The sequence below is a fragment of the Pseudomonas sp. HMWF032 genome (genome assembly GCF_003060885.1).
Taxonomy (GTDB): domain Bacteria; phylum Pseudomonadota; class Gammaproteobacteria; order Pseudomonadales; family Pseudomonadaceae; genus Aquipseudomonas.
In genome coordinates this window covers 114634-171061 of the sequence record NZ_QAIG01000002.1, presented here as the reverse complement: position 1 = coordinate 171061, position 56428 = coordinate 114634, and the positions used below count along the sequence as shown (strand labels likewise).

Below are 56428 nucleotides of genomic sequence, written 5' to 3'. Positions count from 1 at the left end.
CCGTTTCCATGCGTATTCACGTCACCTTTATCGACCGCGTTGGCATCACCCAGGAAGTGCTGGCCCTGCTCGGCGGGCGCAACCTCAACCTGGATGCGGTGGAGATGGTGCCGCCCAACGTTTATATCGACGCCCCAACCTTAAGCCCCGAGGTGCTTGATGAACTGCGCGAGGCGTTGTTCAAGGTACGTGGCGTGCAGGCCGTGACCATTGTCGACATCCTCCCCGGCCAGCGCCGTCACCTGCAGCTCGATGCCCTGCTCGCGGCCATGACCGACCCGGTGCTGGCGGTCGACAGCCAGGGCCGTGTGCTGCTGGCCAACCCGGCGCTGATTGAGCTCTGCGGCCAACAGCCCGAGGGGCTGGGCATCAGTGAGCTGTTCGCTGACAACCCGCTGGAAGTGGAACTGCTCGACCAGGGCTTCCGTCTGCCGATGCGTGAAGTCACCCTCAAAGGCCAAGCATTGCTGCTGGATGCGCAACCAATCACCGAAGGTGTCGACGGCAGCGCGCGGCACCTGGCCGGCGGCCTGCTCAGCCTGTACGCGCCGAGCCGCATGGGCGAACGCCTGGCGGCGCTGCACCATGATCACGCCGAGGGTTTCGACTCGCTGTTGGGTGACTCCGCACCGATTCGCAACCTGAAAACCCGCGCCCAGCGCGTCGCTACCCTCGATGCACCGCTACTGATTCAGGGCGAAACCGGCACCGGCAAGGAGCTGGTAGCGCGCGCCTGTCACGCTATCAGCATGCGGCGCACCGCGCCGTTTCTGGCGCTGAACTGCGCGGCATTGCCGGAGAACCTCGCCGAAAGCGAGCTGTTCGGCTACGCCCCCGGTGCCTTTACCGGCGCCCAGCGCGGCGGCAAGCCAGGGCTGCTGGAGCTGGCCAACCAGGGCACGGTGTTCCTCGATGAAATCGGCGAAATGTCGCCCTATTTGCAGGCCAAGCTGCTGCGCTTTTTAAGCGATGGCACCTTCCGCCGGGTCGGCGGCGAGCGTGAGGTCAAGGTCAATGTGCGCATCCTCAGCGCCACCCACCGCGATCTGGAAAAAATGGTCGGCGAAGGCGCGTTCCGTGAGGATCTGTTCTACCGCCTTAACGTACTCAAGCTGGAAGTGCCCCCCCTGCGCGAGCGCGGCCAGGACATCCTGTTGCTGGCGCGGCACTTTATGCAGCAGGCCTGCGCACAGATCCAGCGCCTGCCCTGCCGCCTGACGCCGGACACCTACCCGGCGCTTCTAGGTAATCGCTGGCCAGGCAATGTGCGCCAGCTGCAGAACGTGATCTTCCGCGCGGCGGCGATCTGCGAAAGCAATCTGGTGCAAATCGATGATCTGGATATCGCCGGTACCGCCGTGGCCGCGCAACAGGCCGAGGGCGAAGTCAGCAGCCTGGAAGCGGCAGTGGCCGAGTTTGAAAAGAATCTGCTGGAAAAGCTCTACCCCAGCCACCCCTCCACCCGGCAACTGGCAACCCGCCTGCACACCTCGCACAGCGCGATTGCTATGCGCCTGCGCAAATACGGGATTCCAGGCAAGCCGTAAACACGCGGCTCAGAAGGTGCCGTGCCGCCCACTGCCATCCTTGAAGCGCTGCGCACCGGCCTGGGTTTCACCGCTGGCAATCACCGCCATGCCGCCCGCAAACTCGTTGGCCATGGCCTGAGCGAACGGCAGGTTCTATTGCGCATAGGCACTGGCGCGGTCAGCGAGCATGCAGCGCTGCGGGAAGCCGGCAATCTCCAGCGCCAGTTGCTGCGCGGCAGCCAACGCGCTACCGGCTGCCACCACCCGGTTGACCAGGCCCATGCTCAGCGCCTCTTCAGCCAACACCGGGCGACCGGTAAGGATCAGATCCAGCGCGCGGCCCTGGCCGATAATCCGTGGCAACCGCACGGTGCCGCCATCGATCAGCGGCACGCCAAAGCGCCGGCAAAACACCCCGAGCACCGCGTTATCGGCCATCACCCGCAGGTCGGCCAGCAGCGCCAACTCCAGGCCGCCGGCCACCGCGTGACCTTCGATGGCGGCGATCAGCGGTTTGCTCAGCTGCATGCGACTCGGTCCCATCGGCCCGTCGCCCTCGGTTTCCAGGCGATTGGCACGCTCAGCGCCTGCGGCCACCGCACCCAGATCAGCCCCAGCGCAGAAGGTGCCGCCCGCGCCAGCCAACACCGCCACCCGCGCCTGTTCATCCGCTTCAAAAGCCCGCAATGCCGCGGCCAGCGCCTCAGCCGTCGGCCGGTCGACTGCATTGCGCACCTCGGCGCGGTTGATGATCAAGATGGTGACCGGGCCGTTCTTTTCGATGATGACGCACATGACCTGCTCCCTAAAATGCCGAAGGCCGGCATTTAGCCGGCCTTCACCTTAAAGCCCTGGGCGGTGGAAATCAGCCTGCTGACCGATCTCCCCGTCAGAGTGGCGCAATCAAAGGGCGAACTTCTGCAGGTTGGCCATCATCTCTTTCATCGCTTCGATATTGTCCTTCGGATGGGCGGCGCCTTCGAAGTCGCAGATCTGCGCGAAATTGGCCGCCACATCTTCCGGGCTATAGCCTTCGCGCGGGTCGAAGCCGGCACCCAGGCTGCGTTCCCAACGCACTTTGCCCATCCAGCCGCCACCCACTTCGAACAGGCCGGAGGTTTCTTCGCAGGCATTGCTCGCCAGGTACACCACCAGCGGGCTGACCAGTTCAGGCTTGAGCTGCTCAAACACCTGCGGCGGAATCAAGCCTTCAGTCATGCGCGTACCGCCGGTAGGCGCGATGGCGTTGACCAGGATGTTGTTCTTGCGCCCTTCGAGGGCCAGGGTGCGGGTCAGGCCGTACAGGCCGAGCTTGGCCATGCCGTAGTTGGACTGGCCAAAGTTGCCGTAGATGCCCGAGGTGGACGCGGTGAAAATCACCCGGCCATAACCCTGCTCCCGCATGTGCGGCCAGGCGGCGCGGGTGACCTTGTAGGCCCCCTCGACGTGCACTTTGTAAACCAGGTCCCAGTCGGCGTCTTCCATCTTGTGGAAAGTCTTGTCACGCAGGATGCCGGCGTTGTTGACCACCACATCGATGCGACCGAAGGTATCCAGGGCGCATTGCACGATCTTCTCGCCGTCGGTCACCGAGTCGTGGTTGGCCACAGCGGTGCCGCCCGCTGCGCGGATTTCCTCAACCACCTTATCCGCCGCCGAGGCATTGGCGCCTTCACCGTGGGTGCTGCCGCCCAAGTCATTCACCACCACCTTGGCACCGTGCTTGGCGAACAGCAGCGCGTGAGCACGGCCCAGGCCGCCGCCGGCCCCGGTGACGATTACAACCTGATCTTGAAAACGGATGGCGTCGCTCATGCAGCACTCCTCGGCAGATTAACAATGCGCCGAGTGTCCAGCAGACGTGCCCTGGTCACAATAGACACGAGCAGCGCTGAATGGTGCGCAATAAAGCAGCGGGATAGTCCGCTAAGGCAACCGCATAAAAGTGGCCTGTTTGTCGCGGCTACGGCTGCATGGATGCAGGAGGTAGAGCGAAGCAGGATGCCAGAGCCGAAAGCCCCTCCCACGATTTATCGTCAGCAGACAGCAGGTCGTGGGCGGCGCTTCAGCGGCGAATGCTCAGGGGCTTCTGTTTCAGGCAGTGGCGATACGGATCAGACTCATGTGGTTGTACAGGTGCAGCACATGCGCTTGCGCGTAGTCGGCATGGCTGAGCGCGCCATAGGCGAAATGCGGTTGCAGTTCGCCTTGGTATGCGGCGAAATCGCTGAAGGCTTGCTGTAAACGCTGCAGCGCCTGGGCCAATGTGGCCGGCGAATTGAGCGCTGCGGCACCGGGGATGGCCTCATTCAGCGGATGGCGCATCGCTCCGCGCGCAGCAAACACGCTAAAGGCCAGCGGGCCGACGCTGCTGCGGAACCAACCGGGCTTGAGCTCGGGATAACCGCTGATGGAGTACTCGATGCTCTGCGCACAATGGTTGAACACCTCAGCCGGGCTCCAGCCTTTTACGCTCGACAGCGGTTTATCAACCAGCCCGGCCAACACCTGCTGCGCGCCTTCCAGGCTCAGGGCAGCGGGTGCCTCGCCACTGGGTAATGCCCAAAAGCCTGCGCCCAGAGCCGCCACACCGCCGAGGGCGGCACCTTTCAGAACTGTGCGTCGTTGCATCGTTTGGCCTCCAGCCGTTCACGGAATTGCAGGTAATGCGCCAGCACCTGATCCGGTGCTTCGGTCTGCGGGTAATGGCCGATCTGCTCCAGCAGCACAGTGTCCGGCTTGGCAATCAGCTCACGGTAACGCGCCACCATATGCGCCCCGGAAATCGGGTCGACTGCGCCATCGATCACCCGCATCGGCACCACCGTGGCCTGCATCGCGGCTACCCAACGATCACGGTTGACGCGGCGCTCGGGCATGTAGCGGATCAAGCGGTGCATCACCGCAGGACCATTATGGGCGGCAATCAGGCTCCAGAAATCATCCAGCTCGCGGGCGCTTGGCTGGGTCTGCGGGCCGAATACCTTGGCAAAACTCTGCGCCAGTTTCTGACGACTGAACAGCCGGCCGATCAGCGGGCCGATGGGGCTGAGCAGCAGCTTCTGCACCAGCACCGGATGATGAGTTTCCGGAAACAGCCCACCATTGAGAAACACACAGCTGGCCAGCGCGACACGCCCATCCTGATGCCGTGCCAGCAGTTCTTGCGCCACACTGTCGCCGTAGTCGTGGGCCAGCACATGCACTGGCTGACCAATCCCCAGATGCACCAGCAGCGCCTGTTGCAGATCAGCCTGTTCCAGCAGGCTGTAGGCATGTCCACGGGGTTTGGCCGAGTCGCCAAAGCCGAGCATGTCGCAAGCAATCAGCCGGTAACGCGCGGCCAGCGGCGCCCACAGGTAATGCCAGTCCCAACTGGCGGTGGGAAAGCCATGGATCAGCAGCAACGGCTCGGCAGCGGGGTCGCCCGCCATCCAGTAGCGAATAGGCTGACCGTTAAAGCTGAAGTCACGCCCCTGAGCGCGCCAGGCTTCAAGGGCGATACCGGGCAGCGCACTCATGCGGCGTAACCTGGCATCTGTTGATCCAGCTTGCGCAGCAGCGCCGGCCACGGCAAAGCGCCGCCCATGCCCTGCGGACTTTTCATCACGCCGGCAATCATCGCCCGGGCACCGTCGAGGACCTGTTGCGGGATATGGATCAGCTCCGCCCCGCCACTCTGCGCCATCACCTGAATCTCACAGGCGCGCTGCAGGGTGAACATGCCGAGGAAGGCATCGGCAATGCTGCCGAAAGCGGTGAGCAAGCCATGGTTGGGCAGGATCATAAAGTTCTTATCGCCCAGGTCCGCCTGCAGCCGCGACTTCTCGTCATGGTTCAGTGCCACACCTTCATAGCCGTGATAGGCCAGGCTGGCGAGAACGAACAGCGACTGCTGCGACAGTGGCAGCAAACCCTGCTTCTGCGCCGAAACGGCAATCCCCTGCGGGGTGTGGATATGCAGCACGCAACCAACATCGTGGCGCACCTCGTGCACGGCGCTGTGGATGGTGTAGCCGGCGGGGTTGATGTCGAACGGGCTGTCCATCAGCTTGTTGCCGGCCAGGTCGATCTTCACCAGGCTGGAGGCAGTGATCTCATGGAACATCAACCCGTAGGGGTTGATCAGGAAATCTTCGCTGCCAGGAATCTTCGCCGAGATGTGGGTGAAGATCAGATCATCCCAGCCATACAGGGCAATCAGCCGGTAGCAGGCGGCCAGGTCTACGCGGGTCTGCCACTCGGCTGCGGAAACCTGATCCTTGAGGCTGACAACAGGCAGTGCGTGGGCAACGGTCATGATGAATTCCTCGGCTTTTGTTATTGAAGTGCCCAGGAGTCTAGCGAGGGATGCCGCAAAGGTGAGTCGCTCTGGCGGCCAGCGTGGTGGCCTTGCAGGTCAAACCAGTTCGGGATGCAGCTGCGCGAGCAGGGGCCAGTCGCGCCGGGCCTGTGGGTCATCGCTGAGCAGCTGAAAGCCGGTAAAGTCGAAACCCGGCGTCACCGTGCAGCCCACCAGGGTAAACGCCCCGGTGCTGCGCGCCGCCTGCCAGGCATGCGCCGGCACCAGGCGCTGCGGCAATTGGCCAATGGCCACCGGCCCCAGGCGCGCGCACCGCACGGCATCGGGCTGCGCGGCCAGCAGCAGCTCCAGCGGCGCACCTTCATAGAAATGCCAGAGCTCGTCGGCATCCACCCGGTGCCAGCGGCTAACCGCGCCGGCGGGCAACAGAAAGATAATCGCCGTGGCGCACAGACGGCCGCCGTCCAGCTGCGCAGACGACTCGTACAGGCGGCGGTAATAACCACCCTCCGGATGCGCCTGCAGCTGCAGCGCCGTGATCAGTTCCTGCGCGCGCGGGTGCATCAACCTTGCAACGCCACGATAAAGTCCGCCAGCCAAGGCTCGGCGTCGGCTTCCGGGGTCACGCTTTCGCTGCTGTCCAGGCGCAGCATCGGCTGCACCTCACGAATGCCCAGCTCGGCATACAGCTCGCGCACCCGCTCGCCGCCGCCGCAGAAGGTATCGCCATAGCTGGAGTCGCCGAGGGCAATCACCCCGCCCGGCAGGCCGCTCCACGCCGGCAGATGATCACGGATGGCGTAGTACAACGGCTGCAGGTTATCCGGCAATTCGCCCATGCCAGTAGTCGAGGTCACAGCCAGAAAGGCTTCAGGAGCAAACGCCTGAAAATCCGCCAGACTGGCGCGCGGGTTGTGCCAGGCCTCATGGCCGGCGGCCTTGAGCAGACGCTCGGCGTGGCGGGCAACTTCCTCGGCAGTGCCGTACACCGAGCCGGAAAGAATGGCGATTTTCATGCAGAACTCCGAAACAGTCAGAACCAAATCGATAAGCCCGGCATTATGCCGCAAGTAGACAGCCCGCCCGGATGTTTTAGAATGCAGCCGACATAGACTGGGAAATCGCCTCATGATCAACGCCAAACTGCTGCAACTGGTGATCAACGCCTCCAACGACGGCATCGTGGTGGCCGAACAGGAAGGTGATGACAACATCCTGATCTATGCCAACCCCGCCTTCGAAAAGCTCACCGGCTACGCCAGCGAAGACATTCTCTATCAGGATTGCCGTTTCCTGCAGGCCGGCGACCGCGATCAGGCCGGGCTGGATGCCATCCGTGAGGCGGTCAAAGCCCACCGCCCCTGCCGGCAGATCATCCGCAACTACCGCAAGGACGGCAGCGTGTTCTGGAACGAGCTGTCGATCACCCCGGTGGTCAATGAGGCTGATCAGCTGACCTACTACATCGGCATCCAGAAGAACGTCACCGAGCAGGTCGAAGCGCAGGAGCGGGTCAAGCAACTGGAGGCTGAGATGGCCGTCCTCAAGGCCGAACTGGCACGCCTGCAGGCGACGACCGGCAGTAACTAATCCCCAGAGCAGCGGTCACAACAGCTTCAGAGCTTGATACAGACCGCCCCCATGCAAGAACAGGCACTCCTGACCCAGGCAGAACTGGCGTTTATCCGCCAGCTGCATCAACCCGGCACCACCGAGCAGCGCAGCCAACCGCGCCTGCCAGTAGACCTCGGCAAACAACTCAGCGAACTGCTGTCGCACTGCGCAGCCAATGAACAGCTGAGCCTGCATGCGCATATCGCCAATCAGCACCTGACCTTTGACCTGCGCCTCAGCCAGGACGAACAAAACGCGCCCTGCCTGCAACTCAGCGCCCCGCAGATTTTCGATGAAGGTGAAATCAACCGCGCCTGGCGCTCGCCCCTGCCCGAACCGATACCGCTGCATACGCCAAGTACACAACCGAGCGATCTATGGATTCACCAGCTGTCGATGAATGGCGCGCTGGTTGAACACCGTGGCACCGGCCAGCCACCTAGGCGTTTTCGGCGCATCCTGCCGGTAGGCGAACACCGCCCGGTTGCCGTGACCGGAACCTTCGTACGCGCCACCGAAGACGGCCTGCTGGCCTACCAGCTGCATACCCTCGACCGGCATAGCGACGAGCAGTTACGCCAGTTCATCTATCAGCAGCACCTGCAGCAGGAACAACGCCAGCAGGCCCGGAACGGCTAAACGCCCAAAGCAGAATGGCAGGCAAAAAAAGACCCGCAATCAGCGCGGGCCTAAGGTGCAGGCGAAGCGCCTGCAGCAGGGATAAAAAAATCCGATAACCGAAAATGGGCGGAACTGATGGCTACCGGATTGCGCAGTCGATTCAGGCAGCAAACTCCTCATCACTGAAGGCCATCAGGGTGGCTTTGCCGGCCTTGACCTCAGCCAACAGGCTGTCGGTTTCAGTCAGGATGCGGGCCATAAAGAAGTCAGCGGATTTAAGCTTGGCGCCGTAGAACAGGGTTTCCGTGCTGCCGGCCGCCAACCTGGCCTTGGCCACCGCAGCCATGCGCGCCCACATCCAGGCCAGGCTGGTCAGGGCAAACAGACGCAGATAAGGCGTGGCCGCCGCACCGGCCTGCTCGGGGTCTTTCATGCCTTCGCTGGCAATCCACAGCGTGGCTTGTTGCAATTGTTTAAGCGCTGCACCCACGGCAGGCACATGCTCTGCCTCGGCATTGGCCTTGAGCCAGCCTTCAATCAGGGCAAAGTAATTACGCACGGCACGGCCGCCCCCTAGCCCCAGCTTGCGGCCAACCAGGTCAAGCGCCTGAATACCATTGGTGCCTTCATAGATGCGGGTAATCCGTGAATCGCGCACCAGTTGCTCAATGCCCCAGTCTTCAGTGAAGCCGGAACCACCCAGCACCTGCAGGCCTTCGTTGGCGCAGTTGAAGCCTTCGTCAGTCAGGAAGGCCTTGACCACCGGCGTCAGCAACTGCACCAGATCATCCGCCTGCTGGCGTACCGCAGGGTCTTCGTGATCATGGCCAACGTCTTCATGCAAGCCGGTGAAATAAGCCAGCGCGCGACAACCTTCGATCATCACTTTCTGCCGCAGGAGCATGCGGCGCACATCGGGGTGCACGATGATCGGATCGGCGGGTTTGTCCGCCGCTTTCGGGCCAGATAGTGAGCGACTCTGCAAGCGTTCCTTGGCGAAACCGAGACTGACCTGATAGGCAGTTTCAGCAATGCCGAGGCCCTGCATGCCAACCATCAGACGCGCCGAGTTCATCATGGTGAACATGCATTTGAGCCCCTTGTTCGGCTCGCCGATCAACCAGCCTTGAGCGCCCTCGAAGTTCATCACACACGTGGCCGAACCCTTGATGCCCATCTTATGTTCCAGGCCACCACAGAACGCCGGATTACGGCTGCCGTCTGCAAGGAACTTGGGCACCAGAAACAGCGAAATACCTTTCACGCTGTCCGGTGCATCAGGCAGTTTGGCCAGTACCAAGTGCAAGATGTTGTCGGCCAGATCATGTTCACCGCCAGTAATCCAGATTTTGGTGCCGCTGATGGCATAGCTGCCGTCCGCCTGCGGTACAGCACGGGTACGAATCAAGCCCAGATCGGTGCCGCACTGCGGCTCTGTCAGGCACATGGTGCCGGTCCACTCGCCACTGATCAGTTTCGGCAGATAGCGCTCCTGCAGGTCGCGCGCGCCGTGAGCGGTCAGCGCATTGATCGCACCGTGGGTCAGCCCTGGGTACATGCCCAGCGAGAGATTGGCCGAGCAGACCATCTCTTCAACCATCATGTTCAGCACGTGGGGCAAGCCCTGGCCGCCAAACTCCGGGGTACACGCCAGCGCGGTCCAGCCACCTTCGGCAAACTGCTGATAGGCCGCCCGAAAACCCTCTGGGGTTTTTACTGATTTACTCTGCGGATCATATGCGCAGCCTTGCTTGTCACCTGAGCCATTCAATGGGGCCAGCACGTTCTCCGCCAATTTGGCGGCTTCTTCCAGAATGGCGCCACCGAGGTCGTTTCCGAACTCGCGCTGACTAGGCAGCGACTGCAAGGTGGCATAAGCGTCGAGCACCTCGTCAAAAACGAAACGCATGTCACGAAGGGGTGCGCGGTATTGGGTCATGTCGCTGAGTCCTCAAGCTGTACAAGTGGATGCAAGCTATACACAAACAAACAATGTATAGCTTTTGTACAGACAAAAATCTCAAGCAGCAAGCTTTTCTTGTACAAGATGTACAAGTATAAAATTTCCGCGACCGGCAGTACGCACAGCGAGGCACAACCGTAAAGGCTGCGGCTGGGGTTTCAGAGCATTGACGAAGGGTTCAGGTATCCAGGTGACCCGCCAGGAATTGCTGCAGGCGCCGCTGCATCAGACGACCTTCATTGCCCAGACATGCAATCGGGGAACCCCTCAGGCTTTCCTCGGCCAGATCGGCGCCGTCACCCGCCATCACCAGTGGACAAGCCAGCGCCAGCGCCAGACGTGACAATACTTTGGGCAAGTCATCGCTGGGCGGTTGATTGGAGAACAGCACCAAGGCCTGGGGCTGCATTTTCTCGCAGATCAGGGTCAGCTCCTCCAGCGGCTGACCAAGACCCAGCACGCTGACGGCCGTATCAGCATTACTCAGCAGCAAGCCGGCGACCAGTAACTCCAGTTCACGACAGTGTCCGGGCAAGGCCGCGAGCAATACGCGATCTTCAACCTGGGTACGCAGTGCCTGCAAACGTTGCAGTGCACGTGCCCGAAGAAATGTGTCGAGAAACAGCCATTCGCTGGCCTGACCGTATTCATCCTGACGTAACAGCAACTCCTGCCAGAGCGGCATCAGGATGTCCTGAAACACCACTGGCAGCGGGTAACTGGAAAAAATCTGCCCGTACAGACGATCCAGGCGCAGCTCATCGAAGGCACTGATGGCTCGGCGCAACTGGGTCTGCCACTCCCCCCACTCGCCGGCGCTGACCTCTTCATAGATCGGCGAACTGGCAGCCTTGATAGGAGCGCTTTTGGCCAAAATCTTGCCAACTTTACTGACCGCCACACCGCGCTCAATCCACGCCAGAATATTGCGCACGGCTTCAATTTCAGCCTGGGAATAAAGACGATGACCGCTGTCAGTGCGGGTTGGCTGAATCAGACCATAGCGCCGCTCCCAGGCCCGCAGGGTCACCGGGTTGACGCCCGTAAGGCGCGCCACTTCGCGTATGGGAAAGAGCTCCTCCTGCTTGAGGGCACTCGAAACGAGAGACGACGCACCAACGAGATCGGACATGGGCGGAGGTTTCATAGGAAAAAGGGTGCGCGCATTGTAACTCAGCTATTAACGGCATACTTTGTACAAAACCTATACAAAGGCCTAGACAATGAACAAGCAACCGGTGTGGCCACTGACCCTTTACTACGACGGCGACTGTCCGCTCTGCGCACGTGAAATCCACATGCTGCGCCAACACGCCTGCGTAGAGCGCCTTTGCCTGGTCGACATCAGCCTGGCCGATTTCCACCCCGAAACCATCGGGCAAACTCGATCAGCCCTGCAAAACCGTCTGCACGCACGCTTCGCCGACGGCCACTGGGTCACAGGTCTGGATGCCACGCTATGGAGTTGGCGCGCCGCCGGCCTTGGCCGCTGGGCCACGCCCCTGACCTGGCCAGCATTACGCCCCCTTCTGGAACTGGCCTATCGACTGTTCTGCCAACTGCGCCCCCACCTCGGCTGGCTGCCACACCCCGACGGCAGCCAACGCTGCCGTAAGCAACAGTGCGACAGCACATCCACGCGCTGACGGGCTAGCGCAGGCGTAACCAAAGCCCAGGATCGGCCTCAAGCAATACAGGGCGACCGATGATTTCATCGTGACTTTCCGGCTGGAATAACAATACCTGACGCACCCCGCACCGCCGTAAACGCATCTTGAGTAGCGCCAGGTTGGGCCACAGCGACCGTCCAACGGCGTAATCCAGCATGCGTGCAGACCCGGCCCGACTGACGACACGCACCTGATAGCCACAGCAACGTAGCGTCAACACTTCAACATGCCGCACGCGTCCGCAGATCAGCGCCACACTCAGTTGCCAAGACTTCATCACCCACATACCTGTACAAGAAAACCAATCTTGTACACGATAAAAACAATTTTATTGAGCCTACCCCCGAAAAAAAATATCGATACAACCCAATGAATTAGGGTGGAAAGCCATAAACAGCCAGTACCCTCACTCCCCACATGGTTGTACAAAGCCTATTGCTGGTATAACTTTACTCTTGGTTCAGTCGAGGCCGCGCCCTACTGGTCAGGTAACCCGGCGCAGCGTCGCTGGACCCACCCCTTATTTCCGTCGAGTCGATCATGAGCGCCAGCGCCGCCCCTATTCTGATAACCGGAGCCAGCCAGCGCATTGGTCTGTATTGCGCCGAACGCCTGCTGGATGACGGTCATGCAGTGATCATCACCTACCGCAACGAGCGCGACAGCCTCCAAGCACTAAGGCAGCGTGGCGCCTTGACCCTGCAGGCAGACTTTGCCAGCGAAGCCGGCATACTGGCATTTATCGAACGACTCAAGCGCCACACCGACAGCCTGCGCGCCATCGTGCACAACGCCTCCGACTGGCTGATTGAAACACCGGGAGAAGAAGCAGCCGCCTTCCAGCAGCTGTTCAGTGTGCACATGCTTGCGCCGTACCTGATCAACCTGCACTGCGCAACATTGCTGCACCACTCGACGCCCGCCGATATCGTGCATATCAGTGATGACGTGGCGCGCAAGGGCAGCGCCAACAGGCCGGCCTACTGCGCCAGCAAGGCCGGACTGGACAGTTTGACCCTATCGTTTGCTGCGCGTTTTGCCCCGCAGATCAAGGTCAACGGCATTGCCCCAGCACTGATCATGTTCAATCCGGATGATGACCCCGACTACCGCAGTAAAACCCTGAGCAAATCGGCATTGGGCATCGAACCCGGGCCACAGGTGATCTACCAAAGCTTGCGCTACCTGCTTGATAACCCCTACGTAACCGGCACAACTCTTACTGTCAACGGCGGCCGCCATCTCAAATGAACCCGGCCGCGAGGACCTTGCAATGACCCCTGAACTGCCCGATCACTACCGTGAAATTCTTCTTGGCGTCGGTGAAAACCCAGAACGCGAAGGCCTGCTGGACACGCCGAAACGTGCCGCTAAGGCCATGCAATACCTGTGCAACGGTTACCACAAGAGCCTGGACGAAGTGGTCAACGGCGCACTGTTCGAGTCCGATAACGATGAGATGGTGATCGTTCGCGATATCGAGCTGTACTCATTGTGCGAGCACCATATGCTGCCGTTTATCGGTAAGGCTCACGTCGCCTACATTCCTACCGGCAAGGTGCTCGGCCTGTCCAAAGTAGCGCGCATTGTCGACATGTACGCGCGGCGCCTGCAGATTCAGGAAAACCTCACCAAGCAGATCGCCGACGCGATCCAGCAGGTGACCAACGCTGCTGGCGTAGCCGTGGTGGTAGAAGCCAAGCACATGTGCATGATGATGCGCGGCGTGGAAAAGCAGAACTCGGTGATGACCTCCTCGGTGATGCTTGGAGCCTTCCGCGAATCCTGCAACACTCGCCACGAATTCCTGCAACTGATCGGACGGAGCAAGTAATGCCGAGACTGGAACCTGGGATGGCGCGCATCCGCGTCAAGGATCTGCGCCTGCGCACCTACATCGGCATCAAGGAAGAGGAAATCAACAACAAGCAGGACGTGTTGATCAACCTCACCATCCTCTACCCTGCCGCTGACGCCGTGCGTGACAACGATATCGACCACGCGCTGAACTATCGCACCATCACCAAGGCGGTGATTCGCCACGTTGAAGAAAACCGTTTCGCCCTGCTGGAGCGTATGACCCAGGAAATTCTCGACCTGGTCATGACCAATCCCGACGTGCGCTACGCCGAGGTGGAAGTGGACAAACTGCACGCCCTGCGCTTTGCCGAATCGGTGTCGATCACCCTCGCCGGCCACCGCTAGCCGATTCCCGGCGCGTCCTGCGCCGGGGCCGTTGCCGCCAGACGGGCATGCTTCTATCATCGCCGCCAACGTCTCCTCGCCTGCAATCAGAGAGCATCGCCATGACCGAGCAAGAACGTCTCGAACTTGAAGCCGCCGCCTTTCGCAGCCTGGTGCAACACCTGCGTTCCCGCCCCGATGTACAGAACATCGACATGATGAACCTTGCCGGCTTCTGCCGTAACTGCCTGTCCAAGTGGTTCAAAGCCGCAGCCGACGATATCGGCGTTGCCATCACCCCGGATGAAGCCCGTGAAGAGGTTTATGGCATGCCCTATGCCGAGTGGAAAGCCAAATACCAGAAGGAAGCCAGCGCCGAGCAGCAAGCCGCCTTCGATAAAGGAAAACCCGCATGAGCCGTCTGATCGAGTTTCGCGCCAAGCTGCGCAATGAACACTTTACCTTCGCTGAAACCCTGGCATTTATTGCCGAGCACTACCAGTACCAACCAAGCGCATTCAGCAACGGTGATGTACACAACGCAGCCGGACAAAACGAAGGGTCATGCAAGACACTGGGGCTGGCGATCCTTGAAAACCTGAGCCTGGAAGAAGCCCTGCTGTGCTTCGGCGAGCATTACCGCAGCGTGCTGGCCACGCCAAGCGGCAACGACCATGGCAATATCCGCGCACTGATGAGCACAGGCCTGCCAGGCGTGCGTTTCGAACACGCCTCTCTGCGCCACAAGGCAGTATAAATATCTGCCCCATAGTAGCCAGAAGCCATCTTCTGCCGTCATACAGCATCTGCAAGCCATTGCCGGGTCATAAAACGTGCAATTGTCGGCAAAGGCTGACAGACACCACACGTGAATCACTCTAAGCTGCGCGCCATGAGACGAACGAGAACACCAGGGAAGGTGGTCCGTATAGTGTTATGGCCGCTCTTCCCAGGTTCACGCCCCTTACCTGGCTTGGAGTCGCTTTTATGCAGCAGACCCTGGTATGGAAACCCTGGTACAACCCTGGCGTGGAGAATCTGCGCCTGAACATTGATGAGCATGGCATCAACGCCACCAGCCATCTGATGCAAAGCCTGCGCGGCAATAGCATCGCCGCTACCTATGTCATCAACTGCGACCCGCGCTGGCGCTTTCGTCACCTGTGGCTGAAAGTGGACAACCATGGTCAACGCAGCCTCAATCTGAGGCGTGATATTCGAGGCAACTGGTTTCACAACGGCGAACCTCGCCCCGATCTCAGTGAATGTCAGCAAATCATGCTGTCCGACTCACCCTTTACCCACACCCCAGCCCTGCAACGCTGCGCGCTGGAAACCGGCCAGAGTGAATCGTTACAGGTGGCCTATATCGACTTGCTGACCCTCAAGGTGGAAGCCCGCAGCCAGCGCTACCAGCGCCTGCGCGAAGAAGGCGGAAGAACCCTGTATCGTTGCGAAGCACAGGGCAGCAAGAGCCAGGAGCTGACCGTTGACGAGCACGCGCTATTGGTCAAAGCCAGCGATCAGTTTTTGCGGCTGAGTTCGCGGGACTTGAAGCTGAACACCTGGGTATAAGCCGAACGCAGAATGGAAAAGCCTTGAACCCATCGAGGCTTTGGATCGTGGACAATCACTATCCATACACTGAAAACACCATACCCAAGCACTCAGACCCTCACGTCAGCGCGCCAAGGGTCCTGGCTCCCGCCAGACTCCAATCCAGGCTGGCGTCCAACACTCACGCTGACTGATCAAAAAGACACTCTGCCCTGTTCTGGCACGTCGCCCCTCGGACCGCGACCTGCATGAGACCCCGCGTATGGCTCCCGACTGCTCGGTAAATCCCGCTCATCATGCGTTCCTAGGGCTCAACCCGCACTGTCGGCGCTGACCCATACAGCAACACCAAGACGCAGCAATGCGCATCACCCAGATACTGGACAATGGTATGCAGCAACGAGTGGTCGTCGTAGGCTTTCCAGGTGGCGTAATTCAACGGGTCAGATGCACCACCCGTACGTGCGTTGGCACGCTGGGCACGGGGGAGTGAATGGTGATCAGAGCTTCCAGGCGTAAGCGACACCCAGAATGTTCTGACTCATTTTCAGGTTGGCTTCACCGCCGCCAAAGGCTGCCGGAATGGAGCCATTACCGTTGACCGTTTCCTCGAAACCGTGGGTGTAGGCCAGGCTCAGTTCTCCGTCCGCGGACGGCGCCCAGGTCAGGCCGACACTTAGGTGATGCTGAATGACGCCCGGAGCAAGAATGTTGAGGAACGTCTGATCTTTCTGCACTGGCTGACTGGCATGACTGATACCGCCGCGCAGGGTCAACTCGGGACTCAGGGCATAGCTGGCTGCCAGTTTGTACACGGTGACGTCCTGCCAGCCAAAACCCGGACCATTCTTCGCGCCGAAGTTGTTACCGGCAAATACCGACTGGATATCAAACTCGCTGGCCACGGAGCGCACGCTACCGTATTTGATTTCCTGCACGTCAGCGGCAAGCGTCAATGCCGGCGTGACCTTGTATGCCAACCCAACACCGTAGTTTTCCGGGATATCAAAACTGCCGCCGTCGGCAAACAGCCCGGCATAACGGTCGAACGCCTGGGCTTTGATCTTCGATGACCAGGCCTAGCCCAGTGTCAGGTCGTCACTCAGTTGCCCTTGCCATCCCAGGCGCCCCCCCCAGCCCGTGGACGTTTCATGATCACGTTCATTGAGGTTCCCGGCATCACTGGAGAAAAACGGATTGGCAAATGCACTCAGGCCCTTGGCGGCAAAGCGCTGATACACAAAGTTGACACCCACACCGATGGATTGACGCTCGGTGAACTTGTAAGCCAGCGATGGCGTGATGAACAACTGCGCAAGATCGACCCCGGCACTGCCAGTGCTGCCAAATGCACCATAAGGGTTCTTCTTGTAATCGGTGTTCATCCCGCCATTGCCGTATACCGCAACGCCAACACCCAATCGGTCATTCAGCTGTTTGCTATAGCCAGCCTCCGGCAAGAGGAAATACTTCTTCTCGTTACCGTCATATTTGCCGTTGGCACCAAAGCCGTTGCCTTCAATCTCGGCACTGCGGTCTGGCGAAAACAACGTTGCACCAATATCCAGTCGATCCCCCACCCAAACTGTGCCAGCCGGGTTGTTGGCCGCAGCCAGCGCATCCTGCGGCTGTGCAATACTAACGCCCGCCTGCCCCTGCGCCTTGATGCCATAACCGTGCACGAAGTAACCGTTGGTCGCGCCTGCCTGAGTGCTGACTGCGCCACCCAACGCAACCAGTGAGGCGAGTAAAACCTTGTTTTTCATTATTCCTGCTCCCAATGCCAAGGCCGGGCTGGCCTGCCAGGAAGCAACAATTAAACAAAATACATATTGTTTAATAATAATAAAAACCAATATATTTATACGAACACGGAATAACAACCTAGACGCAGTCAATCTGCAGCCTGGGCGTTGCGTGAAAAGCGTGGATCAGGGTTTTGGGCAGTAAAGCTCGTAAAGGGTGCCCAGTAGCTGCATAACTTTCATGTCTTTGACGGAGTAGAAGATCCGCTTGCCCTCGCGACGGGTATCAACCAACCCTTCGGAACGCAACACCCCCAGTTGCTGGGAGAGATTAGGCTGCTGAATCCCGAGCAGCTCTTCCAACTCACCAACTGAGCGCTCGCCTTGACTCAACTGACAGAGCAGCATTAATCGGTCCGGATGGCTCAGAGAGCGCAAAGTACTTGCAGCCTCAGTGGCTGCCGAGCGCATCAACTGAATATCCATTGGTACGTGAGCTTCTCGCTGATCAGGTTGGGGGACAGTATAAGAAAATTAACTTCTTTTCTAAAAAATCATCGTCACAACACGCAGGCGTGCACGGCGGTCACGAACCTGCGCGATTTTCCATGACTGGCCCCGTCGGGGCCAGCAGCAGAATGGCGTTCTCGTGCATTAATTGTATCCGGTCACAATCTGTTGCCTTACTCGTCATTTACTGACCGTCGAGATAACGCTCCACATCCAGCGCAGCCATGCAGCCGGCACCGGCCGAGGTGATGGCCTGGCGGTAAACGTGGTCAGCCACATCACCGGCAGCAAACACGCCGGGAATGCTGGTAGCAGTGGCATTGCCTTCGCGACCGCCGTTGACCACCAGATAGCCATCCTTGAGCGCCAGCTGCCCCTCGAACAACGAGGTGTTCGGCGTGTGGCCAATGGCGACGAACAGACCATCGACGCTCAGCTCATCGAAGCTGCCATCGTTGTTCTTCACCCGCACCCCCGTCACGCCCATGCTGTTGCCGAGCACTTCATCCACCTCGGCGTTGAGCTTGAGCACGATCTTGCCTTCGGCGACCCGCGCCAGCAGCTTGTCCTGCAAGATCTTCTCGGCGCGGAAGGTTTCGCGGCGGTGCACCAGGGTTACCTTGCTGGCGATATTGGCCAGGTACAGCGCCTCCTCCACCGCCGTATTGCCGCCACCGACCACCGCGACTTCACGGTTGCGGTAGAAGAAACCATCGCACGTGGCGCATGCGGAGACACCCTTGCCCATAAAACTTTCTTCGCTGGGCAAGCCCAGGTAACGGGCGCTGGCACCGGTAGCGATGATCAACGCATCACAGCTGTAGGTGCCGCTGTCGCCGACCAGGGTGAACGGCTTGCCGGCCAGGTCCACAGCATTGATATGGTCATAGACGATCTCCGTCTCGAAACGCTCGGCATGCTCCTGCATACGTTGCATCAGCGCAGGCCCAGTCAGGCCATGCACATCACCGGGCCAGTTATCCACCTCGGTGGTCGTGGTCAGTTGGCCGCCGGCCTGCAGGCCGGTAATCAGCAAGGGCTTGAGATTCGCACGCGCGGCATAAACCGCCGCACTGTAGCCGGCAGGGCCGGAGCCCAGAATGATTACGCGGGCATGACGATCAGCAGACATCAACAGCTCCTCCCGGCAATGCCGGCAGCAATAAAAAGGGACTTTCGCGAGGACCTAGGGGAAGGCAGTAAGGTCGAAAGCCCCACAAAGGGATGCCGCGCAGCCTATGCCTGCCCGACGCACGGCGGAAATATGCTTTGCCAATACCTTGTATAGGCAAGCGCTATGACACCGACAGACAATCGTTAGCGCCCGTTGCAGAGGCTTTCACCTGCCACACAAAGCCGGTAAGGTCGGCGCGACTTCAACCTCTCCTGGAGACGCCTCCCATGCACGCGCCCGTGCTGACCGGCCCGCAATACCTCAGCGAAGGCCTGAAACTGGTCCTTAGCCCCGGCCTGCGGCTGTTTGTGCTGCTGCCGCTGACGATCAACCTGATCCTGTTTACTGCGCTGATTGTGGTCTCCATGCAGCAGTTCAGTGGCTGGGTCGAGACCTTTATGCCCAGCCTGCCGAGTTGGCTGAGCTTTCTTGAATACGTGCTGTGGCCATTGTTTGTGGTGCTGGTACTGCTGATGGTGTTTTTCACCTTCACCCTGCTGGCCAATATCATTGCCGCGCCGTTTAACGGTTTTCTCGCTGAGAAGGTCGAAGTCGTGGTGCGCGGCCAGGATGATTTTCCGCCCTTCAGCCTGGCTGAACTGACCGCCATGGTGCCGCGCACCCTGAGCCGCGAGATGCGCAAGCTGGGCTACTTTCTGCCGCGCGCCATTGGCCTGCTAATCCTGAGTTTTATCCCGGTGGTCAACCTGATCGCCGCACCACTGTGGCTGCTGTTTGGCGTGTGGATGATGGCGATTCAGTACATCGACTACCCGGCGGACAACAACAAGATGAGCTGGGACGACATGCTCGCCTGGCTGCGGGAGAAGCGCTGGCAGAGCCTGGGCTTTGGCGGCATCACCTACGCCGCCCTGCTGGTGCCGGGGCTGAATATCCTGATGATGCCGGCAGCCGTGGCCGGCGCCACGGTGTTCTGGGTGCGTGAGCGTCAGGAACAGGCGCTGACGCCCGCCCCCTGAGTCATCACCCCGCAGGTTAGCTGCGCTCCAGTACCACGCGCAGCGCCTGCATTGAGGCCTGGGATTCGCGCTCAATGCGCCGGCTTAGCAGCAGACGATTGGCCAAACGCATCAGCACACCGTCGAAGCCGTATTCCAGAGTGCGGACAAACTCGCAACCGCCCTCTACCTCCACACATTCATAAGTCAGCAGCAGCGCCAGACCGTGATCACCACGAGCGCTGGCCTGCCAGCGACGCGCCGGCTGGTAGTCGAGTACATCCCAGCGCAGATGCCCGGCGCGGCCACCGGCGTGAATGTCTTCCTCAAATACCTCACCGGCGAGCAACGCGCCCTCGCGGCCGTAGATGCGCAACGAGGATGGATGCCATTCGGGCCAATGCGCCGGCGCAGCGGCATAACTCAGCACGTCATCCGCCGGGCGGGTGAGGCGAATGCGATGCTGCTGGCGGTTCTGCTGGTACGTCGGCTCTGGTTCCCAGTGCAGGGTGCCGTACAACCAGTCCATCAATGGATGGACGATGCCAAAGTTGCGCGCATGCATCAGCTCACGGCGATGGTGCAGCGCATGCAGGCGGCGCATCTGGCGAATCCACGGCAACCGCGCGACGGGGTGCTCGGCCGGTAGATGCTCGCAGGCGTGCACCACTTCATAGCTCATATACCCCAGCAGCATGCTGCCGGCGAACAGCGCCGCCAAGTTGCCGTCGAGGTGCGCCAGCACCCACCAGATACCCAGCAGCGGCAGGCTGTAGAGCACGATCAGCCAGGCCGGAAAGAGGATCACCCGCCAATCACGCGGTGTCTCGTAGCGCATCTGGCCTTCGACGAAAAAGCTGTGGTGATCACCCGTGTGACGCTTGTAGAACAGCTGGCCGAAGCGCGTCTTGTTGTGCCCCAGGCGCTTGTGCACCTGATACTCGCCCCAGCTGAAGAACACCAGAGTCAGCGGTACCAGCAGCCACTGCCAGGGCGCCACTGCGTCCAGCGTGCGCCACAGCAGGCCGATGCAGGTCAGGCCGTAGGCCAGCACAAAGGCGGCATGCAGCCAGGGGTTGTACAGCGGGTGGATGGCATCCCGATAACGTGTGCGGAAAGCCTGGGCATTGTCATTGTTATAGGCCACGGCATAACTCCTGTGCAGATTGACAGCAGTCTAGGCGCGGCCAGATCATTCCGATAATGGATATTCAGAAAGAGCATTATTCTTGATAACGAATTTGCGTCAGCTCGACCTCAATCTGCTGCTGGTTTTCGATGCACTGATGCAGGAAGGCAACCTGACCCGCGCCGCCGAACGCCTGCACCTGAGCCAGTCGACGGTGAGCAACGCCCTCGCCCGCCTGCGTCAGCAACTCGGTGAAGAGCTGTTTCTGCGCACCGCCCGGGGCCTGACGCCCACCGCCCGCGCCCAGGCTTTGTATCTGCCGGTACGCCAGGCTTTGCGCCTGCTGCAGACCGGCCTGGGCCCGGCCGAGCCGTTTGATCCACAAACGCCACACGCCTTCAGCCTGTCCCTGAATGACTACGCGCAAGCTGCGCTGCTGCCCATATTGCAGGCACACCTGGCACGCAGCGCCGCGCAGGTCGAGCTGCTGGTGCAAGCCGATGAGGCCGACAGCCTGGTGCAGCGCCTGGAAAGCGGTGCGCTGGACCTGGCTATCGATTACCTGCACTTCGACTCACCCGACCTGCATTACGCGCCGCTGCGCGAAGAACCGCTGGTGGCCATCGGCCGCGCCGGCCACCCGGCCTTTATCGGCGGGCTGAGCCTGGAGGATTACCAGCAGGCGCGACATATCACGGTAACGCCGCGCGCCGGACGTGGCTCGCCGCTGGAGATCGTCCTCGGCTCGGCCAGGGTGCGCCGGCAGGCGGCGCTGCATTTGCCCAACTACCTGCCGATCCCGGCCATCGTCGCCCAGACCGACCTGCTCGGCACCGTGCCCGCGCGTCTGGCCGAAGCCTTCGCTCCGGTGCATGCGCTGGAAATCGCGCCGCTGCCCTTCGATATGCCACCGGTGCAGGTCAGCCTGATCTGGCATCAGCAACAGCACCTCGACCCGGCGCACGCCTGGCTGCGCCAACAGCTGATCGAACTGCTCGACTGAAATACAAACGCAACCAAAGCGTCACAGTCATTACATAGCGGCAGCGGACACTGCTGCCATGAGCACAGCTTCCCTGCATATCGCGCTGATCAGCGAAACCTTCCCGCCGGAAATCAACGGCGTGGCCAACACCCTCGGGCGCCTGGTCGACGGCTTGCGTGGCCGTGGCCATCGCGTGCAACTGGTGCGTCCGCGGCAGAACGTAGACCCACGCGGCGCGGCCGATCAGGACCTGCTGCTGACCCGTGGCTGGCCGCTGCCCGGCTACCCCGGTTTGCAGTGGGGCCAGTCGTCGGTGCACAAGCTGCTGCGCAACTGGCAACGACAGCGCCCGGATGTGCTGTATATCGCCACCGAAGGGCCGCTGGGCCTGTCCGCCTTGCGCGCAGCGCGGCGCTTGCGGATCCCGGTAGTCAGCGGTTTTCACACCAACTTCCAGCAGTACACCGGGCATTACGGCTTTGGTCTGTTAACCCGCCTTTTGACCAATTACCTGCGCTGGTTCCACAACCGCTCGCAGATGACCCTGGTGCCCAGCGTCAGTCAGCAAATCGAGCTGCACCGCCGTGGTTTCGACAACCTGGAACTGCTTTCGCGGGGCGTCGACAGCCAGCTGTTCCACCCGGCCAAACGCTGCGCAACCCTGCGCGAGCGCTGGGGCCTGGCAGAACAGGACATCGCCATCCTGCATGTCGGCCGCCTGGCGGTGGAAAAGAACCTGGCCTTGCTCAGCAAGAGCTTTCAAGCGCTGCAACAGGCGCACCCGCAGCGGCGGCTGAAACTGATTGTGGTCGGCGATGGCCCACAACGCGCCAACCTGCAGCAACTGCTGCCGGATGCGGTGTTCTGCGGCCTGCAGCGCGGCGAAGCGCTGGCCGCGCATTACGCCTCGGGCGATCTGTTCGTGTTTCCCAGCCTCTCGGAAACCTTCGGCAATGTGGTGCTCGAAGCCCTGGCTTCAGGCCTTGGCGTGGTGGCGTTTGATCAAGCGGCGGCCGCACAGCATATCCGCCACGGGCATAACGGCGCGTTGGCGGTGGCCGAGGACGAACAAGGCTTTATCGACGCCGCCAGCTGGTTGCTGACCGACCACGAAGGCCTGCGCCGGGTGCGCCTGAATGCGCGACTGCATGCCTCTCGCCAGGGCTGGCCGGCGATTGTCGAGCTGTTCGAGCAGCAGCTGCGCAGCGCCATGCAACCTGTGCAAGCGTTACCAGCCGGCAGAACGCAACATTAAAAGAGGAACGGAAAGCCCCGATCCTACAACCGCACATCCAGACGCGTGATCAACTGCACACCCTGCGCGCTGATCGCCGCGCCGTAAGCCAGTACTTCAACACCGGCGCTCACCGCCTCACGCAAAGCAGCGGCGTAGGCCGGGTCGATTTCCTCGGCCGGGCGCACCGCATCAATGTCCGTCAGGTTCACGCAATACAGCTGCACCGCGCGAATGCCCTCACGGGCCAGTGCCGCCAGCTCACGCAGGTGTTTGCTGCCACGCTCGGTGCGCGCATCAGGAAAGGCGGCGACGCGGCTGTCGGCGAACCCCAGGGTGACGCTCTTAACTTCGACGAACGCCGCACCTGCCGGGTAGTCCAGGCGAAAGTCGATACGGCTGCATTCCTGACCGTAAGGCACTTCGCGCTTGAGGCTGGTAAAGCCGTTCAGCTCGGCGATCAGCCCGGCACGCAGCGCTTCTTCCACCAGGGCATTAGCGCGCCCGGTGTTGATCACCGCCAGACGACCGTGCGGCGTTTCACCGATCTCCCAGGTACCCGGCAGTTTGCGCTTGGGGTCGTGACTGCGACTGAACCAGATGCGCGCGCCCTCGCTCATGCAGTTGAGCATCGAGCCCGTATTGGCGCAGTGGATGGTCAGCCGCTCGCCGCTGACGGTCTCGATATCGGCGAGAAAGCGCTTGTAGCGACGCAGCAGGCGCCCCTCTTCCAGTGGCGGCTCAAACTGCATGGGGCTTCCAGCTGTTCAAGCCACGTTTGATACGATCCACCGCCTGCTGCAGACGCGGCAGGTCCTGGGTGTAGGCAAAACGCACATGCTGCGTCGCCTGGTAGCGGCCAAAATCCAGGCCGGGGGTAAAGGCCACATGCTCGGTTTCCAGAAAGTGCTGGCAGAAGGCAAAGGCATCACCGCCGAAGGCGCTGATGTCGGCATATAAATAGAAGGCGCCCTCCGGCTCCACAGCGATCTTGAAGCCCAGCTCACGCAGCGCCGGCAGGAGGAAATCGCGGCGGCGCTGAAATGCGTGACGGCGCTGTTCGAGGATCTCCAGGGTCTGCGGCTGAAAGCAGGCCAACGCGGCGTGCTGGGCCATGCTCGGCGCGCTGATATAGAGGTTCTGCGCCAATTTCTCCAGTTCCGGCACGGCGGCCGGTGGTGCCACCAGCCAGCCAAGGCGCCAGCCAGTCATGCCGAAATACTTGGAAAAACTGTTGAGCACAAAGGCTTCGTCGTCCACTTCCAGCACGCTGGCGGCGTCTACACCGTAGGTCAGGCCGTGGTAGATCTCATCCACCACCAGATGCCCGCCACGCGCCTTCAACGCCTGAGACAACCCGCCCAGCTCGTCGCGGCTGAGCAAAGTGCCGGTCGGATTGGCCGGGGAAGCCACCAGTGCGCCGACGCTGTGCTGATCCCAATGACGCTCGATCAGCTCAGGCGTCAGCTGATAACGCACCTCCGGGCCAACCGGCACCAGCTGCGCCGCGCCTTCGACCAGGCGCAGAAAATGCCGGTTGCAGGGGTAACCGGGGTCAGCCAGCAGCCAGTGCTTGCCGGGGTCGACCAGCAGGCTGGTGGCCAGCAGCAAGGCACCCGAGCCGCCGGGGGTGATTAGAATGCGCTGCGGGTCGATATCCAGACCGTAACGTTGGCCATAGAAACTGGAAATCGCCTCGCGTAGGGCCGGCAGGCCGCGCGCGGCGGTGTAACGGGTGTGCCCATCGGCCAGCGCCGCCTGCCCGGCGGCGACAATCGGCGCGGCGGTGGTGAAGTCCGGCTCACCGATTTCCAGATGGATCACATCATGGCCGTCGGCCTGCAGCTGATTGGCACGGGCCAGCAGCGCCATCACGTGAAAAGGTTCTATGGCGCGGCTGCGCGCACTGTAGGACGGGACCATGGGACTGCCTGCCTGGGAGATAAGGCGCGGATTCTAAAGCATACCCGGCGCAGCTTCGACAACCGGGAGTGGCGCAGGCTGAGTTGTTCTGGTAAGTTCGCCCGCTTGCAGCCGCAGGGCCGGTTCTACGCGACGTGGAATCGGCAAGGGACACCGTCCTGCGCAGTGGATTAGAGAGAGTGAGAGGCGGTCATCCATGCCCACCAAAGCAAAAGCAAAAAGCAGCCAACTGACTCGCGGTTTCGAGCCCTATAAAGAAACAAAGGGCGAGGAATACATGGGTGAGCCGATGCGCGCCCACTTCACCGGCATCCTTAACAAGTGGAAGCTGGAGCTGATGCAGGAAGTTGATCGTACTGTGCACCACATGCAGGACGAAGCAGCCAACTTCCCCGATCCAGCGGACCGTGCCAGCCAGGAAGAAGAATTCAGCCTGGAACTGCGTGCCCGTGATCGCGAGCGCAAGCTGATCAAGAAGATCGACGAAACCCTGCAGCTGATCGAAGACAACGACTACGGCTGGTGCGATTCCTGCGGCGTAGAAATCGGCATCCGCCGTCTGGAAGCCCGCCCTACCGCCACCCTGTGCATCGATTGCAAGACGCTGGCGGAAATCAAGGAAAAGCAGATCGGTTCCTGATCTGACCCAGAGGGTGCTTCGGCACCCTCTGTTGTTTCTGTCTCTGCATATGTATGCGCAACAGGTTTTGAAACGTAGGCGAGGCAGGCGAGACAAGGCAGAAATGACCGAGAAAGCGGAGTTTACTGACGTAAATGAGCATTTCGACATTTCGAGACGCCGCGTCCCGGGTCATTTCTAACGCAGTATCGACCACGCAGGTCGTTTTCAAAGCCTGTTGACCCGCACGTATGAACACACCTGCTTATATCGGCCGCTTCGCCCCCACCCCAAGCGGCTACCTGCACTTCGGCTCACTGGTCGCAGCTCTTGCGTCCTACCTTGACGCGCGCGCGGTCAATGGCCGCTGGCTGCTGCGCATGGAAGACCTCGACCCGCCACGCGAAGTCGTCGGCGCTCAGGCCGCCATTCTCAGCACCCTGGAAAGCTACGGCTTCGAGTGGGACGGCGAACTGGTACGCCAGAGTGAGCGCCACGCCGAATACGCCGCGCTGGTCGATCGCCTGCTCAGCCAGGGCCTGGCCTACGCCTGCACCTGCTCACGCAAACAACTGGAAGGTACTCAGGGCATCTACCCCGGCACCTGCCGTAATGCCGGCCACGGCTTTGTCGATGCGGCGATTCGTCTGCGCGTGCCGGAGCTGAACTACCACTTTGTCGACCGCGTACAGGGTGATTACCGCCAGCACCTGGGCCGCGAGGTCGGCGACTTCGTGATTCGCCGCCGCGATGGCCTGTATGCCTACCAGTTGGCGGTGGTGCTCGACGATGCCTGGCAGGGTGTGACCGATGTGGTGCGCGGCGCCGACCTGCTCGACTCCACCCCACGCCAGCTGTACCTGCAAGAGCTGCTCGGCCTGGCGCAGCCACGCTACCTGCATGTGCCGCTGATCATCCAACCGGATGGCCACAAACTGGGCAAATCCTACCGCTCGCCGCCGCTGCCGGCCGATCAGGCCACGCCACTGCTGATCCGTGCCCTGCGTGCGCTGGGCCAGCCGTTGCCGGACGCCGCCCACGACGGCCAGCCGGCCGAACTGCTGCGCTGGGGCAGCATGCATTGGGATGCCTCACGTATACCGCGCAGCCTGACCCTGGCTGAAGCGCAGCTGCGCTAGATTTTCGCGAAACCGGCACTCGCAGAGTCACCCCCGCACAACGCTCCATTGCCCGCTATGTCCGCTAGCGAACAGACCCTGGCAGCAGCGGTGCTGTAGGGTGACGACAATGCTGCGACAGCATTCTTCCCGATGGGGCAGGTTTACCTCGCCATCGCGGTACCCGGGTCTTGGGTGTTGACCGGACACGCCAGCGTCTGCGGCCAATATGCAAAATCAGCACGGCGAAGCAACAGGGGCACGGCAATCGTGACTTCGTAGGTCCGCTGTCGCGGTTTCTCAGATGGGCCTCGCACCTCGACGCCCATCGCGCATGCCAATGATGGCTGGAACCGCGCCCTATGACCTCCGTCTTTACTGCTCTATTCGGCCATGCCGCTGCACCCTCGCCATGGCTTGATCACGCGCCGGTACGCGAAGAACTGTTCGGCATCGAACGCCTCGAACAACATGCCTACACCCTGGCCGCTGCCCAACCGATCAGCAGTAAGCCGCCCGCCGTGCTGTCCTTGCATCGCCGGCTGAACGACAACGCCAAGGTATTGCTTGCGGCCTACCGCGCCAGTGCTGCGGAACTGGCCAACGGCCGTGGCGTGGTGCCGGCGGCCGAGTGGCTGCTGGACAACTATCACCTGGTCGAGGAGCAGATTCGCGAGATTCGCGATGACCTGCCGCCAGGCTATTACCGCCAGCTGCCGAAACTCGCCAGCGGTCCTTTTGCCGGGTATCCACGGGTGCTGGGCCTGACCTGGGCATTTATTGCCCACACCGACAGCCACGTCGACCCGGACATCCTGCAGCGCTTTATCGTCGCCTATCAGCAAGTGCAACCGTTGACCATCGGCGAACTGTGGGCCGTGGCCATCACCCTGCGCATCGTGCTGATCGAAAACCTGCGCCGCCTGGCCGACCAGATGACCGCCGGGCGCAGCGCCCGAGCAGATGCCGATGCCCTGGCCAGCCGCCTGCTGGGTAAAAACGCCCCCTACACGGCGCTCGACAGGGAGTTGCACGAGCGCGCCCGCAGCGCGTTGAGCGAGCCATTTGCCGCACAACTGGCCAAGCGCTTGCGTGACCATGACCCGCTCACCACGCCGGCGCTGGGCTGGCTGGAAGAGCGCCTCGGCGCGCAGGGCAGCAGCAGCGATGAAGTGGTGCAGCACGCGCAGCAGCGCCAGGGCGCGTCCAACCTCACGGTGCGCAACATCATCAACAGCATGCGCCTGATTTCCTCCATCGACTGGGCACAGCTGTTCGAAAACGTCAGCCTGGTGGATGCCCGCCTGGGCACCCGCAGCGACTTTGCCGCGATGGATTTTGCTACCCGCAACCAGTACCGCAGCGCCATCGAGCAACTCGCCCGTGGCAGCACCTGCAGCGAACTGGAGGTTGCCGAACAGGCCCTGCAGGCCAGCCAACTGGCCGGCACAACCGAGCATGCCGACCCACGCACCCGCGACCCCGGCTACCACCTGATCGCCGAAGGCCGGCTGGCGCTGGAGCAGCGCATCAATTTTCGCCCGCCGCTGCGTCTGCGCATCAGCCGTGGCCATATGCGCCTCGGCATGCCCGGCTATGTCGGCGCCATCATTGGCCTGGCCAGTCTGCTGCTGGGCCTGGCGCTGTTCAGCCTGGCCGGCCAGGGCGTGACGGCCGGCTGGCTGCTGGCGCTGGGGGTGCTGGGCTTTCTGCCGGCCAGCGAAGTGGCCACCGCGCTGGTCAACCGCGCCGTCAGTAACAGCTTCGGCGCCATGGGCCTGCCGGGCCTGGAGCTCAGCGAAGGGGTGCCCAGCAGTCTGCGCACGCTGATTGCCGTGCCGACCCTGCTTGGCAGCGAGGCTGATCTGCTGGAGCAGATCGAGCGTCTGGAAGTGCATCACCTGGCCGGGCATGGCGGCGATCTGACCTTCGCCCTGCTCACCGATGGCCTGGATGCTCAGCAGGAAGACCTGGCCAGCGATGCCGCATTACTGCAGCTGGCCAGCGCCGCCATCGACCAGCTCAACCAGCGTTACGGGCCAGGTATCGCCGGCAGCCGCTTTCTCCTGTTGCACCGCCGGCGACAGTTCAACCCCAGTGAAAACGTCTGGATGGGCTGGGAGCGCAAACGCGGCAAGCTGCATGAACTCAATCGCTTGCTGCGCGGTGCCGATGACACCAGCTTTACCCCGGTGCCAGGGCTTATCCAGCGCGTGCCGGACGCGGTGCGCTACGTCATCACCCTGGACGCCGACACCCGCCTGCCGCGCGATGCCGCGCTGCGCCTGGTCGGCAAAATGGCCCATCCGCTGAACCACCCGCGATTCAACAACGCGCTGCAACGGGTGGTCGGCGGCTACGCGATTCTGCAGCCACGAGTGACCCCGTCACTGCCGTTGCAGCGCGAGGGCTCGCTGTACCAGAAGGTCTTCTCCAGCCCCGGCGGCATGGACCCTTACGCGGCGGCTGTGTCCGATGTGTACCAGGACCTGTTCGGCGAAGGCTCCTTTACCGGCAAGGGCATCTACGACATCGACGCCTTCGAGGCCGCGCTGGCCGGCCGAGTCAGGGAAAACAGCCTGCTCAGCCACGATCTGTTCGAAGGGGTTTTCGCCCGCGCAGGCCTGGCTTCGGATGTGGAAGTGGTTGAGGAATTCCCCTCACGCTACGACGTCGCCGGCAAGCGTCAGCACCGCTGGACGCGGGGCGACTGGCAGCTGCTGCCGTGGATTTTCGGGCCGCTACGCGGCAAACAGGCGCTGCCGAACATCGGCCGCTGGAAGATGCTCGACAACCTACGCCGCTCCCTGCTGGCCCCGGCCACCCTGGCGGCGCTGGGCCTGAGCTGGCTGCTGCCGTTGCCGGCAGCGCTCTGCGCCAGCCTGTTGCTGCTGGCCAGCCTGCTGATTCCAACCTTGCTGCCACTGTGCTTCGGCCTGCTGCCGGCACGTGCCGGTATTCGCTGGCGCAGCCACCTCGGCAAGCTGCGTGATGACCTGCTGCTGGCCCTGCTGCAAAGCGCGCTGAACCTGACATTCCTCGCCGACCAGAGCTGGCGCATGCTCGATGCGATCAGCCGTACCCTGACCCGCCTGCTGATCACCCGGCGCAACCTGCTGGAATGGACCACCGCCGCGCAGGCGGCGATCAGCCCACGCTTGAAACTGCTGGGTTTCTACCGCGGCATGGCCGGCGGCACCACGCTCGGCCTGCTGCTGTGCGCTCTAGCCCTGTTCTGGTCACCGACCAGCTGGCCGCTGGTACTGCCCTTCGCCTTGCTCTGGCTTAGCGCACCGGCCATTGCCCTGCTGGTCAGCCGTTCGCCACGCGTGGCCAAACGCTTGCTGATCGACCCGACGCAACGCAACGAGCTACGCCTGATCGCCCGGCGCACCTGGCGCTTCTTCGAAACCTTCGTCACCCCAGCCGACAACCAGCTGCCACCGGATAACTTTCAGGAAGATCCCAAGCCGGTTATCGCCCACCGCACCTCACCCACCAACATGGGCCTGTACCTGCTCTGCGCCATTGCCGCCCGCGATTTCGGCTGGGCCGGCACCCAGGTCACCCTCGCCCGCCTGCAGGCCACACTGGCAGTCATGGCGCAGTTGCAGCGCCATCGCGGGCACTTCTTCAACTGGTACGACACCGAGGATTTACGCCCGCTGGCGCCGGCCTATGTGTCATCAGTGGACAGCGGCAATCTGGCCGGCCATCTGCTGGTGGTGGCCAATGCCTGCGAGGAATGGCTGAACGCCCCCGTGAGTGCGGACGCCCGTCAGGGCATCGACGACAACCTGCAACTGGCCCGCGCCGCGCTGGCGTTAATGCCGGCTGCCGGCAGCGAACGCAGCCAACAACTGCACCAATTACTGCAACAGATCGACGCAGGCCTGAATGGCGCGCAGCCGCTGTTTAGCCTGCTGCCAACCTTGCTGCGCCTGAGTGACAAGGCCACACAACTGGCCGGCGGCATCGCCCCACTCGACACGGACAACCAGGCCGGCGACCTGCTGTTCTGGCTGCAGGCACTGGCCCAGGCCCTGAACGATCTGCAGCAGGATGCCGAGCTGACAGAGAGCCAACGCACAACCTTGCACGACGCGCTGCGCAGCGTCGCCGAGCAGGCACGCAACATGGCCCTGGGCATGGATTTCGCCTTCCTCCTGGAGCCGGAACGCAAGCTGCTGTCGATTGGTTTTTGTCTGGCTGACAACAGCCTGGACAGCAGCTGCTATGACCTACTCGCCTCGGAAGCGCGCCTGGCCAGCCTGTTCGCCATCGCCAAGGGCGATGTCAGCACCCGTCACTGGTTCCGCCTGGGCCGCACCGCCACGCCACTGGGCAGCGGCTCGGCGCTGATTTCCTGGTCCGGCTCGATGTTCGAATACCTGATGCCCTCGCTGGTCATGCGCGCCCCAGCCGGCAGCCTGCTGGAGCAGACCAACCGCCTGGTGGTCGCGCGCCAGGCCGCCTATGGCAATGATCTGGGCATCCCCTGGGGGATTTCCGAGTCGGCCTACAACGCCCGCGACATGGAGCAGACCTACCAGTATTCCAACTTCGGCGTACCGGGCCTGGGCCTCAAGCGCGGCTTGTCCGCCAACCGGGTGATTGCCCCCTACGCCACCGGTCTGGCGACCATGGTCGACCCGCAAGGCGCACTGGCCAACTACCGCCGCCTGAGTGAGATGGGCGCATTGGGCCGCTATGGTTTCTATGAAGCACTGGACTTCACCCACACGCGCCTGCCGGATGAGCAGCCCTTTGCCATCGTCCGCAATTTTATGGCCCACCATCAGGGCATGAGCATCGTCGCCATTGCCAACACCCTGCATGACGGCCAGATGCGTGCACGCTTCCACCGCGAACCCATGATCCAGGCCTGCGAACTGCTGTTGCAGGAGCGTATGCCACGCAATGTCGCAGTCGCCCATCCGCGTGCCGAAGAGGTCAGCGCCTGCGCCGCAGAAGCCGACTGCACGCTGCACAACGAACGCCGATTGAACCACTTCAACGGCAATCCGCCGGTTACCCACCTGCTCAGCAACGGCCGTTACAGCGTGATGCTCACCGCCAGCGGCGCGGGTTACAGCCGCTGGCGCGACATCGCCATCACCCGCTGGCAAGAAGACAGCACCCGCGACCCGCACGGTTCATTCATCTTTCTCTGGGACACTCGCAACGGCACGCACTGGTCACTGGGCGCACAGCCGAGCAGCGGCAACCCCTATGACGAAGTGGTGTTCGCCGAGGACTACGCCAGCTACAGCCGCCACGACGGCAACCTCAGCACCAATCTGGAAGTGCTGGTCTCCGGCGAAGACGATGGTGAAGTGCGCCGCGTCTCGCTGACCAACAGCGGCCGCGTGGCGCGGGAGATCGAACTGACCTCCTACGCCGAACTGGTGCTGGCCAGCGCCGCCAGCGACAACGCCCACCCGGCGTTTTCCAAGCTGTTTGTGGTCACCGAGTACCTGCCCGCCTTCGCTGCGTTGATTGCCACGCGGCGCCCGCGCAGTGCCAGCGAGCAGGCATTATGGGCCGCGCACTTTGCCGTGGTTGAAGGTGACGTGAGTGCCGCGCCGCAGTACGAATCCGACCGCGCGCAGTTTCTCGGACGCAGTTGTGCGCTGCATGCCGCCGCAGTGATTCGTCTGGGCCAGCGCCTGTCCAATAGCGTCGGCACGGTGCTGGACCCGATCTTCTCGCTGCGCCAGCGCCTGCTGATCGAACCCGGCAAGATTGCCCGTGTAGCGTTCTGGACGGTGGTGGCGCCTACCCGTGAGGCGCTGCTTGATTTGATCGACAAGCACCACGACCGCAGCGCCTTCGAGCGCGCGAAAACCCTGGCCTGGACCCAGGCCCAGGTGCAATTGCGCCACCTCGACATGCTCGCCGCCGAAGCTGCCGACTTTCAGCGCCTGGCGGCACCGATCCTGTATGCCGACTCGCGTTTTCGCGCACCGCAAGCCAGTCTGCTGCGCGGCCTCGGCAGCCAGTCAGGGCTGTGGTCCCAGGGGATTTCCGGCGACCTGCCGATTGTCCTGCTGCGCATCAGTGACGCCGAAGACATTGCTCAGGTGCGGCAACTGCTGCGCGCCCACGAATACTGGCGAATGAAGCGCCTGGCCGTGGACCTGGTGATCGTCAACGAGCATGCCTCTTCCTACCTGCAGGATCTGCAAGTGGCCATTGAAACTGCCGTGCGCAGCAGCCAGTCACGCCCACGCTTTGCCGCCGAACTGGCGCAGGGCGCAGTATTCGTGCTGCGCGCTGACCTGCTCAGGGGTGAATACCGCGAACGCCTGCAGGCCGTCGCCAGGGTGCTGCTGGTGGCGCATCGCGGGCCAATAGCCGAACAACTGGCCCGTATCCCGGCCTGCCCCAGCCCCGTACCGGCAAGCACCAGCAACCACAGCGCGCAACCCCTGCCGGTATTCCACGCAGCGCCGCCAAGCCCGCTGGAATGTGCCAATGGCCTGGGCGGCTTCGATCTGGATGGCCGCGAGTACGTGGTGCGCCTGGACGCCTGGAGCAACACCCCGGCACCGTGGATCAACGTGATTGCCAATCCGCAGTTCGGCTTTCAGGTCTCGGCCGAAGGCAGCGGCTACACCTGGGCCGACAACAGCCGGGAAAACCAGCTCACACCCTGGTCCAACGACCCCGTCAGCGACCCGCCAGGCGAAGCCCTGTATATCCGTGACGAAGACAGCCTGGCGCTGTTCAGCCCCACCGCCCAACCGCTGCGCGACAGCGGCCACTATGAAGCGCGGCATGGCTTTGGTTACAGCCGCTTCAGCCATCAGGCCAGCGGCATTGCCATGGAGCTGCTGCAGTTCGTGCCGCTGGACGACCCGATCAAAATCTCCCGCCTGACCCTGCGTAACCTCTCCGGCCGCCCACGCCGCCTCAGCGTGACTGCCTATGCCGAATGGGTGCTGGGCAGCACGCGGGCCGCCAGCGCGCCGTTTATCGTCAGTCAGCAGGACAGCGCCACCGGCGCCGTTCTGGTCCGCAACCCGTGGAGCATCGCCTTTACCGGGCGCAGCGCATTCAGCGACCTGGGCGGCCGGCAAAGCAGCTGGACGGCGGATCGCAGCGAGTTTATCGGGCGTAACGGCAGCCTCACGCAACCCGCCGCCCTGGCCCGCCTGGCAACGCTGAGCGGCAGCCTGGGTGCGGGGCTCGATCCCTGCACGGCGCTGCAATGTCAGCTGGAACTGCAGCCAGGGGAAAGCGTGGAAGTGCTCTGGTTCCTCGGCCAATGCGCCAGCGAACAGCAGGCCAGCAGCTTGATTACGCAGTACCGCGAGGCCGATCTGGACGCCGTGCTACTCAAGGTGCAGGCGCACTGGCAGCGCGTGCTCGGCGCGGTGCAGGTGCAGACGCCAAGCCGCGCCATGGACATCATGCTCAACGGCTGGCTGCTCTATCAGACCCTGGCCTGCCGCGTCTGGGCGCGCTCGGCGTTCTACCAGGCCAGCGGTGCCTACGGCTTTCGCGACCAGCTGCAGGACGGCATGGCGCTGACCTTTGCCAGCCCATCGATCACCCGCGGGCATATCCTGCGTGCAGCCAGCCGTCAGTTTGTCGAGGGTGATGTGCAGCACTGGTGGCTGCCACATTCCGGCCAGGGCGTGCGCACGCGCATCTCCGATGACCGGGTGTGGCTGGCCTACGCCACTGCGCAGTACATCCAGTGCAGCGGCGATGCAGCAATTCTCGATGAGCAATTGGACTTTCTCGAAGGCCCGCTGCTGACCGCTGGCGAACATGACGCGTTCTTCCAGCCGATGCAGGCCGATGCGCCGGATTCGCTGTTCGAGCACTGCGCCCGCGGCCTCGACCAGTGCCTGCAACTGACCGGCGAACTGGGTCTGCCACTGATTGGCGGCGGCGACTGGAACGACGGCATGAACCGCGTCGGCGAGCACGGCAAGGGCGAAAGTGTGTGGCTCGGCTGGTTGCTGCTGCGCACCATCGCGCTGTTTGCGCCCTACGCTGAAACCCATGACAGCGCCCGCGCCGCACACTGGCGAACGCATGCTGCACAACTGCGCGCGGCGCTGGAAGCACACGCCTGGGATGGCCAGTGGTACCGCCGCGCGACCTTCGATGACGGCACCTGGCTCGGCTCGGTGCAAAGCAGCGAATGCCGGATCGACTCGATTGCCCAGTCCTGGGCGGTGCTGTCCGCCAGTGCCGATCCGCGGCGGGCAAACATGGCCATGGCTGCCATGCAGCGCCAGCTGATCCGCGAGGACGACGGCATCGCCCTGCTGTTCACCCCGCCGTTCGACAAAACCCCGCTGGAGCCCGGCTATATCAAGGGTTATCCGCCGGGCTTGCGGGAGAACGGCGGGCAATACAGCCATGCGGCGATGTGGGCGATTCTGGCGTACTGCCAGCTCGGCTCGGCCAAGCAGGCGTTCGACCTGTTTGATCTGGTCAACCCGATCAAACACGGCAACAGCCCTGAAGCCTGCCAACGCTACAAGGTCGAGCCTTATGTGCTGGCCGCCGATGTTTACGCGGTGGCACCGCACAACGGCCGCGGTGGTTGGACCTGGTACACCGGCGCGGCCGGCTGGATGCACCGCGCTGGTGTCGAAGGAATTCTCGGCATTCGCCGCGAGGGTGACTGGCTGTTGCTCAACCCCTGCATCCCTCCCGACTGGCCGGGCTTTAGCGCAGGTATCGCCCTGGCTGGCAGCCACTACCAGATTGAGCTGAGCAACCCGGCGCAACGTAGCCAGGGCATTCGCCAAGCCTGGCTGGACGACCAGCCCATCACTTGCCCGCCAGGGCCATTAAAAGTCGCCCTGGATGGCGCGGTCCATCGCTTGCGGATTGAGTTATAGGTCGCTGTTAGCCGGCGGTTCAGCCAGCAGTTCGGCCAGCTCGTCGCAACCGCTCTGCACCGCTGCCAGGGCGGCGACGCAGAGGGCGCGGTAGCGCTGCAGAATCAGCTCGCCGGTGGCGGTGAGCTGGGTGCCACCGCCCTGCTTGCCGCCGGCCAGGGTGCTGACCAACGGCTGCTTGAAACTGCGGTTCATGGTTTCCACCAACAACCAGGCACGCCGATAGGACATGCCCATGGCGCGCGCGGCGGCGCTGATCGAACCGTGCTGGGCGATGGCTGCCAACAGTTCTGCCTTGCCGGGGCCGATGGCAATATCAGCGCCGTTGTGCAGACGGATTTTCAGATCAAGACGGTACATGCGGCGACCACAGCGGAGGATACGTTGCGCAGACTAACGCCTGAATCACTCAGGCGAAAGCGGCAAACCACTGGCTGCGCAGCGGCCGTGGAACAGGTCAGATAGCGGTTAAATTCGGCCCATTAACAGCAGCACCAACAGCACCACCACCACTACGCCCAAACCGCCGGTAGGCCCGTAACCCCAGCTTCTGCTGTGTGGCCAGGCCGGTATGGCACCGATCAATAACAGCACCAGCACGATCAATACAATGCTACCCAGGCTCATGGCGTTCTCCTTGATGAGTTGCAGCACGCCGGAGCAACAGGTGCCGGCACGGCACCCAAGCGCTGCTTCATCCTGTACGCCACAGCGGCAGGTGTCGGTGCGCTATCGCACCGACGGCGGCCCTGCTATTCGGCAACCAGTGCCCCATCCACGATCTGCTGCGCCTCGCTGAAGATGCGCTGCAGGTGCGCCGCATCGCGGAAGCTCTCGGCGTAGATTTTGTAGATGTCTTCGGTACCGGATGGCCGCGCGGCGAACCAGCCGCCCTCGCTGATCACCTTGATGCCACCAATCGCCGCGCCATTGCCCGGCGCCTTGTCGAGCACCTGGGTAATGGCATCGCCCGCCAGTTCACGGCTGCTGATCTGCGCCGGCGAGAGTTTACCCAGCGCTTTTTTCTGCGCCGGTGTAGCCGGCGCATCAACGCGGTCGGCATAGATCGCACCGAACTCAGCGCTCAGGCCCTGGTACAGCTCGCCAGGGTCACGCCCAGTCACTGCGGTCATCTCGGCGGCCAGCAGGGCCAACGCGATGCCGTCCTTGTCGGTGGTCCAGACCCGACCATCACGGCGCAGGAAGGTCGCCCCGGCGCTCTCCTCGCCGCCAAAGCCCAGCGAGCCGTCGAACAGACCGCCGGCAAACCATTTGAAGCCCACCGGCACTTCCTGCAGCGGTCGGCCCAGGCGTGTGCTGACGCGGTCAATCATCGCGCTGCTGACCAGGGTCTTGCCCACCGCTGCTGTGGCGCTCCACTGCGGACGATGCTGAAACAGGAAATCGATGGCCACACTGAGGAAGTGGTTGGCCGGCAGCAGGCCGACGCTTGGCGCAACGATGCCGTGACGGTCATAGTCGGTGTCGCAGGCAAAGGCGATGTCGTAGCCATTTTTCAGGCCGATCAGGCGCTGCATGGCATGGCTGGAGGATGGGTCCATGCGGATCTGTCCGTCCCAGTCCAGGCTCATAAAGGCGAACTGCGGGTCGATAATCTCGCTCACCACGTCCAGATTGAGGCCGTACTGCTCGGCGATGCGGCCCCAGTAATGCACGCCGGCGCCGCCCAACGGGTCGACACCCAGGCGCAGGCCCGCCGCGCGGATCGGCGCGAAGTCGATGACGTTGCCCAGATCGTTCACATAGCTGGCGAGGTAATCGTATTCCTGCACATTGGCCGCCTGTCGCGCCTGCGCCAGGGGCATGCGTTTGACCTCGCGCAGGCCGCCTTCAAGCAACGCATTGGCGCGGTTCTGCACCCAGGTGGTGATATCGCTGTCGGCCGGGCCGCCGTTGGTGGGGTTGTACTTGAAGCCGCCGCTGTCCGGCGGGTTATGCGAGGGGGTGATGACGATGCCATCGGCCAGGCCCGAACTGCGGCCCTGGTTGTGCACCAGGATGGCCTGGCTGATCGCCGGCGTCGGGGTGAACTCGCCGCCGGCGGAGATCATGGTCTGCACACCATTGGCCGCCAGCACTTCAATCGCGCTGTCCAGCGCCGGTTGCGACAGCGCGTGGGTATCGGCACCGATAAACAGCGGGCCACTGATGCCCTGGGCCACCCGGTAATCGCAGATCGCCTGGCTGATCGCCAGCACATGAGCCTGATTGAAGCTGTACGCCAGGGAGCTGCCGCGATGCCCGGAGGTGCCGAATGCCACGCGCTGGCTGGCCACGCTCAGGTCCGGCTGCAGGTCGTAATAGGCCGCCAGCAGCGCAGTGATGTCGGTCAACAGGGACGCAGGTGCCGGCTGACCGGCCAAAGGGTGAATACGCGGGCTCACGGGGGCTCCAGATAATGACAGGACAGCGAAAGGTCGCCAGTTTAGCAGCCCTGCCCGGGAAACCCGACAGCCTTTCGCGGCCGCCGATCTGGGTGCGATAGCGCACCGACAATACCCCTACGATCACCGAATCTAGCGTTGCGCGATCAATACCCAGTGGCGATCGATCGCACAGCACTCCCCCTGTCAGGTTACTGATGCAGTCGGGCCAGTTGCTGACACAAGGCCGATGTCCGCAGAGTGGAGAAATGGCATGCACAGGTTCGGTTTTATCCCTACAGCGGCCTGTTATAGCCTGATGGGGCTGTTGTTGCTGAATGCCAGTGTACGGGCCGAGGAACTGTTCGCAGCGGACGCTTTCACCCGCGACGCCGAGCGGCCTGCAGTCCAGCCTTTGCGTAGCCGCCACGAACTGCAACCGGCCGCTTGGCTGGACCGTGACAAGGCCAGCCCGCCCCCCGGGGCCTGGCGTGCCGATCAGTGGCTTGCCCCATTAGCGCCGGCTCTGCCCCCAAACATGCCAGCACAGCCACCCGGTCTGCGCTTCTGACGCCGGGCGGCCGTTCCGCCATCACTTGCGCAGAGCGCGAAAAGGAAGTCTCGGTCATATGGGCAATCGCATCCTGATCATCACCAGCAACAGCCATGACGCGGCCACCCTGGAAGAAGCCCTGCAACGCGCCCAGGACGGTCCTTTCAGCATTGAGTGGGTAACCCGATTGAGCATCGCCATGGAGCGTCTGCGCGCAGACAACGCCGTGACGATCGACGCCATCCTGGTCGATCTGCACTTACCGGACAGCCAGGGACTGGCCACTTTTACAGCCCTGTTTGCCCTGGTGCCGGGTATTCCGATCATGACCCTCAGCGAACTGGATGCCGATCAGCAAACCAGCGAAGCGATTCGCCAGGGTGCCCAGGGCTGCCTGTACAAGGACTATTTCAACAACGCCCTGGTGCCACAGGCGCTGCGCAATATCATTCTGCGCAAGGCGGTTGAAGAAGCGCTGTTTGTCGAGAAGACACGCCTGGCCATCACCCTTAACTCGATCAGCGATGCGGTGATTGGCACCGACCTGCACGGCCAGGTCGACTACCTGAATGCGGCGGCCGAGCGGATGACCGGCTGGCAACTTGCCGACGCACAGAAGCAACCGATCGAGCGCATCATGTGCCTGGTCCACAGCAAGACCCGCGAGCCAGTGGCCAACCCGGTCGTCAAGGTACTGCAGGACAACACCTGCAAGCTACTGGCGGCCGGCACCCTGCTGATCCGCCGCGACGGCAGCGAATCGACGATTGAGGATTCCGCCGCGCCGATCCATGACTCGGCCGGGCGCCTCAAGGGTGCCGTAATGGTGTTTCACGACATAACCGCCGCCCACGCCATGACCGAGAAAATGACCCACCTGGCACAGCACGACAGCCTGACCAACCTGCCCAATCGCGCCCTGCTCAACGACCGCATCGGCCAGGCGATTGCCCTGGCCGAACGGCATAACGGCCAACTGGCCCTGCTGTTCCTCGACCTGGACAACTTCAAACACATCAATGACTCGTTGGGCCACAGTGTTGGCGATCAGTTGCTACAGGCCGTGGCGCTGCGCCTGAGTGACTGCGTGCGCGGTTCCGATACCGTCAGCCGCCTGGGCGGCGACGAGTTCGTCATCCTGTTGGGGGAAAGTCACTCGGCCGAGGATGCCGCGCGTACAGCCGAGAAAATCCTCGAGGCCCTGGCCAGTACCTATGTAATCGCAGACCAGCAGCTGCATATCAGCGCCAGCATCGGTATCAGCACCTACCCCAATGATGCCGAGAATGCGCCTGATCTGATCCGTACAGCCGACACCGCGATGTACCAGGCCAAGGAAGAAGGCCGTAACAACTACCAGTTCTTTCGCAGTGAAATGAATGTACGCGCAGTAGAACGACAAGTGGTTGAAGCACACCTGCGCAGCGCCCTGGAAAAAGATCAGTTCATCCTTCACTACCAGCCCAAGATCGACCTGCACAGCGGCCGTATTACCAGCGCCGAAGCACTGATCCGCTGGCAGCACCCCAGTTGGGGGATAATCCTGCCGGCTCGTTTCATCCCGGTTGCCGAGGCCTGCGGCCTGATCGTGCCGCTGGGTCGCTGGGTCTTGCAGCAGGCCTGCAAACAGGCCAAGCGCTGGGAAAACTGCGGCTATGTCCTGGATTCGGTGGCAGTGAACATCTCAGCCCTGGAGTTTCGCCGTCAGGACTTTGTCGACAGCGTGCGCGAGGCGTTGCAGAGCAGTGATCTGGACGCCCACAAACTGCAACTGGAAATCACCGAAAGCGTGCTGATGCGTGATGCCCAGGCCAGCGCGACGATCCTGCAGCAACTGAAGAACCTCGGCGTACAGCTGGCGGTGGATGATTTCGGCACAGGCTATTCCAGCCTCAGTTACCTCACCCAGTTCCCCATCGATGTGCTGAAGATTGATCGCACCTTTGTCCAGGCCATCGAGAACAGCAATGGCATCATCGTCAGTGCGGTCATTGCCATGGGCAACAGCCTAAAACAGCGGGTGATTGCCGAAGGCATCGAGGAACCGGCGCAGTTGGAGTTTCTGCGCCACCATCAGTGCGGTGAAGGCCAGGGCTATCTGTTCAGCCATCCAGTCAGCGTGGAGCAGTTCACCCACCTGCTGCGCAGCGGCATCCACTCGCCAATCAATACCCTGGCGAATACCTCCTAGAACTGTGCGCGGTAATCAGCCCGCAGCACCGCATAGCACTCACACGCCACCTGCTCCAGGCCATGGCGGTTGAGGATATTGATCTCGCCACGGCTGTAGCTGATCAGGCCGCGCCCCTGCATGGCGGCGGCGGCAATCGACACCCCACTGCGGCGCACCCCGAGCATGTCGGCGAGAAATTCATGGGTCAGGTGAAAATGATCGGCATGCGCGCGGTCGTGGGTCATCAGCAGCCAACGAGCCAGGCGCGGCTCGATCTCGTGAAAATGCATGCAGGCGGCACTCTGCGACAACTGCGCCATCACCACATACAGATAGCGTTTGAGCATACGCTGCAAGGCCGGGCTGTTCAGCAGCTCCTGCTTGAACAGCGTACTGCTGAGACACAAGGCACTGCCGGCACCCTGTACCACGGCGCGCATCGGAGCCTGCGCCACCCCCAGGGCGAGGGTGGCACCGAGCATGCCTTCATTACCTATCAGCCCCATTTCCAGGGGTTGATGCCCCTCTAAGGTGGTGACCAGGGAAACAAACCCGCTCAAAGGGAAGTACACGTGGTGAATCGGTTGGTGGGCCTCGTGCAACACGCTGCCGAAAACCAGGTCCACCTGCTCGCAGCCGTCGAGCAGGTGTTTGCGTGACTTGCTCGGTAGGCTCTCGATCAGCTGGCTGAGGATATGCAGCGGTGCTTTAACAGACATTCACTTGTCCCGAGCACGGCTTGCCAAAGAATGGCGCGACAACGGTGCTTGACGCTCTCGCCGTTGCAGTCTGCCTGAGCATTGAGCACGGCTCTGTGCGCTGCGGCACTCAAGCCAGGCGATTAAATGGCTATCCGCGCGCGTAACCGGTTAGTGCGCCGGATGCGCCACTTTATATGGCAGCAGGCGGTCGGTTTCGCGTTTGACCACGGCATAGCACTCACAGCTCAGGCGCTCGAGCTTGTCCCGATCCAGCACGGTGATTAGCCCACGGCTGTAATCGATAACCCCCAGGCGATGCAGCTTGCCGGCGGCCTCAGTAACGCCTTCGCGGCGTACGCCAAGCATATTGGCAATCAGCTCCTGGGTCATGGCCAGCTGGCTGCCGGAAAGACGATCCAGCGACAGCAATAACCAGCGGCACAGCTGCTGATCAATCGAGTGATGGCGGTTGCACACCGCCGTCTGCGCCATCTGGGTAATCAGCGCCTGGCTGTAGCGCAACATCAGCTGCAGCATGTCGCCATGGCGGTTGAACTCTTCCTTGAAGCGTTTGCCGAGTACCCGGTAAGCGCTACCGGCACTTTGCACAATGGCGCGGCTGGTGGTGCTCTCGCCGCCCATGAACAGCGCCACACCGATGACCCCGTCATTACCCACCACGGAAATCTCCGCCGATGCGCCGCTCTCCATCACATACAGCAGGGAGACAATCGAGTCGGTGGGAAAGTACACATGGCGTAAGGTATCGCCCGATTCATACAGCACCATGCCCAACGGCATGGCCACCAGCTCAAGGTGCGGCAGCAGACGCTCCAGAACCTCATCAGGCAAGGTGGCAAGAAGGTGGTTCTGCTGCGGACTGGGGTTTACGGACATCACTGTCTCCGAATCGAGGATCTGCTGGCTATTCATGCATGAACACAACAGCGCCTGGACTGCACAGGCCAGCATAATCGAATCTGATTATTTATCTGTACGCTAGCGTACAGACAGGCTCGCCGCGCTGCGGCTACAAGAACCCACACGGGCCATGCTGCACGCCCACAGGTGCAGCTTCTCCGGTCATTTCCGGCTATCCTTGCCAGCCTCTTTTTATACCCCAGGATGACCGCAATGAAAGCCCAGCTCGAAGAACTGATCAGCAAGATAAGCTCGGGCTGCATGCTGGCCGAAGACGTCGCGCGTATCGCCGATGAAGCCGCCCAGGCTTACGCCGACCCACAGGCATTTCTCGCCGCGAACCCGGACATCAACTACGACGACAGCTTCCCTATCCCGCTGGGTGAATGGGTGGTGGTCGGTAGCCTGCCGGAAACCGTGCTGTTCCAGGCCGATAGCTATGACGCACTGTTCCAGCAGATCACTGAGTCGTTCGGCCCGGAAGTGAGCTTTGTGCTCAAGCCCAAACAACTGGTGAAGGTTGAGCCGCTGAAAGCGCTGAACCGCATTCAGGTGCAACTGGCCAGCCTGTCGCCGGAAACCAAGGGGTATGTCTTGCTGGACTTCAGCGAACCGCTGGATGACGCGCTGCAAGCCGTACTGGTGTACAGCACGGACCTGACGCGGGTGATGGCGCTTGCAGTGGAAGTCGGCATCTACGCCGCACCGGCCTATGAGGCGCTAAAGGCCGCTCAGGAAGCCGAGTAAACGAGAAGTGAGCCAGGCCAACGGCCTGGCGATCAGGAATGCTGGCGGCGTAACTCAGCCAGCTTGGCGGCCAACGCGTCCAGCTCGGCGCTTTGCTCGGGCGGCAGCTGGCGCAGCACCGTCTGGCTCAGGCGCATCTGTTTGATAAACCGCCGACAGTGCTGACACATGGCCAGGTGCAAACGTACCGACATACGCTGACGCAGGCCTAACTGCCCATCGAGAAACTCGCTGGAGTGGGCCACCAGCTGCTTGCAACTCAACATTGGCCGGTCTCCTCAAAATGCTCCAGGGTGGCGAATACCTTGAGCCGTGCGCGGTGCAACAGCACCCGCACATTGGAGAGCGAAACCTGCAAAAGATTACAGATCTCCTCCAACTCCAACCCTTCACGCTCACGCAGGTGCAACACGCTGCCCTGCAACTCGGACAGGCTGGCCAGGGTTTTCTCCAGGCATTCGCGCAATTCCTCCTCGGTCAGCAGGGCTTCCGGCGAGTCGTGATGCCAGGCATGCGGCGCCAGCAGCCAATGGCCGTCCGCACTGAAACGTTCATCACCAATACTGCCGTGAGGCGCGGGAATATCGTCGAGCAGCACTTCGCGGCGATTGCCCTTCAGGCGGGTTTTCGCGGTGTTGGCGGTGATGGTCAGCAGCCAGGTCTTCAGGCTGGAACGCGCCTGAAAACCGTCGAGGCTGCGCACCACGGCCAGCCAGGCGTCCTGCACCACTTCATCGGCATTGCGGCGGCCAACAATGGCAAAGGCCACCGCGCGCATCGCCCCCTGATAGGTGGCAACCAGCTCGCGGTAGGCCTTCTGTTCGCCTGCACGCAGACGCGTGAGCAGCGCCTGATCGGCCGGGTAATCCATTAGTGCTTACGCAGGATCACGCTACCAATCGAATAACCGGCGCCGAACGAGCTGAGCACGCCCAGGGCACCGCTCGGCAGGTCTTCCTGGTATGTGTGCAAGGCGATCACCGAACCGGCCGAACTGGTGTTGGCGTAGGTGTCGAGAATCACCGGTGCCTCGCCTGGTTCAGCATCGCGACCGAGCAGCTTGCGCGCGATCAGCAGGTTCATGTTGAGGTTGGCTTGGTGCAGCCAGAAGCGCTTCACATCGCCGACGTTCAGCTTGTTCTCGGCCAGGTGCGCGGCAATCAGCTCGGCGACCATCGGGCAGACATCCTTGAACACCTTGCGACCTTCCTGCACAAACAGCTTGTCGCGGGCACCAACGCCCTCTTCCCCACAGCGGTTGAGGAAGCCGAAGTTGTTGCGGATGTTGTTGCTGAACTGGGTGATCAGCTTGGTGCCGACGATATCGAACTGGTAGTTCGACGTGGCCTGGTCGGCACGTTCAATGATCACGGCGGTGGCCGCGTCGCCGAAGATAAAGTGGCTGTCGCGATCACGGAAGTTCAGGTGGCCGGTGCAGATTTCCGGGTTGACCATCAGAATCGCGCGGGCCTGCCCCAGTTGCACACTGTTGGCCGCCGCCTGAATGCCGAAGGTGGCCGAAGAGCAGGCCACGTTCATGTCGTAGCCGAAGCCCTGAATACCCAGCGCAGCCTGCACCTCAATCGCCACCGCCGGATAGGCGCGCTGCAGGTTGGAACACGCGACGATCACCCCGTCGATATCGGCAGCGGTCTTGCCGGCACGGGCCATGGCGTCCTTGGCGGCGCCTACGGCCATTTCGCAGAGGATGCCCCAGTCTTCATTGCTACGCTCCGGGATGCGTGGTGCCATGCGTTTAGGGTCGAGGATGCCGGCCTTGTCCATGACAAAGCGGCTCTTGATGCCGGACGCTTTTTCGATAAAACCGCTGCTCGACTCACTCAGCGCTTCGATTTCACCACTGGCGATGGCCGCCGCGTTGTCGGCATTGAACTGCTGCACGTAGGTGTTGAACGACTCGACCAACTCATCGTTGGAAATACTGTTAGCCGGGGTATAGAGGCCGGTACCACTGATCACGACGTTATACACAGTCATTCCTCTTGTTCTTTGCCGCAGGCAGCGGCCAGTTATGCAATGCGCCCGAGGCTATGCGCCATGGGCAAAAATGGGCTGACAGGCTCAGCAAACTCGATCCATGAAACGTCCTGTTACGAGCCTCGGAGTTTGCCACAGCCGGGGGGCGTTCGTCCGCTCAGCACGTCAGGCCGACTGCAACAAGCTGTCGGCTATTGAGGCAAAGATGCTCATAACGTGGTCCAAGACACATCCCGCCCAGTCTCTTCGGACGGCTGCCAGGCAGCGAGCAAGCGGTATTTCCACCTTTACCGACAAAGCGCTGCGCTCCGCGCCAGCAGATTTTTTGCAGGCCAATCGCTGCCCCTCCTTGCACCGCCCAGGCTGATCATCATGACGACCGTGCGGCTTAAGCCGGCTTGACTATCCACACGCAGCATGAAAAAACAGGGGCTCGCAGGGACGTACAAGGCCCTGCACTTCCCTGCGTCTGGATACCTGTCTTATGGCTCTGCATACCTGGCTGCTTTTTGTCACAGCGGTATTTGGCCTGGCGCTGACGCCTGGCCCCAACGGCCTGCTCGCGCTCAGCCATGGTGCCTTGTACGGCCATCGCAAAACCCTGTTTACCGTCAGCGGCGGCGTGCTGGGATTTACCCTGCTGATGGCCTTGTCGATGCTCGGTATCGGCACCCTGCTGCAAGCCTCGGCGCAGGCCCTGACCATCCTCAAATGGCTCGGCGGCGCCTACCTGATCTGGCTCGGCATTCAGCTCTGGCGCGCACCGCCACTGCACCTCGCGATGGCCGAGAAAGCAGCCGAGAGTAGCGGCGTCAAGCTGTTTCGCCAGGGCCTGCTATCGGCATTGTCCAACCCCAAGGTGATCCTGTTTTTCGGCGCCTTTCTGCCGCAGTTTCTCGACCCACGCGGTGACCTATTGCTGCAGTTCGCCATCATGGCGCTGACCTTCGCCGTGGTCGAAGGCAGCGTCGAATACCTGCTGGCGCGTATGGCTCATCGCGTGCGGCCCTGGCTGCAACGCAGTGGCAAAGGCTTCAACCGTTGCTGCGGCGGGCTGTTTGCGCTGATGGGCGCAGCCCTGCCGATGACGCGCTGAACCGCCTCGACCAGAAAGGATCCGCCCTGGTGCTCAAGCTGTTGCCCGCACTGCTGTTGCTCACCCTTAGCCACAACGCATACGCCGAAGCGCGGGCGCTGCGTTTCTCGATCAACGACAGCTGGGCCATGCCCATGGTGCGTATCGAAGACGGCAAGGCAGTGGAAGGCATCCTGGTCGACTTGCATCAGCGTCTGGCCGCCAAGGTTGGGCGCAAGGCTGAGATGGTGGTGATGCCGCGTATGCGTGTGCAGCACGCGCTGGATACCGGCGAGATTGATGTGCGCTGCTACGTGAGCCCGAACTGGGTCAATAGTGGCCACCATCGCTATATCTGGAGCCTGCCCTTTATGACCCAGCGTGATGTGCTGGCAGGCGTTACGCCCGAGAAACTGGAGCCCGAGCAACTGCTCAATGAACGCCTGGGCACCGTCCTCGGCTTCACTTACCCACGCCTGGAGCCGCTGTTCGCCAGTGGCCAATTGCAGCGCGAAGACGCCCGCACCCAGGATCAGGTGCTGCTCAAACTCAGCGCCCACCGCTATCAGTACGCCATCAGCAACGAACTCTCGCTGCATTGGTTTAACCGCCAGCAACCCGCAGAACGTAAACTGCACATCATCAATGAAATAGCCTCCGACCCGATCGCGTGCATCGTCCGCGACGCCCCCGACGTTCCCACCATGGCACTGCTGCGCGCCATGGTGCAGATGAAACAGGCTGGCGAGTTCGACGAATTACTCGCGCGTTACCGCTGACACCGCCCCCCACAAACCGCCACCGATCGTCCACGGCTTGCCACGCCCCATTTAGTTAGTTAGCCTAACAAAATATAAAGGAGAGCAAGCATGCCGATCACCGACAGCCTTAAACGCCTGCAATGGCACATGTGGCACCACTGGCGGCATTACGCCCAGCACAGCGGCAGCATGGAGCTGAGCAATAGCGAACTGGACTACCTGTATGCCCTGATGTCCGCCGAAAACGGCCTGCGCCTGACCGAACTGGCCGAGCGCATGAACGTCAGCAAGGCCAGCGCCAGTGCCATGGCCAGCAAGCTGGAAGCACGTGGTTACCTGCAGCGCCTGCCCTGCAGTGAAGACGGCCGCGCCATGCGCCTGCTGGCCACAGCCAAATCCAACGCGCTGGAACAGGAAGAGCGTGATGTCTACCTGCAAACCGCCGCCAGCCTTGAGCAAAACCTCAGCCGGGAAGAAATGCAGCAGCTCAGCCATTTACTGGCCAAAGCCTGCCAGACCTTCGAAATCGGCTGAGACAGCCGCGTAACCCTTTACCCGTGACCCTCTTATGAACAGCCACAGCCTCACCCGTACCTTCTGGCACTACACCATCCCGGCCGTCGCCGCCCTGATGATCAGCGGCCTGTACATGGTCGTCGATGGCATCTTTATCGGCCACGCCATGGGCGCCACCGGGTTGTCGGCGATCAACATGGCCTGGCCGCTGTCCGGAGTGATGCTGGCCATCGGCATGATGATCGGCATGGGCGCCGGCGCTCAATGCTCCCTGGCCCAGGGCGCCGCGCAATGGCCGCAAGCACGCAGCTACCTGGCACAGGCTCTCTGGCTGCTGGTTCTCTTGGGTATACCCACAGGCGTGCTGGTGGTGCTTGCCGGCCCGACTTTTATGGCCATGCAAGGCGCCGAGGACAACCTGGCGCAACAGGGTAACGACTACCTGCGGGTGATTGGCTGGGCCGCGCCCTTGGTATTCGGCTCCATCGCCCTGCCCCTGCTGGTCCGCAACCTCGGTGCACCGCGCCTGGCGACTCTGGCCATGCTGGTGGGCGCGCTCGCCAACGTGGCGCTCGACTACCTGTTTATCATTGAACTGAAGTGGGGCTTGCATGGCGCAGCCCTGGGCACGGTCATAGGCGAAAGCCTGTCGGTGCTGATCTGCCTGGGTTTTATCTGCAGCCGGCACAACCCGCTGCAAATGCCCCTGACCGCCTGCACACTGAACCTGCGCAGCAGTTTGGACATTCTCACCACCGGTTTCTCCAGCATGCTGATGTACCTCTACATGAGCCTGGTGGTGGTGCTGCACAACCTGTTGTTCATGCACTATGGCAGCCCGGTGCAAGTCGCCGCCTACGCCATCGCCAGCTACCTGATGGCCTTCTACTACATGTTTGCCGAGGGTGTGTGCGGCGGTATGCAGCCGCTGGTCAGTTACTTCTACGGTGCCCGCGAGCCGGACAAAGTGCGCAGGGTGCTACGCCTGGGGCTGCTCACGGCAGTGGGCAGCGGTGTGTTGATGACTGCAGCGCTGTTGATCCTGCCCAGGCTGTTTGCCGGAATTTTCAGCGGCAACGACGAAGCCCTGCTGGACGCCAGCGTGCAGGGCCTGCGCCTGCACCTGTTCGCCATGTTCCTTGAAGGTTTTATCGTCCTGGCTGCCAGCTTCTTCCAGGCCATGGGCCAGGCCCGCAACGCCACCCTGGTGACGGTGGGCAATATGCTGATCCAGCTGCCCTTCCTCGCGGTGATGCCACTGCTGCTGGGGCTTAACGGTGTATGGCTGGCCCTGCCGCTGTCCAACGTCTGCCTAAGCCTGGTGGTGATCTGGATGCTGCGGCGCCAGTTGCAGCAGCTAAGAACGCTCGACAGAGCCAGCCTCTGAGCGCAAACCGGCGCAGCCGCTGTAAGTGAGGCACAAGCAAGGGCGTCACTTACAACCTTCAAACCTTGCAGATAACAACCCAACTACAGCGCACGAGAGCGAATGCAGTTGTTATCAAGCACCGCTCGCTCAACCTGGATCGCCAACCTTGAGCACCAGCCGAATGCCACGCAGCCCCTGCTCGCGCTCACGCTGCAAGGCATAGCTGGCCAGGTCGGCCATGGCACGACGGTGCGCATACGCCAGGCTATCAATCAGCGTGGCGCTATTGCGCAAAAAATCGACCGGTTCCCCGGCTTGAGCATTCAAGCGCGGGCAGCGCAGACGCAGGTAACCGCCCAGAGAGCTGCCATCGAGCAAGGTCTGGGGAATCTGATCGGCCGTCTTGAGCAAGCGCAGGGCCAGATCCTGATAACGCACCAGGGCATCCTGGCTCAAGCGTTCAGTAAGGCTGTCCGGGTTCTGCTGATACCCGTCCAGAAAACGCTCGGCCAGCTCACGGGCCTCCAGCAGGCGCGCGTAATCGACATAGAGTTTGCTTAATTGCAGCGCCAGGCGGGCTGTTTCACGCAGCGCCGTGGTTGCGCCGGCCAGGCTCAATTCCAGACGACGCCGGTATAACGAAGCGGCCTGGAGTAACTGCAGCTGCGCCGGTGTCTTGCATTCATCAATCTGCCGATACAACGGCAAGTGCTTAGCCGGATCAAACGCCTCGCTGTCACTGAGTCGCGAGGTCACCCCGTTGCGCTGCAATTCGCCACACCAGGCCAGCGCCACCCGTTGCTCTTCATGCGCTTCAGCCTGAGTCCAGGCGTGGGTAATCTCGGGAGACAGACGACGTAACTCATCGATCACCGCTTGCCCAGGCAGCTCGGCATGGGCCGCCTGAACCGGCTGGTGCAAGGCCAGCCAGGGTAGATTACGCCACTGCCGACCGGTCCACTCCCAGAGTTGGTCCAGCGCGTCTTCGCGCTGGGCACTGATCTGGAAAATCTGTTGGCTGTCCTGCAACTGCTGCTCGTCATAGTCCAGCCCCAGCTCCGCGTAATACGCCTGGGTGACACGCTGACAATGCTCGGCGAAGTGCTCGAACAGAACGGCTGCCGGGCGGGCATCAAGCAAATAGCCGGGTGCCTGCAGGGCTTCACTGTGCTGGATACGCGCCAAATCGGCAGGGTGCGTGTGCCAGTAGCGGGTACTGCCCTCATCAAGGCTCTGCTCCATCTGCTGCCGAGTGGCCTGGCTCATGCTGGAGGTCTTCTCAGCAGTGGCGTGCGGCATATCACGCAGCAGACGACGCTCGCGCCAGGTACGGGCATTCTGCTGATCCACTTCACGCCAGGCCCAGGACAGCGCACGCAGCTGCAAGGCACTGCCACGAAATGCCGCACTACCAGCCAGCAAACTCTCGTAGCGGTCGGCGTCGAACTCCATCTGCCGCGAAAGCGAGCGGGACAGGCGAAAGCTCAGCCAGAAACAGCCACGCATCAACAGCCGCGACAACTCGATACCCTGCTGCGCCACCCAGATTGCCAGCTGCAGAATCCACCAGGGATCGTTCTCCTGCCATTCCTGCAGGCGATCATCCCAAGGGTCGCGGCTATTGCTGCGAACTTCCAGCCAGGCATTGACCGAGTTGACCAGGAAGTTACAGCGCATGCCCAGCCGCTGAGCAAAGTGGCCAAACTCGTGCCCCAGTACGCCGACAAACTGCTGCACGCTCATCCCGGCAACCAGTGGCATGCCAATGGTCAGCACCTTGCGGCCAGAGAAGAATCCGCTCCAGCCATTCTCGAAATGCACGCTGGCATTCACTTCATTGGACAACTGCACTGCCACCGGAGGGCGCAGACCAATCGCCTGACACAACTGGCTGATCACCAACTGCAAACGAGGCTCGCGAGCCAGATCCAGTACCAGCGCTTCATCACCACGCGGACTAGGAAGAAAGAATGGCCGCGCCATAAAGAGCAGCAGAATGCCGCCACTGATCGCGGGTATGCCATAGACGCAAAGCAGCACCCAGATATTACGCAAGCCACCCAGGTACTCGTGAATATGCATCAGATACCAGGTAAGCCCCACGCCCAAGCCAATCACCAACCCCGCATAAAGCGTCGGCACCAGCAGGCAGCAGAGCGTGACCAGAAACAGCTGCAGGGCATAGGCCGGGCTGGGACGGGCACGCTTAAGGCCCTTCTGGGCTAGTTCCTGGAAAACCGTCAGAGGGTCGACCGCCGCAGGCGCAGCAACTTCCTCGACCGCAACAGCCAGGCCCGCCTGCTGCAAACGACTGCACCAGCGCTCAGCACTGGGCTTATCCAGACCACTTTTGACCACCCGCCGTGCTGGCGGCAAAAGGGCCTTTACCTGGGACTCGGAGAACTTCAGCTGCGTCTGTAGATGCTGAGCAATCTGCTCAGGCGTAACCCCGGGCAATGCCCGGCCACTCAGCACAACACGGAACGACACGGCGGTCCCTCGCGACAAATTAAAATGAGCCCGTAGATTAACGAAGCGTGCAGCACTCGCGGCCGGTCACATACGGCTCAGGTCACCGACATCTGTGCAGTATTTGGGGCGGTCGCACGTTCATCTAAACCCCATGCCTCAGGCTGGCCATTCCAGACCTGCAACGGCCGCTCGGCACCCTTCAGTAACCAACCACTGCGCCCACCCACCAGGGTACTGACCGCATGCGCGCGGCCTAGCGGGTTGTGCCGCGCCAGCAACAACACACTGTCGCGCAGCCAGGCCAGGCTGCGGCTGTGGGATTGGAACAACGGGGTGAGCAAACGGCTGGCTTGGCGGTAATAACGCAGGTGATCACGCCGGCTGCTGGCGTAGGCGGCGAACACCGCTGACCAGTCGCAGTCGTTTGGGGTGCGTTGTGTGGTGATTGCGGCGGACAAGGCGGCCGCATCCACCAGCGCCATATTCGCGCCCTGGCCCAGTTGCGGACTCATGGCGTGAGCGCAGTCGCCGATGGCGATCACCCGCCCGTCGTGCCACTGCTGCATGCGCACATCGGCATACACCGCCTGGCTCAGCTGCTCGGGACATTCGATCAGTTCAACAAAGGGTTCGGCAGCGTTGCCCGCTAGTTGCAGCACCTGGGCTTTCCAAGCCGCTAAACCGGCTTCACGCCAGGCACCGAACTGCGCCACCGGCAGGCTCCAGAACAGACTGCTCAGCGCCTGCTCACGATTCAGGTGGGTACGCCCAGTGGGCATGATGCCGAACATCTGCGCGCAGTCGCGGTACCACTGGCGCAGGTCCGTGGCATCCGGTGCATCTAGCGATGCAGCAGGGGTCGGCACAATGCTCCACAACGCGCCCCAGGGGTAAGGCTGCAGCCATTGCTTGACCTGCATCTGCCCACGCAGGGCCGAGCGCACGCCATCGGCCAGCACCAGGGCGGCGAAATCGCCGAATGGCTGCTCGACGCCCTGTTCGTCCTGGCGATACAGCTGCACATAACGGCCATGCTGGCTGAAGCGGCTGATATGCACGCCGGTTTCAACCTGCACGCCAGCTTGCCGCGCCGCATTAAGCAACGCCGTGAGCAATACGCTGCGATGGATGCCCATGCCGAAACTGCCGGGCTGCCAATGCGCGTAACGGGTATCGAGAATCACCCGGCCATTGGCCGAGGTGCCGTACAAGCGGCTGACCGCAGCGCCCAGGCCGCAGCACTCGGCAAACAACCCCAGTTGCTGCAACACCGCCAACCCGGAGGGCTGCAACAACACCCCGGCACCCACTGGCTGCAGCTCCGCTACACGCTCCAGCAGACGCACGCTAAAACCCTGGCGGGCGAGGAACAGCGCCGTGGCCAACCCCGCCGTACCGGCCCCGACAATGGCAATCGGCAATCCCTTCACGATCCGTCTCCGTTATTAAACCGAGCGGATTCTACGCCTCTGCCAGATAAACGCAGCCAGCCCTATCACAGGACGAACAGTGTCAAAGGAACATACCGCCCGAGGCCTCTATCCGCTGCCCGGTAATCCAGCGGCCGCCATCACTGAGTAGCATGGCAATCGCGCCGCCGATATCGTCCGGCAGGCCGACCCGGCCCAAGGCTGTATTGGCGGCGATAAAGGCGTTGACCTGACTGTTGTCGCGCACCACGCCGCCACCGAAGTCGGTCTCGATCGCACCAGGTGCCAGCACGTTGACGCTGATACCGCGCGGCCCCAGTTCCTTGGCCAGGTAACGTGTCCACACTTCGGTACCGCCTTTCATCGCCGCATAGGCGGCGTAACCCGGCAGGCTGAAACGTGCCAGACCGGTGGAGATATTGACGATGCGGCCCTGCTCGGCGATCAGCGGCAGCAGTTGCTGAGTGAGGAAGAACGGTCCCTTGAGCTGGATTTTCACCAGCTGATCGAACTGCGCCTCAGTCGTTTCGGCAAAGCTGGCGTGGATGCCGATACCGGCGTTATTGATCAGAAAATCGAAATCACTGCGGCCAAAGGTGCTCTGCAGCCCCGCCGCCACTGCGCCGGCAAATCCGGCAAAGCTGCTGCTCTGACTGACATCCAGTTGCAGCATCAGCGCACGCGCGCCGAGTTGTTCGATCTCGCTCGCCAGGCTCTGCGCATCCGCCGCCTGGCTGTGATAAGTGCCGAGGATGTCGATGCCCTGCGCCGCCAGATGCAGGGCCGTGTTGCGCCCCAGGCCGCGGCTTGCGCCAGTGATCAGTGCGATTTTACGGGTCATGTGCGTGCTCCCTTTGGTTGACTAGCAGTGCCGTGGTTGAAATCCGTGAGCACAGGTTATTGCTCGATTTAAACTGGATAAACTCAGCAAGACTGAAAACACTGATCATCAATCGCGAACAATCCAGTGGAGCTGCTGCCGATGAATACCCTGGAACTGCTGCGCACCTTTGTCCGCGTCAGCGAGCTGGCCAGCTTTACCCAGGCCGCCGACAGCCTTGGCATGCCCTGGTCGAGCGTGTCGCAGCAGGTGCAAAGCCTGGAAGCCTTGCTCGGCACCCGTCTGCTGCACCGCACCACACGCAAGGTGCAACCGACTCAGGACGGCCTGGTGCTGTATGAGCGCAGCAAAGACATGCTGGCCAATATGGATGAGCTGGAAGGTCTGTTCCGTCAGAACGGCACGCAGCTCAGCGGTCGTCTGCGCATCGATATGCCCACTGGCCTGGCGCGGCGCTTGGTAGCACCACGGCTGGGGGAATTTATCGCGCAGCACCCTGGCATCGAACTGGAGATCAGCAGCAGTGATCGGCGCGTCGATTTGGTACGCGAAGGCTTCGACTGCGTGCTGCGCATCGGCGTGGTCAACGAGCCCAGCCTGATCGTACGACCGCTCGGCCAATTGCCTATGGTCAACTGCGCCAGTGGCGCCTACCTGGCGCGCCACGGCACGCCGCAGAGCCTTGATGACCTGGCTGAGCATCGGCTGATCCATTACGTGCCGGTGCTCGGCAGCCGCTCATGCGGTTTCGAATACCTGGCCGGCGGCGTACTGCAGCAGCTGCCGATGGCGGGGAATGTCACGGTGAATAACGTCGATGCCTATGAAGGCGCGTGCCTGGGCGGCCTGGGGATTATTCAGGCGCCACTGCTTGGCGTCAGCGAGCTGCTGGCCAGTGGGCATCTGCACAGTGTGTTGCCGGATTATCTGCCGCCGCCCATGCCGATCAGCCTGCTCTTCGCCCAGCGCCGTCACCAGTCGCAGCGGGTGCGGGTATTTATGCAGTGGCTGGAAGCGTTGCTGGCCGAGCACACCGGCACCTGACGGGCAGGCACCGGTTTCTTGCGCGTTACTGAGTAACTGGGAGGATGTCGAAACCCTTGCGGTTATCGCTGACGATGCGGAAATTCTGCTGCGAGCCCGGCTCAACCTTCACCGCCAGCTCCCGACGCAGACGGCCCATGCCACACAGGGTGTCGTCCATTTCGTCGATACCAATGCTCAGCACTCGCGTGCCGACTGGCACCTGAAAACGCACCTGCTCACCCACGCCGATGCGGGCAGCCACCTTACGGTCAACCAGCACCGCCACATAGCAGCCGCCGCCCATGCCACCGAAGTCGCGCTTGACCTGCAACTGGCCGCCCTGCCCCAGCGGCTGCTGATAGCCCAACAATCGATCAGCCGGCACGGGTTTGACATCCTCGGGAGCCGCTTGCCAGGACGAGCAACCGACCAACAGCAACAACGGTAAAACGGCACCAATCATTCGCATGAGAGCCCTCCATGGGCGCAGGGAACAGCAAAGAACACAGGCGTGAGTATTGCCCTAGCCGTAGTCGGCCTCAAGTAATGCGTTACTGCGTGTTTAGCCGGCAATGCGTTTGAGCAGTCGCGCCTGCAAGGCCGCCAGTGCTTGCGGCTCGGCCTTGCCACCGGCATGCACGCTCAGCGCTTCGCCCGTATAGCGCGGCACGATATGCACATGCAGGTGAAACACCGTCTGTCCGGCGGGCGCACCATTGAACTGTGCCACCTGCACCCCGGCAGGCTCCAGCTCGGCCACCAGTACCCCGGTGAGGCGCTGAACCACCGCCATCACCTTGCCCAGGCTGTCGGCATCGATCTCCAGAATATTGCGCGCGGCTGCACGTTTGGGGATGACCAGCGTATGGCCGTAGGACTGCGGGAAGACATCGAGGAAGGCCAGCACATCCTCATCCTCGTAGAGCCTGTAGCAAGGGGCATCGCCGCGGATAATCTGGGCAAAGATATTCTGACTGTCGTATTCGCCGTGCAGGCTCATCAGTGTTCTCCAGTGGATGGGTGTTGAGATAGCCCCAACCATACCGATTTCTGCGCGCGGGGAAAAACCTGCAACCTGACCAAATGGCCAATCACCGTTATCCTGCGCCTTTCGCCACTTTAACCCGGAGCGTCCATGTCAGATCTTTCCGCTTACCCCATTACGCAAAAATGGCCGGCCCAGCACCCAGAACGCCTGCAGCTCTATTCCCTGCCCACGCCCAACGGCGTGAAAGCCTCGATCATGCTGGAGGAAATCGGCCTGCCCTATGAGCCGCACCTGGTCAGCTTCGACACGAACGATCAGCTCAGCGAAGCATTTCTCTCGCTCAACCCCAACAACAAGATCCCGGCGATCCTCGACCCCAACGGCCCAGGTGGCAAACCGCTGGCGCTGTTCGAGTCCGGAGCGATTCTGATCTACCTGGCAGAGAAAAGCGGCCAGCTATTGGCCCAGGACCCCGCCACACGCTATGAAACCCTGCAGTGGCTGATGTGGCAGATGGGCGGCGTCGGCCCGATGTTCGGCCAGCTGGGTTTCTTCCATAAATTCGCCGGCAAGGACTACCCGGACAAACGCCCGCGCGACCGCTATGTCGCCGAATCCCAGCGCCTGCTCGGCGTGCTCGAACAACGCCTGCAAGGCCGCAGCTGGATCATGGGCGAGGACTACAGCATCGCCGATATCGCCGTGTTCCCCTGGGTACGTAATCTGGTGGGCTTCTACGAGGCCGGCGAACTGGTGGAATTCGAGCGCT

At 62.0% G+C, this 56428-nt stretch carries 52 protein-coding genes and 2 pseudogenes (1 of these 54 cut by a window edge); 25 read left to right on the top strand and 29 right to left on the bottom strand.

The features are described from left to right. Positions 1-8: 8 nt before the first annotated feature. A complete protein-coding gene (locus DBR00_RS01525) occupies positions 9-1547 on the top strand; it encodes a sigma-54-dependent transcriptional regulator (RefSeq protein ID WP_108489701.1) in 1539 nt (512 codons plus the stop codon). Between the two features lie 9 nt (positions 1548-1556). Here the strand turns inward: DBR00_RS01525 and DBR00_RS01520 are convergent. The 7 genes and pseudogenes from DBR00_RS01520 to DBR00_RS01490 all read right to left on the bottom strand — a co-directional run bounded on the left by DBR00_RS01520 (position 1557) and on the right by DBR00_RS01490 (position 6848). Continuing rightward, a pseudogene (locus DBR00_RS01520) lies at positions 1557-2324 on the bottom strand (crotonase/enoyl-CoA hydratase family protein). Positions 2325-2432: 108 nt separating this feature from the next. Beyond that, positions 2433-3344 carry an SDR family oxidoreductase gene (locus DBR00_RS01515; protein ID WP_090251709.1) on the bottom strand — a complete coding sequence of 304 codons (912 nt, stop codon included), beginning with the start codon at positions 3342-3344 and terminating at the stop codon, positions 2433-2435. A 279-nt stretch (positions 3345-3623) separates the two neighbouring features. Next, the gene (locus DBR00_RS01510) at positions 3624-4160 is read right to left on the bottom strand and encodes a DUF1569 domain-containing protein (protein WP_108489702.1); all 537 of its coding nucleotides are present in this window, start codon (positions 4158-4160) and stop codon (positions 3624-3626) included. After that, on the bottom strand, positions 4139-5050 hold the full coding sequence (locus DBR00_RS01505; RefSeq protein ID WP_108489703.1) for an alpha/beta fold hydrolase: 912 nt from the start codon (positions 5048-5050) through the stop codon (positions 4139-4141). Before DBR00_RS01505 ends, DBR00_RS01510 begins: the two co-directional genes overlap by 22 nt. Beyond that, positions 5047-5829, bottom strand: coding sequence for a class II aldolase/adducin family protein (locus DBR00_RS01500; RefSeq protein WP_108489704.1), 783 nt, complete (start codon positions 5827-5829; stop codon positions 5047-5049). The genes DBR00_RS01505 and DBR00_RS01500 overlap by 4 nt, the downstream gene beginning before the upstream one ends. Positions 5830-5928: 99 nt before the next feature. Next, positions 5929-6396 (bottom strand): cupin domain-containing protein, encoded by a 468-nt coding sequence (locus tag DBR00_RS01495; RefSeq protein WP_108489705.1) that lies wholly within the window; start codon positions 6394-6396, stop codon positions 5929-5931. Then, complete coding sequence (locus DBR00_RS01490; protein ID WP_108489706.1) at positions 6396-6848, bottom strand: flavodoxin; 453 nt, start codon at positions 6846-6848, stop codon at positions 6396-6398. Before DBR00_RS01490 ends, DBR00_RS01495 begins: the two co-directional genes overlap by 1 nt. 112 nt (positions 6849-6960) lie before the next feature. On the opposite strand from DBR00_RS01490, the gene DBR00_RS01485 reads away from it, so the two are divergent. Both DBR00_RS01485 and DBR00_RS01480 read left to right on the top strand, forming a co-directional pair. After that, positions 6961-7422: a PAS domain-containing protein gene (locus tag DBR00_RS01485; protein ID WP_108489707.1), complete on the top strand. Its 462-nt coding sequence runs from the start codon at positions 6961-6963 to the stop codon at positions 7420-7422. A 51-nt stretch (positions 7423-7473) separates the two neighbouring features. Then, the gene (locus DBR00_RS01480; RefSeq protein ID WP_108489708.1) at positions 7474-8085 is read left to right on the top strand and encodes a hypothetical protein; all 612 of its coding nucleotides are present in this window, start codon (positions 7474-7476) and stop codon (positions 8083-8085) included. A gap of 142 nt (positions 8086-8227) precedes the next feature. Here the strand turns inward: DBR00_RS01480 and DBR00_RS01475 are convergent, their stop codons facing one another. Beyond that, positions 8228-10006: an acyl-CoA dehydrogenase C-terminal domain-containing protein gene (locus DBR00_RS01475; RefSeq protein WP_108489709.1), complete on the bottom strand. Its 1779-nt coding sequence runs from the start codon at positions 10004-10006 to the stop codon at positions 8228-8230. A 202-nt stretch (positions 10007-10208) separates the two neighbouring features. Next, positions 10209-11162, bottom strand: a complete 954-nt coding sequence (locus DBR00_RS01470) for a MerR family transcriptional regulator (protein WP_108489710.1) — start codon at positions 11160-11162, stop codon at positions 10209-10211. A gap of 91 nt (positions 11163-11253) precedes the next feature. Between DBR00_RS01470 and DBR00_RS01465 the strand changes: the two genes are divergently transcribed. After that, entirely contained in the window at positions 11254-11676 is a 423-nt protein-coding gene (locus DBR00_RS01465; protein WP_108489711.1) for a thiol-disulfide oxidoreductase DCC family protein, read from the top strand. Positions 11677-11680: 4 nt separating this feature from the next. Here DBR00_RS01465 and DBR00_RS01460 read toward each other — a convergent pair whose 3' ends face one another. Further along, the gene (locus tag DBR00_RS01460; protein ID WP_146180653.1) at positions 11681-11977 is read right to left on the bottom strand and encodes a hypothetical protein; all 297 of its coding nucleotides are present in this window, start codon (positions 11975-11977) and stop codon (positions 11681-11683) included. Positions 11978-12240: 263 nt separating this feature from the next. On the opposite strand from DBR00_RS01460, the gene folM reads away from it, so the two are divergent. The 6 genes from folM to DBR00_RS01430 all read left to right on the top strand — a co-directional run bounded on the left by folM (position 12241) and on the right by DBR00_RS01430 (position 15459). Then, the gene (folM, locus tag DBR00_RS01455) at positions 12241-12951 is read left to right on the top strand and encodes a dihydromonapterin reductase (RefSeq protein ID WP_108489713.1); all 711 of its coding nucleotides are present in this window, start codon (positions 12241-12243) and stop codon (positions 12949-12951) included. A 22-nt stretch (positions 12952-12973) separates the two neighbouring features. After that, positions 12974-13534, top strand: a complete 561-nt coding sequence (folE, locus tag DBR00_RS01450; protein WP_108489714.1) for a GTP cyclohydrolase I FolE — start codon at positions 12974-12976, stop codon at positions 13532-13534. Then, positions 13534-13905, top strand: a complete 372-nt coding sequence (gene folX, locus DBR00_RS01445) for a dihydroneopterin triphosphate 2'-epimerase (protein WP_108489715.1) — start codon at positions 13534-13536, stop codon at positions 13903-13905. The genes folE and folX overlap by 1 nt, the downstream gene beginning before the upstream one ends. Positions 13906-14006: 101 nt before the next feature. Beyond that, complete coding sequence (locus DBR00_RS01440; RefSeq protein ID WP_108489716.1) at positions 14007-14300, top strand: DUF1244 domain-containing protein; 294 nt, start codon at positions 14007-14009, stop codon at positions 14298-14300. After that, positions 14297-14641 carry a HopJ type III effector protein gene (locus tag DBR00_RS01435; protein ID WP_108489717.1) on the top strand — a complete coding sequence of 115 codons (345 nt, stop codon included), beginning with the start codon at positions 14297-14299 and terminating at the stop codon, positions 14639-14641. Before DBR00_RS01440 ends, DBR00_RS01435 begins: the two co-directional genes overlap by 4 nt. Positions 14642-14871: 230 nt before the next feature. Beyond that, on the top strand, positions 14872-15459 hold the full coding sequence (locus tag DBR00_RS01430) for a putative glycolipid-binding domain-containing protein (protein ID WP_108489718.1): 588 nt from the start codon (positions 14872-14874) through the stop codon (positions 15457-15459). A 482-nt stretch (positions 15460-15941) separates the two neighbouring features. On the opposite strand, the pseudogene DBR00_RS01425 reads toward DBR00_RS01430, so the two are convergent. The 3 genes and pseudogenes from DBR00_RS01425 to trxB form a co-directional block, all read right to left on the bottom strand. After that, a pseudogene (locus DBR00_RS01425) lies at positions 15942-17207 on the bottom strand (OmpP1/FadL family transporter). A gap of 165 nt (positions 17208-17372) precedes the next feature. Next, the gene (locus DBR00_RS01420) at positions 17373-17672 is read right to left on the bottom strand and encodes a metalloregulator ArsR/SmtB family transcription factor (RefSeq protein WP_108489719.1); all 300 of its coding nucleotides are present in this window, start codon (positions 17670-17672) and stop codon (positions 17373-17375) included. A 208-nt stretch (positions 17673-17880) separates the two neighbouring features. Continuing rightward, entirely contained in the window at positions 17881-18828 is a 948-nt protein-coding gene (gene trxB / locus DBR00_RS01415) for a thioredoxin-disulfide reductase (RefSeq protein WP_108489720.1), read from the bottom strand. Positions 18829-19097: 269 nt separating this feature from the next. On the opposite strand from trxB, the gene cysZ reads away from it, so the two are divergent. Continuing rightward, positions 19098-19850 carry a sulfate transporter CysZ gene (gene cysZ / locus DBR00_RS01410; RefSeq protein ID WP_108489721.1) on the top strand — a complete coding sequence of 251 codons (753 nt, stop codon included), beginning with the start codon at positions 19098-19100 and terminating at the stop codon, positions 19848-19850. Positions 19851-19866: 16 nt separating this feature from the next. Here the strand turns inward: cysZ and DBR00_RS01405 are convergent, their stop codons facing one another. After that, positions 19867-20976, bottom strand: a complete 1110-nt coding sequence (locus DBR00_RS01405; protein WP_108489722.1) for an SRPBCC family protein — start codon at positions 20974-20976, stop codon at positions 19867-19869. An 82-nt stretch (positions 20977-21058) separates the two neighbouring features. Between DBR00_RS01405 and DBR00_RS01400 the strand changes: the two genes are divergently transcribed. Together DBR00_RS01400 and DBR00_RS01395 are read left to right on the top strand one after the other, a co-directional pair. Then, positions 21059-21961 (top strand): LysR family transcriptional regulator, encoded by a 903-nt coding sequence (locus DBR00_RS01400; RefSeq protein WP_108489723.1) that lies wholly within the window; start codon positions 21059-21061, stop codon positions 21959-21961. 58 nt (positions 21962-22019) lie between these two features. Then, positions 22020-23198 carry a glycosyltransferase family 1 protein gene (locus tag DBR00_RS01395; RefSeq protein ID WP_108489724.1) on the top strand — a complete coding sequence of 393 codons (1179 nt, stop codon included), beginning with the start codon at positions 22020-22022 and terminating at the stop codon, positions 23196-23198. A gap of 23 nt (positions 23199-23221) precedes the next feature. Here DBR00_RS01395 and sfsA read toward each other — a convergent pair whose 3' ends face one another. Both sfsA and DBR00_RS01385 read right to left on the bottom strand, forming a co-directional pair. Continuing rightward, positions 23222-23929 carry a DNA/RNA nuclease SfsA gene (sfsA, locus tag DBR00_RS01390; protein WP_108489725.1) on the bottom strand — a complete coding sequence of 236 codons (708 nt, stop codon included), beginning with the start codon at positions 23927-23929 and terminating at the stop codon, positions 23222-23224. Next, on the bottom strand, positions 23919-25100 hold the full coding sequence (locus DBR00_RS01385; protein ID WP_108489726.1) for a pyridoxal phosphate-dependent aminotransferase: 1182 nt from the start codon (positions 25098-25100) through the stop codon (positions 23919-23921). The genes sfsA and DBR00_RS01385 overlap by 11 nt, the downstream gene beginning before the upstream one ends. 196 nt (positions 25101-25296) lie before the next feature. Between DBR00_RS01385 and dksA the strand changes: the two genes are divergently transcribed. The 3 genes from dksA (at position 25297) to DBR00_RS01370 (ending at position 35704) form a co-directional block, all read left to right on the top strand. Further along, positions 25297-25740 (top strand): RNA polymerase-binding protein DksA, encoded by a 444-nt coding sequence (dksA, locus tag DBR00_RS01380; RefSeq protein ID WP_090251641.1) that lies wholly within the window; start codon positions 25297-25299, stop codon positions 25738-25740. A gap of 230 nt (positions 25741-25970) precedes the next feature. Continuing rightward, positions 25971-26858 (top strand): tRNA glutamyl-Q(34) synthetase GluQRS, encoded by an 888-nt coding sequence (gluQRS, locus tag DBR00_RS01375; protein ID WP_108489727.1) that lies wholly within the window; start codon positions 25971-25973, stop codon positions 26856-26858. Positions 26859-27199: 341 nt separating this feature from the next. After that, a complete protein-coding gene (locus tag DBR00_RS01370) occupies positions 27200-35704 on the top strand; it encodes a GH36-type glycosyl hydrolase domain-containing protein (RefSeq protein WP_108489728.1) in 8505 nt (2834 codons plus the stop codon). On the opposite strand, the gene DBR00_RS01365 is transcribed toward DBR00_RS01370, so the two are convergent. From DBR00_RS01365 to pgm, 3 genes are all read right to left on the bottom strand, one after another. Beyond that, positions 35699-36064, bottom strand: a complete 366-nt coding sequence (locus DBR00_RS01365; RefSeq protein ID WP_108489729.1) for a winged helix-turn-helix domain-containing protein — start codon at positions 36062-36064, stop codon at positions 35699-35701. The genes DBR00_RS01370 and DBR00_RS01365 overlap by 6 nt on opposite strands. 108 nt (positions 36065-36172) lie before the next feature. Continuing rightward, complete coding sequence (locus DBR00_RS01360) at positions 36173-36331, bottom strand: DUF3309 family protein (protein ID WP_108489730.1); 159 nt, start codon at positions 36329-36331, stop codon at positions 36173-36175. Positions 36332-36456: 125 nt separating this feature from the next. Continuing rightward, a complete protein-coding gene (gene pgm / locus DBR00_RS01355) occupies positions 36457-38109 on the bottom strand; it encodes a phosphoglucomutase (alpha-D-glucose-1,6-bisphosphate-dependent) (protein WP_108489731.1) in 1653 nt (550 codons plus the stop codon). 253 nt (positions 38110-38362) lie between these two features. Between pgm and DBR00_RS01350 the strand changes: the two genes are divergently transcribed. Further along, on the top strand, positions 38363-38659 hold the full coding sequence (locus tag DBR00_RS01350; RefSeq protein WP_108489732.1) for a hypothetical protein: 297 nt from the start codon (positions 38363-38365) through the stop codon (positions 38657-38659). 58 nt (positions 38660-38717) lie between these two features. Beyond that, positions 38718-40832 carry a bifunctional diguanylate cyclase/phosphodiesterase gene (locus DBR00_RS01345; RefSeq protein ID WP_108489733.1) on the top strand — a complete coding sequence of 705 codons (2115 nt, stop codon included), beginning with the start codon at positions 38718-38720 and terminating at the stop codon, positions 40830-40832. Here DBR00_RS01345 and DBR00_RS01340 read toward each other — a convergent pair. After that, complete coding sequence (locus tag DBR00_RS01340) at positions 40829-41533, bottom strand: Crp/Fnr family transcriptional regulator (RefSeq protein WP_108489734.1); 705 nt, start codon at positions 41531-41533, stop codon at positions 40829-40831. The two genes, DBR00_RS01345 and DBR00_RS01340, sit on opposite strands and share 4 nt — an antisense overlap. A gap of 150 nt (positions 41534-41683) precedes the next feature. After that, positions 41684-42412 carry a Crp/Fnr family transcriptional regulator gene (locus DBR00_RS01335; protein ID WP_108489736.1) on the bottom strand — a complete coding sequence of 243 codons (729 nt, stop codon included), beginning with the start codon at positions 42410-42412 and terminating at the stop codon, positions 41684-41686. 237 nt (positions 42413-42649) lie between these two features. On the opposite strand from DBR00_RS01335, the gene DBR00_RS01330 reads away from it, so the two are divergent. After that, positions 42650-43183 (top strand): hypothetical protein, encoded by a 534-nt coding sequence (locus DBR00_RS01330; protein WP_108487125.1) that lies wholly within the window; start codon positions 42650-42652, stop codon positions 43181-43183. A 32-nt stretch (positions 43184-43215) separates the two neighbouring features. Here DBR00_RS01330 and DBR00_RS01325 read toward each other — a convergent pair whose 3' ends face one another. From DBR00_RS01325 to DBR00_RS01315, 3 genes are read right to left on the bottom strand one after another with little or no spacing between them, the layout of a single operon-like run. Then, positions 43216-43449: an anti-sigma factor gene (locus DBR00_RS01325; protein WP_108487124.1), complete on the bottom strand. Its 234-nt coding sequence runs from the start codon at positions 43447-43449 to the stop codon at positions 43216-43218. Continuing rightward, positions 43443-44054, bottom strand: a complete 612-nt coding sequence (locus tag DBR00_RS01320) for an RNA polymerase sigma factor (protein ID WP_108487123.1) — start codon at positions 44052-44054, stop codon at positions 43443-43445. Before DBR00_RS01320 ends, DBR00_RS01325 begins: the two co-directional genes overlap by 7 nt. Next, positions 44054-45175 (bottom strand): beta-ketoacyl-ACP synthase III, encoded by a 1122-nt coding sequence (locus DBR00_RS01315; RefSeq protein WP_108487134.1) that lies wholly within the window; start codon positions 45173-45175, stop codon positions 44054-44056. Before DBR00_RS01315 ends, DBR00_RS01320 begins: the two co-directional genes overlap by 1 nt. Positions 45176-45665: 490 nt before the next feature. Between DBR00_RS01315 and DBR00_RS01310 the strand changes: the two genes are divergently transcribed. The 4 genes from DBR00_RS01310 to DBR00_RS01295 all read left to right on the top strand — a co-directional run bounded on the left by DBR00_RS01310 (position 45666) and on the right by DBR00_RS01295 (position 48920). After that, complete coding sequence (locus DBR00_RS01310) at positions 45666-46277, top strand: LysE family translocator (RefSeq protein WP_108487122.1); 612 nt, start codon at positions 45666-45668, stop codon at positions 46275-46277. Between the two features lie 29 nt (positions 46278-46306). Then, positions 46307-47035, top strand: coding sequence for an ABC transporter substrate-binding protein (locus DBR00_RS01305; RefSeq protein WP_256582900.1), 729 nt, complete (start codon positions 46307-46309; stop codon positions 47033-47035). Between the two features lie 90 nt (positions 47036-47125). Then, positions 47126-47551, top strand: a complete 426-nt coding sequence (locus tag DBR00_RS01300) for a MarR family winged helix-turn-helix transcriptional regulator (protein ID WP_218276594.1) — start codon at positions 47126-47128, stop codon at positions 47549-47551. Positions 47552-47585: 34 nt separating this feature from the next. Further along, on the top strand, positions 47586-48920 hold the full coding sequence (locus tag DBR00_RS01295; protein ID WP_108487121.1) for an MATE family efflux transporter: 1335 nt from the start codon (positions 47586-47588) through the stop codon (positions 48918-48920). Between the two features lie 129 nt (positions 48921-49049). Here DBR00_RS01295 and DBR00_RS01290 read toward each other — a convergent pair whose 3' ends face one another. The 3 genes from DBR00_RS01290 to DBR00_RS01280 all read right to left on the bottom strand — a co-directional run bounded on the left by DBR00_RS01290 (position 49050) and on the right by DBR00_RS01280 (position 53645). Further along, complete coding sequence (locus tag DBR00_RS01290; protein WP_108487120.1) at positions 49050-51392, bottom strand: M48 family metalloprotease; 2343 nt, start codon at positions 51390-51392, stop codon at positions 49050-49052. Between the two features lie 77 nt (positions 51393-51469). Beyond that, on the bottom strand, positions 51470-52804 hold the full coding sequence (locus DBR00_RS01285; RefSeq protein ID WP_108487119.1) for an NAD(P)/FAD-dependent oxidoreductase: 1335 nt from the start codon (positions 52802-52804) through the stop codon (positions 51470-51472). A gap of 82 nt (positions 52805-52886) precedes the next feature. Further along, the gene (locus tag DBR00_RS01280) at positions 52887-53645 is read right to left on the bottom strand and encodes an SDR family NAD(P)-dependent oxidoreductase (protein ID WP_108487118.1); all 759 of its coding nucleotides are present in this window, start codon (positions 53643-53645) and stop codon (positions 52887-52889) included. Between the two features lie 141 nt (positions 53646-53786). Between DBR00_RS01280 and DBR00_RS01275 the strand changes: the two genes are divergently transcribed. Beyond that, positions 53787-54689: a LysR family transcriptional regulator gene (locus DBR00_RS01275; RefSeq protein WP_108487117.1), complete on the top strand. Its 903-nt coding sequence runs from the start codon at positions 53787-53789 to the stop codon at positions 54687-54689. A 25-nt stretch (positions 54690-54714) separates the two neighbouring features. On the opposite strand, the gene DBR00_RS01270 is transcribed toward DBR00_RS01275, so the two are convergent. Continuing rightward, on the bottom strand, positions 54715-55140 hold the full coding sequence (locus DBR00_RS01270; protein WP_108487116.1) for a 3-isopropylmalate dehydratase: 426 nt from the start codon (positions 55138-55140) through the stop codon (positions 54715-54717). A 93-nt stretch (positions 55141-55233) separates the two neighbouring features. Further along, a complete protein-coding gene (locus DBR00_RS01265; RefSeq protein ID WP_108487115.1) occupies positions 55234-55671 on the bottom strand; it encodes an HIT family protein in 438 nt (145 codons plus the stop codon). Between the two features lie 135 nt (positions 55672-55806). On the opposite strand from DBR00_RS01265, the gene DBR00_RS01260 reads away from it, so the two are divergent. Further along, positions 55807-56428 carry the 5' portion of a glutathione S-transferase N-terminal domain-containing protein gene (locus DBR00_RS01260; RefSeq protein ID WP_108487114.1) on the top strand. 83 nt of this gene lie beyond the right edge of the window, so only the first 622 of its 705 coding nucleotides appear in the window; it begins with the start codon at positions 55807-55809; the stop codon falls past the right edge of the window.

Bases quoted from the DNA above. Each gene is read 5' to 3' on its own strand.
- DBR00_RS01525 (WP_108489701.1), top strand. From the start codon at position 9: ATGCGTATTCACGTCACCTTTATCGACCGCGTTGGCATCACCCAGGAA.
- DBR00_RS01515 (WP_090251709.1), bottom strand. From the start codon at position 3,344: ATGAGCGACGCCATCCGTTTTCAAGATCAGGTTGTAATCGTCACCGGG.
- DBR00_RS01510 (WP_108489702.1), bottom strand. From the start codon at position 4,160: ATGCAACGACGCACAGTTCTGAAAGGTGCCGCCCTCGGCGGTGTGGCG.
- DBR00_RS01505 (WP_108489703.1), bottom strand. From the start codon at position 5,050: ATGAGTGCGCTGCCCGGTATCGCCCTTGAAGCCTGGCGCGCTCAGGGG.
- DBR00_RS01500 (WP_108489704.1), bottom strand. From the start codon at position 5,829: ATGACCGTTGCCCACGCACTGCCTGTTGTCAGCCTCAAGGATCAGGTT.
- DBR00_RS01495 (WP_108489705.1), bottom strand. From the start codon at position 6,396: ATGCACCCGCGCGCGCAGGAACTGATCACGGCGCTGCAGCTGCAGGCG.
- DBR00_RS01490 (WP_108489706.1), bottom strand. From the start codon at position 6,848: ATGAAAATCGCCATTCTTTCCGGCTCGGTGTACGGCACTGCCGAGGAA.
- DBR00_RS01485 (WP_108489707.1), top strand. From the start codon at position 6,961: ATGATCAACGCCAAACTGCTGCAACTGGTGATCAACGCCTCCAACGAC.
- DBR00_RS01480 (WP_108489708.1), top strand. From the start codon at position 7,474: ATGCAAGAACAGGCACTCCTGACCCAGGCAGAACTGGCGTTTATCCGC.
- DBR00_RS01475 (WP_108489709.1), bottom strand. From the start codon at position 10,006: ATGACCCAATACCGCGCACCCCTTCGTGACATGCGTTTCGTTTTTGAC.
- DBR00_RS01470 (WP_108489710.1), bottom strand. From the start codon at position 11,162: ATGTCCGATCTCGTTGGTGCGTCGTCTCTCGTTTCGAGTGCCCTCAAG.
- DBR00_RS01465 (WP_108489711.1), top strand. From the start codon at position 11,254: ATGAACAAGCAACCGGTGTGGCCACTGACCCTTTACTACGACGGCGAC.
- DBR00_RS01460 (WP_146180653.1), bottom strand. From the start codon at position 11,977: ATGAAGTCTTGGCAACTGAGTGTGGCGCTGATCTGCGGACGCGTGCGG.
- folM (WP_108489713.1), top strand. From the start codon at position 12,241: ATGAGCGCCAGCGCCGCCCCTATTCTGATAACCGGAGCCAGCCAGCGC.
- folE (WP_108489714.1), top strand. From the start codon at position 12,974: ATGACCCCTGAACTGCCCGATCACTACCGTGAAATTCTTCTTGGCGTC.
- folX (WP_108489715.1), top strand. From the start codon at position 13,534: ATGCCGAGACTGGAACCTGGGATGGCGCGCATCCGCGTCAAGGATCTG.
- DBR00_RS01440 (WP_108489716.1), top strand. From the start codon at position 14,007: ATGACCGAGCAAGAACGTCTCGAACTTGAAGCCGCCGCCTTTCGCAGC.
- DBR00_RS01435 (WP_108489717.1), top strand. From the start codon at position 14,297: ATGAGCCGTCTGATCGAGTTTCGCGCCAAGCTGCGCAATGAACACTTT.
- DBR00_RS01430 (WP_108489718.1), top strand. From the start codon at position 14,872: ATGCAGCAGACCCTGGTATGGAAACCCTGGTACAACCCTGGCGTGGAG.
- DBR00_RS01420 (WP_108489719.1), bottom strand. From the start codon at position 17,672: ATGGATATTCAGTTGATGCGCTCGGCAGCCACTGAGGCTGCAAGTACT.
- trxB (WP_108489720.1), bottom strand. From the start codon at position 18,828: ATGTCTGCTGATCGTCATGCCCGCGTAATCATTCTGGGCTCCGGCCCT.
- cysZ (WP_108489721.1), top strand. From the start codon at position 19,098: ATGCACGCGCCCGTGCTGACCGGCCCGCAATACCTCAGCGAAGGCCTG.
- DBR00_RS01395 (WP_108489724.1), top strand. From the start codon at position 22,020: ATGAGCACAGCTTCCCTGCATATCGCGCTGATCAGCGAAACCTTCCCG.
- sfsA (WP_108489725.1), bottom strand. From the start codon at position 23,929: ATGCAGTTTGAGCCGCCACTGGAAGAGGGGCGCCTGCTGCGTCGCTAC.
- DBR00_RS01385 (WP_108489726.1), bottom strand. From the start codon at position 25,100: ATGGTCCCGTCCTACAGTGCGCGCAGCCGCGCCATAGAACCTTTTCAC.
- dksA (WP_090251641.1), top strand. From the start codon at position 25,297: ATGCCCACCAAAGCAAAAGCAAAAAGCAGCCAACTGACTCGCGGTTTC.
- gluQRS (WP_108489727.1), top strand. From the start codon at position 25,971: ATGAACACACCTGCTTATATCGGCCGCTTCGCCCCCACCCCAAGCGGC.
- DBR00_RS01370 (WP_108489728.1), top strand. From the start codon at position 27,200: ATGACCTCCGTCTTTACTGCTCTATTCGGCCATGCCGCTGCACCCTCG.
- DBR00_RS01365 (WP_108489729.1), bottom strand. From the start codon at position 36,064: ATGTACCGTCTTGATCTGAAAATCCGTCTGCACAACGGCGCTGATATT.
- DBR00_RS01360 (WP_108489730.1), bottom strand. From the start codon at position 36,331: ATGAGCCTGGGTAGCATTGTATTGATCGTGCTGGTGCTGTTATTGATC.
- DBR00_RS01350 (WP_108489732.1), top strand. From the start codon at position 38,363: ATGCACAGGTTCGGTTTTATCCCTACAGCGGCCTGTTATAGCCTGATG.
- DBR00_RS01345 (WP_108489733.1), top strand. From the start codon at position 38,718: ATGGGCAATCGCATCCTGATCATCACCAGCAACAGCCATGACGCGGCC.
- DBR00_RS01340 (WP_108489734.1), bottom strand. From the start codon at position 41,533: ATGTCTGTTAAAGCACCGCTGCATATCCTCAGCCAGCTGATCGAGAGC.
- DBR00_RS01335 (WP_108489736.1), bottom strand. From the start codon at position 42,412: ATGTCCGTAAACCCCAGTCCGCAGCAGAACCACCTTCTTGCCACCTTG.
- DBR00_RS01330 (WP_108487125.1), top strand. From the start codon at position 42,650: ATGAAAGCCCAGCTCGAAGAACTGATCAGCAAGATAAGCTCGGGCTGC.
- DBR00_RS01325 (WP_108487124.1), bottom strand. From the start codon at position 43,449: ATGTTGAGTTGCAAGCAGCTGGTGGCCCACTCCAGCGAGTTTCTCGAT.
- DBR00_RS01320 (WP_108487123.1), bottom strand. From the start codon at position 44,054: ATGGATTACCCGGCCGATCAGGCGCTGCTCACGCGTCTGCGTGCAGGC.
- DBR00_RS01310 (WP_108487122.1), top strand. From the start codon at position 45,666: ATGGCTCTGCATACCTGGCTGCTTTTTGTCACAGCGGTATTTGGCCTG.
- DBR00_RS01300 (WP_218276594.1), top strand. From the start codon at position 47,126: ATGCCGATCACCGACAGCCTTAAACGCCTGCAATGGCACATGTGGCAC.
- DBR00_RS01295 (WP_108487121.1), top strand. From the start codon at position 47,586: ATGAACAGCCACAGCCTCACCCGTACCTTCTGGCACTACACCATCCCG.
- DBR00_RS01280 (WP_108487118.1), bottom strand. From the start codon at position 53,645: ATGACCCGTAAAATCGCACTGATCACTGGCGCAAGCCGCGGCCTGGGG.
- DBR00_RS01275 (WP_108487117.1), top strand. From the start codon at position 53,787: ATGAATACCCTGGAACTGCTGCGCACCTTTGTCCGCGTCAGCGAGCTG.
- DBR00_RS01270 (WP_108487116.1), bottom strand. From the start codon at position 55,140: ATGCGAATGATTGGTGCCGTTTTACCGTTGTTGCTGTTGGTCGGTTGC.
- DBR00_RS01265 (WP_108487115.1), bottom strand. From the start codon at position 55,671: ATGAGCCTGCACGGCGAATACGACAGTCAGAATATCTTTGCCCAGATT.